Annotated in this window: 59 protein-coding genes and 3 tRNA genes (2 of these 62 running past the window's edge); 22 read left to right on the forward strand and 40 right to left on the reverse strand. The window is 68.7% G+C overall.

Going from position 1 to position 54346, the window contains the following annotated elements; translation table 11 throughout:
* From AC1DNC_RS10055 to asd, 9 genes are all read left to right on the forward strand, one after another.
* A protein-coding gene (locus AC1DNC_RS10055; protein WP_476862394.1) for a hypothetical protein crosses the window boundary here: on the forward strand, window positions 1-487 show its 3' end. The gene continues 1172 nt to the left of window position 1, outside the view; only the last 487 of its 1659 coding nucleotides appear in the window; the start codon falls outside the window, past its left edge; its stop codon occupies window positions 485-487.
* On the forward strand, window positions 484-912 hold the full coding sequence (locus tag AC1DNC_RS10060) for a GntR family transcriptional regulator (protein WP_476862395.1): 429 nt from the start codon (window positions 484-486) through the stop codon (window positions 910-912). Before AC1DNC_RS10055 ends, AC1DNC_RS10060 begins: the two co-directional genes overlap by 4 nt.
* Window positions 913-921: 9 nt before the next feature.
* Window positions 922-1725, forward strand: a complete 804-nt coding sequence (locus AC1DNC_RS10065) for a thymidylate synthase (protein ID WP_476862396.1) — start codon at window positions 922-924, stop codon at window positions 1723-1725.
* A gap of 38 nt (window positions 1726-1763) precedes the next feature.
* Entirely contained in the window at window positions 1764-2333 is a 570-nt protein-coding gene (locus tag AC1DNC_RS10070) for a dihydrofolate reductase (protein ID WP_476862397.1), read from the forward strand.
* Window positions 2333-2551 carry an NF038396 family protein gene (locus tag AC1DNC_RS10075; RefSeq protein ID WP_476862398.1) on the forward strand — a complete coding sequence of 73 codons (219 nt, stop codon included), beginning with the start codon at window positions 2333-2335 and terminating at the stop codon, window positions 2549-2551. Before AC1DNC_RS10070 ends, AC1DNC_RS10075 begins: the two co-directional genes overlap by 1 nt.
* A 172-nt stretch (window positions 2552-2723) precedes the next feature.
* Window positions 2724-3689, forward strand: a complete 966-nt coding sequence (locus tag AC1DNC_RS10080; RefSeq protein ID WP_476862399.1) for a WXG100 family type VII secretion target — start codon at window positions 2724-2726, stop codon at window positions 3687-3689.
* A 23-nt stretch (window positions 3690-3712) separates the two neighbouring features.
* The gene (locus tag AC1DNC_RS10085) at window positions 3713-4363 is read left to right on the forward strand and encodes a hypothetical protein (protein WP_476862400.1); all 651 of its coding nucleotides are present in this window, start codon (window positions 3713-3715) and stop codon (window positions 4361-4363) included.
* A complete protein-coding gene (locus AC1DNC_RS10090; RefSeq protein WP_476862401.1) occupies window positions 4360-4776 on the forward strand; it encodes a hypothetical protein in 417 nt (138 codons plus the stop codon). Before AC1DNC_RS10085 ends, AC1DNC_RS10090 begins: the two co-directional genes overlap by 4 nt.
* Window positions 4777-4853: 77 nt before the next feature.
* Window positions 4854-5996 carry an aspartate-semialdehyde dehydrogenase gene (asd, locus tag AC1DNC_RS10095; protein ID WP_476862402.1) on the forward strand — a complete coding sequence of 381 codons (1143 nt, stop codon included), beginning with the start codon at window positions 4854-4856 and terminating at the stop codon, window positions 5994-5996.
* 12 nt (window positions 5997-6008) lie between these two features.
* Here the strand turns inward: asd and AC1DNC_RS10100 are convergent, their stop codons facing one another.
* On the reverse strand, window positions 6009-7115 hold the full coding sequence (locus AC1DNC_RS10100) for a winged helix DNA-binding domain-containing protein (protein ID WP_476862403.1): 1107 nt from the start codon (window positions 7113-7115) through the stop codon (window positions 6009-6011).
* 99 nt (window positions 7116-7214) lie between these two features.
* On the opposite strand from AC1DNC_RS10100, the gene AC1DNC_RS10105 reads away from it, so the two are divergent.
* On the forward strand, window positions 7215-7700 hold the full coding sequence (locus AC1DNC_RS10105; RefSeq protein ID WP_476862404.1) for a hypothetical protein: 486 nt from the start codon (window positions 7215-7217) through the stop codon (window positions 7698-7700).
* Window positions 7701-7721: 21 nt separating this feature from the next.
* Here the strand turns inward: AC1DNC_RS10105 and AC1DNC_RS10110 are convergent, their stop codons facing one another.
* The 4 genes from AC1DNC_RS10110 to AC1DNC_RS10125 are packed head-to-tail and all read right to left on the reverse strand — an operon-like array spanning window position 7722 to window position 11046.
* Complete coding sequence (locus tag AC1DNC_RS10110; protein WP_476862405.1) at window positions 7722-8789, reverse strand: UDP-N-acetylmuramate dehydrogenase; 1068 nt, start codon at window positions 8787-8789, stop codon at window positions 7722-7724.
* A 52-nt stretch (window positions 8790-8841) separates the two neighbouring features.
* Entirely contained in the window at window positions 8842-10119 is a 1278-nt protein-coding gene (locus AC1DNC_RS10115; RefSeq protein WP_476862406.1) for an MFS transporter, read from the reverse strand.
* A gap of 15 nt (window positions 10120-10134) precedes the next feature.
* The gene (locus AC1DNC_RS10120; RefSeq protein WP_476862407.1) at window positions 10135-10572 is read right to left on the reverse strand and encodes a MaoC family dehydratase; all 438 of its coding nucleotides are present in this window, start codon (window positions 10570-10572) and stop codon (window positions 10135-10137) included.
* A gap of 3 nt (window positions 10573-10575) precedes the next feature.
* Complete coding sequence (locus AC1DNC_RS10125) at window positions 10576-11046, reverse strand: FAS1-like dehydratase domain-containing protein (RefSeq protein ID WP_476862408.1); 471 nt, start codon at window positions 11044-11046, stop codon at window positions 10576-10578.
* A 147-nt stretch (window positions 11047-11193) separates the two neighbouring features.
* Here AC1DNC_RS10125 and AC1DNC_RS10130 point away from each other — a divergent pair, with 147 nt between their 5' ends.
* Window positions 11194-11571, forward strand: coding sequence for an ArsR/SmtB family transcription factor (locus AC1DNC_RS10130; protein WP_476862409.1), 378 nt, complete (start codon window positions 11194-11196; stop codon window positions 11569-11571).
* Window positions 11568-13256 carry a SulP family inorganic anion transporter gene (locus AC1DNC_RS10135; protein WP_476862410.1) on the forward strand — a complete coding sequence of 563 codons (1689 nt, stop codon included), beginning with the start codon at window positions 11568-11570 and terminating at the stop codon, window positions 13254-13256. The genes AC1DNC_RS10130 and AC1DNC_RS10135 overlap by 4 nt, the downstream gene beginning before the upstream one ends.
* Here the strand turns inward: AC1DNC_RS10135 and AC1DNC_RS10140 are convergent.
* The 5 genes from AC1DNC_RS10140 to AC1DNC_RS10160 form a co-directional block, all read right to left on the reverse strand.
* Window positions 13246-13470 (reverse strand): DUF3188 domain-containing protein, encoded by a 225-nt coding sequence (locus AC1DNC_RS10140; protein ID WP_476862411.1) that lies wholly within the window; start codon window positions 13468-13470, stop codon window positions 13246-13248. The genes AC1DNC_RS10135 and AC1DNC_RS10140 overlap by 11 nt on opposite strands.
* A gap of 70 nt (window positions 13471-13540) precedes the next feature.
* Window positions 13541-14482, reverse strand: a complete 942-nt coding sequence (locus tag AC1DNC_RS10145; RefSeq protein WP_476862412.1) for a DUF2797 domain-containing protein — start codon at window positions 14480-14482, stop codon at window positions 13541-13543.
* A 26-nt stretch (window positions 14483-14508) separates the two neighbouring features.
* Window positions 14509-15372 (reverse strand): HpcH/HpaI aldolase/citrate lyase family protein, encoded by an 864-nt coding sequence (locus tag AC1DNC_RS10150; protein WP_476862413.1) that lies wholly within the window; start codon window positions 15370-15372, stop codon window positions 14509-14511.
* 177 nt (window positions 15373-15549) lie between these two features.
* Window positions 15550-16506, reverse strand: a complete 957-nt coding sequence (locus AC1DNC_RS10155) for an aldo/keto reductase (protein ID WP_476862414.1) — start codon at window positions 16504-16506, stop codon at window positions 15550-15552.
* Complete coding sequence (locus AC1DNC_RS10160; RefSeq protein ID WP_476862415.1) at window positions 16503-18209, reverse strand: glycoside hydrolase family 13 protein; 1707 nt, start codon at window positions 18207-18209, stop codon at window positions 16503-16505. Before AC1DNC_RS10160 ends, AC1DNC_RS10155 begins: the two co-directional genes overlap by 4 nt.
* Before the next feature lie 73 nt (window positions 18210-18282).
* On the opposite strand from AC1DNC_RS10160, the gene AC1DNC_RS10165 reads away from it, so the two are divergent.
* The gene (locus tag AC1DNC_RS10165) at window positions 18283-19515 is read left to right on the forward strand and encodes an ROK family protein (protein WP_476862416.1); all 1233 of its coding nucleotides are present in this window, start codon (window positions 18283-18285) and stop codon (window positions 19513-19515) included.
* A 68-nt stretch (window positions 19516-19583) separates the two neighbouring features.
* Here the strand turns inward: AC1DNC_RS10165 and AC1DNC_RS10170 are convergent, their stop codons facing one another.
* From AC1DNC_RS10170 to AC1DNC_RS10195, 6 genes are all read right to left on the reverse strand, one after another.
* Window positions 19584-21155 (reverse strand): Na+/H+ antiporter, encoded by a 1572-nt coding sequence (locus tag AC1DNC_RS10170; protein WP_476862417.1) that lies wholly within the window; start codon window positions 21153-21155, stop codon window positions 19584-19586.
* 94 nt (window positions 21156-21249) lie between these two features.
* On the reverse strand, window positions 21250-21909 hold the full coding sequence (locus tag AC1DNC_RS10175; RefSeq protein ID WP_476862418.1) for an SDR family oxidoreductase: 660 nt from the start codon (window positions 21907-21909) through the stop codon (window positions 21250-21252).
* A 171-nt stretch (window positions 21910-22080) separates the two neighbouring features.
* Window positions 22081-22154 (reverse strand) — tRNA-Met (locus AC1DNC_RS10180).
* Between the two features lie 61 nt (window positions 22155-22215).
* A tRNA-Thr gene (locus AC1DNC_RS10185) sits at window positions 22216-22287 on the reverse strand.
* Between the two features lie 269 nt (window positions 22288-22556).
* Entirely contained in the window at window positions 22557-24590 is a 2034-nt protein-coding gene (locus AC1DNC_RS10190; RefSeq protein WP_476862419.1) for a DEAD/DEAH box helicase, read from the reverse strand.
* A 415-nt stretch (window positions 24591-25005) separates the two neighbouring features.
* Window positions 25006-25647, reverse strand: coding sequence for an MOSC domain-containing protein (locus AC1DNC_RS10195; protein WP_476862420.1), 642 nt, complete (start codon window positions 25645-25647; stop codon window positions 25006-25008).
* A gap of 200 nt (window positions 25648-25847) precedes the next feature.
* Between AC1DNC_RS10195 and AC1DNC_RS10200 the strand changes: the two genes are divergently transcribed.
* Window positions 25848-27035, forward strand: a complete 1188-nt coding sequence (locus AC1DNC_RS10200; RefSeq protein ID WP_476862421.1) for an acyl-CoA dehydrogenase family protein — start codon at window positions 25848-25850, stop codon at window positions 27033-27035.
* A gap of 80 nt (window positions 27036-27115) precedes the next feature.
* Here the strand turns inward: AC1DNC_RS10200 and AC1DNC_RS10205 are convergent, their stop codons facing one another.
* From AC1DNC_RS10205 to AC1DNC_RS10230, 6 genes are read right to left on the reverse strand one after another with little or no spacing between them, the layout of a single operon-like run.
* Window positions 27116-27907 (reverse strand): SDR family oxidoreductase, encoded by a 792-nt coding sequence (locus tag AC1DNC_RS10205; protein ID WP_476862628.1) that lies wholly within the window; start codon window positions 27905-27907, stop codon window positions 27116-27118.
* 40 nt (window positions 27908-27947) lie between these two features.
* Window positions 27948-29318, reverse strand: coding sequence for an MFS transporter (locus tag AC1DNC_RS10210; protein ID WP_476862422.1), 1371 nt, complete (start codon window positions 29316-29318; stop codon window positions 27948-27950).
* Entirely contained in the window at window positions 29315-29830 is a 516-nt protein-coding gene (locus AC1DNC_RS10215) for a winged helix-turn-helix transcriptional regulator (RefSeq protein ID WP_476862423.1), read from the reverse strand. Before AC1DNC_RS10215 ends, AC1DNC_RS10210 begins: the two co-directional genes overlap by 4 nt.
* 59 nt (window positions 29831-29889) lie before the next feature.
* Window positions 29890-31161 carry a glycosyltransferase 87 family protein gene (locus tag AC1DNC_RS10220; RefSeq protein WP_476862424.1) on the reverse strand — a complete coding sequence of 424 codons (1272 nt, stop codon included), beginning with the start codon at window positions 31159-31161 and terminating at the stop codon, window positions 29890-29892.
* A gap of 6 nt (window positions 31162-31167) precedes the next feature.
* Window positions 31168-32355 (reverse strand): cystathionine gamma-synthase, encoded by a 1188-nt coding sequence (locus AC1DNC_RS10225; RefSeq protein WP_476862425.1) that lies wholly within the window; start codon window positions 32353-32355, stop codon window positions 31168-31170.
* A 17-nt stretch (window positions 32356-32372) separates the two neighbouring features.
* Window positions 32373-33758: a cystathionine beta-synthase gene (locus tag AC1DNC_RS10230; RefSeq protein ID WP_476862426.1), complete on the reverse strand. Its 1386-nt coding sequence runs from the start codon at window positions 33756-33758 to the stop codon at window positions 32373-32375.
* 131 nt (window positions 33759-33889) lie between these two features.
* Here AC1DNC_RS10230 and AC1DNC_RS10235 point away from each other — a divergent pair, with 131 nt between their 5' ends.
* Window positions 33890-35023 carry an SLC13 family permease gene (locus AC1DNC_RS10235; RefSeq protein WP_476862629.1) on the forward strand — a complete coding sequence of 378 codons (1134 nt, stop codon included), beginning with the start codon at window positions 33890-33892 and terminating at the stop codon, window positions 35021-35023.
* A 7-nt stretch (window positions 35024-35030) separates the two neighbouring features.
* Here AC1DNC_RS10235 and AC1DNC_RS10240 read toward each other — a convergent pair whose 3' ends face one another.
* Complete coding sequence (locus tag AC1DNC_RS10240; RefSeq protein WP_476862427.1) at window positions 35031-35471, reverse strand: VOC family protein; 441 nt, start codon at window positions 35469-35471, stop codon at window positions 35031-35033.
* A 170-nt stretch (window positions 35472-35641) separates the two neighbouring features.
* Here AC1DNC_RS10240 and AC1DNC_RS10245 point away from each other — a divergent pair, with 170 nt between their 5' ends.
* Window positions 35642-36622 (forward strand): DNA-3-methyladenine glycosylase family protein, encoded by a 981-nt coding sequence (locus AC1DNC_RS10245; protein WP_476862428.1) that lies wholly within the window; start codon window positions 35642-35644, stop codon window positions 36620-36622.
* Between the two features lie 13 nt (window positions 36623-36635).
* Here AC1DNC_RS10245 and AC1DNC_RS10250 read toward each other — a convergent pair whose 3' ends face one another.
* Complete coding sequence (locus AC1DNC_RS10250) at window positions 36636-38312, reverse strand: AMP-binding protein (protein ID WP_476862429.1); 1677 nt, start codon at window positions 38310-38312, stop codon at window positions 36636-36638.
* 112 nt (window positions 38313-38424) lie between these two features.
* On the opposite strand from AC1DNC_RS10250, the gene AC1DNC_RS10255 reads away from it, so the two are divergent.
* Window positions 38425-38703, forward strand: coding sequence for a putative quinol monooxygenase (locus tag AC1DNC_RS10255; RefSeq protein WP_476862430.1), 279 nt, complete (start codon window positions 38425-38427; stop codon window positions 38701-38703).
* Window positions 38704-38804: 101 nt separating this feature from the next.
* On the opposite strand, the gene trxA is transcribed toward AC1DNC_RS10255, so the two are convergent.
* The 7 genes from trxA to AC1DNC_RS10290 all read right to left on the reverse strand — a co-directional run bounded on the left by trxA (window position 38805) and on the right by AC1DNC_RS10290 (window position 42227).
* A complete protein-coding gene (gene trxA / locus AC1DNC_RS10260; protein ID WP_476862431.1) occupies window positions 38805-39212 on the reverse strand; it encodes a thioredoxin in 408 nt (135 codons plus the stop codon).
* 67 nt (window positions 39213-39279) lie between these two features.
* Entirely contained in the window at window positions 39280-39825 is a 546-nt protein-coding gene (locus AC1DNC_RS10265) for an acyl-CoA thioesterase (RefSeq protein WP_476862432.1), read from the reverse strand.
* Between the two features lie 42 nt (window positions 39826-39867).
* Entirely contained in the window at window positions 39868-40602 is a 735-nt protein-coding gene (locus tag AC1DNC_RS10270) for a Type 1 glutamine amidotransferase-like domain-containing protein (RefSeq protein WP_476862433.1), read from the reverse strand.
* 29 nt (window positions 40603-40631) lie between these two features.
* Window positions 40632-41036, reverse strand: a complete 405-nt coding sequence (locus tag AC1DNC_RS10275) for a VOC family protein (protein ID WP_476862434.1) — start codon at window positions 41034-41036, stop codon at window positions 40632-40634.
* A gap of 21 nt (window positions 41037-41057) precedes the next feature.
* On the reverse strand, window positions 41058-41612 hold the full coding sequence (locus AC1DNC_RS10280) for a GNAT family N-acetyltransferase (protein WP_476862435.1): 555 nt from the start codon (window positions 41610-41612) through the stop codon (window positions 41058-41060).
* Complete coding sequence (locus tag AC1DNC_RS10285) at window positions 41605-42084, reverse strand: hypothetical protein (RefSeq protein WP_476862436.1); 480 nt, start codon at window positions 42082-42084, stop codon at window positions 41605-41607. Before AC1DNC_RS10285 ends, AC1DNC_RS10280 begins: the two co-directional genes overlap by 8 nt.
* Complete coding sequence (locus tag AC1DNC_RS10290; protein ID WP_476862437.1) at window positions 42081-42227, reverse strand: hypothetical protein; 147 nt, start codon at window positions 42225-42227, stop codon at window positions 42081-42083. Before AC1DNC_RS10290 ends, AC1DNC_RS10285 begins: the two co-directional genes overlap by 4 nt.
* A 79-nt stretch (window positions 42228-42306) precedes the next feature.
* On the opposite strand from AC1DNC_RS10290, the gene AC1DNC_RS10295 reads away from it, so the two are divergent.
* The gene (locus AC1DNC_RS10295) at window positions 42307-43125 is read left to right on the forward strand and encodes a hypothetical protein (RefSeq protein WP_476862438.1); all 819 of its coding nucleotides are present in this window, start codon (window positions 42307-42309) and stop codon (window positions 43123-43125) included.
* On the opposite strand, the gene AC1DNC_RS10300 is transcribed toward AC1DNC_RS10295, so the two are convergent.
* The 5 genes from AC1DNC_RS10300 to AC1DNC_RS10320 all read right to left on the reverse strand — a co-directional run bounded on the left by AC1DNC_RS10300 (window position 43122) and on the right by AC1DNC_RS10320 (window position 45676).
* Entirely contained in the window at window positions 43122-44279 is a 1158-nt protein-coding gene (locus AC1DNC_RS10300) for an EAL domain-containing protein (RefSeq protein ID WP_476862439.1), read from the reverse strand. The two genes, AC1DNC_RS10295 and AC1DNC_RS10300, sit on opposite strands and share 4 nt — an antisense overlap.
* An 8-nt stretch (window positions 44280-44287) precedes the next feature.
* The gene (locus tag AC1DNC_RS10305) at window positions 44288-44464 is read right to left on the reverse strand and encodes a DUF1059 domain-containing protein (RefSeq protein WP_476862440.1); all 177 of its coding nucleotides are present in this window, start codon (window positions 44462-44464) and stop codon (window positions 44288-44290) included.
* A gap of 142 nt (window positions 44465-44606) precedes the next feature.
* Window positions 44607-44999 carry a DUF7793 family protein gene (locus tag AC1DNC_RS10310; RefSeq protein WP_476862441.1) on the reverse strand — a complete coding sequence of 131 codons (393 nt, stop codon included), beginning with the start codon at window positions 44997-44999 and terminating at the stop codon, window positions 44607-44609.
* A gap of 191 nt (window positions 45000-45190) precedes the next feature.
* Window positions 45191-45272: transfer RNA gene (locus AC1DNC_RS10315), tRNA-Tyr, on the reverse strand.
* A gap of 149 nt (window positions 45273-45421) precedes the next feature.
* The gene (locus tag AC1DNC_RS10320) at window positions 45422-45676 is read right to left on the reverse strand and encodes a hypothetical protein (protein ID WP_476862442.1); all 255 of its coding nucleotides are present in this window, start codon (window positions 45674-45676) and stop codon (window positions 45422-45424) included.
* 192 nt (window positions 45677-45868) lie between these two features.
* On the opposite strand from AC1DNC_RS10320, the gene AC1DNC_RS10325 reads away from it, so the two are divergent.
* Complete coding sequence (locus tag AC1DNC_RS10325) at window positions 45869-46360, forward strand: YajQ family cyclic di-GMP-binding protein (RefSeq protein WP_138768479.1); 492 nt, start codon at window positions 45869-45871, stop codon at window positions 46358-46360.
* A gap of 248 nt (window positions 46361-46608) precedes the next feature.
* Here AC1DNC_RS10325 and htpX read toward each other — a convergent pair whose 3' ends face one another.
* Window positions 46609-47481 carry a zinc metalloprotease HtpX gene (gene htpX, locus AC1DNC_RS10330; protein ID WP_476862443.1) on the reverse strand — a complete coding sequence of 291 codons (873 nt, stop codon included), beginning with the start codon at window positions 47479-47481 and terminating at the stop codon, window positions 46609-46611.
* A 59-nt stretch (window positions 47482-47540) separates the two neighbouring features.
* Window positions 47541-48812, reverse strand: a complete 1272-nt coding sequence (locus tag AC1DNC_RS10335; protein WP_476862444.1) for an MFS transporter — start codon at window positions 48810-48812, stop codon at window positions 47541-47543.
* Between the two features lie 81 nt (window positions 48813-48893).
* Here AC1DNC_RS10335 and AC1DNC_RS10340 point away from each other — a divergent pair, with 81 nt between their 5' ends.
* The 3 genes from AC1DNC_RS10340 (at window position 48894) to AC1DNC_RS10350 (ending at window position 53243) form a co-directional block, all read left to right on the forward strand.
* Complete coding sequence (locus AC1DNC_RS10340) at window positions 48894-49361, forward strand: Fur family transcriptional regulator (protein WP_476862445.1); 468 nt, start codon at window positions 48894-48896, stop codon at window positions 49359-49361.
* A gap of 24 nt (window positions 49362-49385) precedes the next feature.
* Window positions 49386-50894, forward strand: a complete 1509-nt coding sequence (locus tag AC1DNC_RS10345) for a catalase (RefSeq protein WP_476862446.1) — start codon at window positions 49386-49388, stop codon at window positions 50892-50894.
* 216 nt (window positions 50895-51110) lie between these two features.
* On the forward strand, window positions 51111-53243 hold the full coding sequence (locus AC1DNC_RS10350) for an acyltransferase family protein (protein ID WP_476862447.1): 2133 nt from the start codon (window positions 51111-51113) through the stop codon (window positions 53241-53243).
* Window positions 53244-53346: 103 nt separating this feature from the next.
* Here the strand turns inward: AC1DNC_RS10350 and AC1DNC_RS10355 are convergent, their stop codons facing one another.
* The gene (locus AC1DNC_RS10355) at window positions 53347-54243 is read right to left on the reverse strand and encodes an ABC transporter ATP-binding protein (protein WP_476862448.1); all 897 of its coding nucleotides are present in this window, start codon (window positions 54241-54243) and stop codon (window positions 53347-53349) included.
* Window positions 54233-54346, reverse strand: partial view of an ABC transporter permease gene (locus AC1DNC_RS10360; protein WP_476862449.1) — the final stretch only. It continues 660 nt past the right edge of the window; only the last 114 of its 774 coding nucleotides appear in the window; its start codon lies beyond the right edge, outside the window — the gene reads right to left on this strand; the stop codon is at window positions 54233-54235. The genes AC1DNC_RS10355 and AC1DNC_RS10360 overlap by 11 nt, the downstream gene beginning before the upstream one ends.

Raw genomic sequence — 54346 nt, forward strand, 5'->3', positions numbered from 1 at the left:
GGCCACCGCAGCCCTGGCCGTGCTCATCTTCGTGCTCGTACTGTCCATCACCGCGGCCGGCCAGCAGAGGCTCTACGGCGAGTCGGACTGGCTTCCGCCGGCCCTCCTGGCAGCGGGCGGGGCGGCCGCCTCGGTACCGGCCTTCCTGGCGGCCAGGCGCCGGCAGGGTGTGCCCGGCCTTTCCACAGCCGGGGATGCCGCGTTGCGCGCCATCACGGTCCATCGGGCGCTGCGGACCCTTGCAGCTATGTTCACCGCCCAGGCGGCCGTCCTGCTGCTGGCCCATAGCCCGGCGTGGGCCGCGGTGTTCGCCGCCTCGTCCTTCGGTGAACCGTTCAATCCCTCCGCGGATACGTGGTGGCCGGCCACCCTGGCCGGCGCGGTCCTCGGCACCGCAGCCACCATCATCGCCGTCATTCCGGTCGTCGGCCCGGCCCGCACGCCGCGCCGCCCCGCGCCCCGGCCGGACCACGAGCCCGCGGCATGACCGCGGGAATCTCCGTCAACCTGGGCTCCGCCACGCCGCCGTACGAGCAGATCCGCGGGCAAATTGCCTCCCTGATCGCCATCGGAGCGCTGCCCGCGGGCACCCGGCTGCCCACCGTGCGGAGCCTCGCCGCCGACCTTGGCATAGCCGCCGGAACCGTCGCCCGCGCCTACAAGGAACTTGAGCAGGCCGCGCTCATCACCACCGGGCGCCGCAACGGGACCGTCGTCGCGGCCGCCCCGGCCGGCGGGGAGGGGGCCAAGGATCCGGCGTCGTCGTCCATTAGCACGGAGGTGTCCGACGCCGCCGACCGCTACATCGCCGCGGGCCGCGCGGCCGGCCTGGACGACGGCGCGTTGCTCGCCCTGATCCGCGCCAGGCTCGGCCAGCGCCATAAATACGGCGAGCAAGGGAGTTCTCAGTAGACTGGGAACGTGAGCATCCCAACGCCCTACGAAGACCTGCTGCACGACGTCTTCGAGCACGGTACGCACAAATCGGACCGCACCGGGACGGGCACCCGCAGCGTGTTCGGCCGGCAACTCCGCTTCGACCTGGGCAAGAGCTTCCCGCTCATCACCACCAAGCGCGTGCATTTCAAGTCCGTCGCCGTGGAGCTGCTGTGGTTCCTGCGCGGGGACAGCAACGTGAAGTGGATGCAGGACCAGGGCGTCACCATCTGGAACGAATGGGCGGACGCCGACGGCGAACTCGGCCCGGTCTACGGCGTGCAGTGGCGCTCCTGGCCGACGCCCGACGGCGGCCACATCGACCAAATCGCGGACCTCGTGGAAAACCTGAAGTCCAACCCCGATTCGCGCCGCCACATCGTCTCGGCGTGGAACGTCGCCGAGCTCAAGAACATGGCACTCCCGCCGTGCCACGCCTTCTTCCAGTTCTACGTGGCCAACGGCAAGCTCTCCTGCCAGCTCTACCAGCGCTCCGCGGACACCTTCCTTGGCGTGCCCTTCAACATTGCCTCCTACGCCCTGCTGACCTGCATGCTGGCTCAGCAGACCGGGCTGGAACCGGGCGAGTTCGTCTGGACCGGCGGTGACGTCCACCTCTACGAGAACCATCTGGACCAGGTCCTCACGCAGCTGGCACGGGAACCGTACGAATATCCGCAGCTGAGGATCACCCGTAAACCCGAGTCCATCTTCGACTACACGCTCGAGGACTTCGAGGTGGTGGGCTACCAGCACCACCCCACAATCAAGGCCCCGATCGCCGTATGAGCCCCGAACCTCATAAGAACAGGGAGACGAGCAAAGACATGGAACCGGTAGACTTCACCGAACAGCTCCGCGGCACCCTCACCGGGCTCGGCCTGGTCTGGGCGCAGACCAACACCGGAGTGATCGGCCAGGCCGGCTCCATGCCTTGGAACCTGCCCGAAGACATGCTGCACTTCAGCCGCCTCACCACCGGCCACCCTGTCATCATGGGGCGGAAAACCTGGAAATCCTTCCCGGACAAATATCGGCCGCTGCCCGGACGGACGAACATCGTCATCACCCGGCAGGAAGGCTGGGGCGGGACGCCGCAGGCGGAAGGCGCCCTGGCAGTCAAGTCCCTTGACGACGCCCTTTTGGAATCGCAGTTCGCGCCAGGCCACCAGATGGTTTGGATTATTGGCGGCGGCGAAATTTTCACGCAGTCCCTGGATCTTGCCGACGTCGCCGTCGTCACCACCATCGACGCCGCCACCGAGGGCGACACCTTCGCCCCGGAACTTGGCTACGACTGGACCGCGGAGGCCAGCCTCCCGGCCGACGGCTGGCTGACCGCCGCGAACGGCACCCGCTACCGCATCACCCTGTGGCGCCGGACGGAGACCAAATAGTGCTGCGCAAACCCGAAGTGCTTTTTGTCCTCGGTTACATGCTGCTGCCGCTGCTGGCGCTGCTGTCCGCGATCGTGGGACTGACGATGATCCTCGGCGGTAACAAGATCGCCGGCGCGATCGTACTCGTCGTCGTCACCCAGCTGTTTGCGTTCGGGGCGGTGTTCGCCCTGCGCCGGCGCAAGAGTGCCCTCCTGGCAGAGCCCGACGCCGACTAGCGGCACCGCACGGACCGCCCCGGATGCGGGGATGGGGAGAGCACCCCATCGCGGTGTCTGCGCGTCCCGGCTAGATTGGGGCGGGTCAGATTCTTTGGCCACAATGCATTTGGCCAGAATGCATTTGGTTTGGCGGCAGCGGTTAGGCTGTTGCCCGTAAAAGGGGGCCATCATGGCAGGAAACGTGTGGGGCGCCGACGTCGCCCAGTTGCGAGTGCTCGCGCAGCACTTCGGGAAGACGTCCGACACGCTGCTGCAGCAGTCCACGGCACTGTCCACGGTCATCAACAACAACACCTCGTGGAAGGGCGCGGACGGCGCCCGCTTCAAGTCGGAGTGGAACGGCAGCCACCGGGCCCTGATCCAGCAGACCGCGCGCGCCCTGAAGGAACAGTCGAAGCGGCTCATGAGCCAGGCAGACGAGCAGGAAAAGGCTAGCAATGCAGCTCCGGGCTCCGGCGGCGGACCCGGTGCCGGTACGACCGGAAGCACCGGCGGCCAGGGCCAGTCCGGCTCCAACGATCCGTGGGGACCCGACTGGCTCGCGGATCCGAATTCCCCCTTCCGCGACGGCTGGGACATCTACGGCTTGACCAAGGCCCTGCCGAATCTCCGCGCCGGCCTCTTCGACCTTGCACACTTCATCGGCAAGGCGGACAGCGTCTCCGAGTTCTTCTCCAAGGACTTCAGGAATGTGGCAAAGGCATTCCAGGACTCGAACATGTTCAGCCAGCTCTTCAACACCTCCTCCGAGCTCTTCGACGGCAGGTGGGACACGGCCCTGAACCTTGCCGAGGGCGGCAAGGCCGCAAAATTCTTTGAGTTCGGCGGGAAGGCCCTCGGCGGACTCGGCGTCGGCCTGGACCTGCTGGACACGGTCAACCACATCAGCGACGGTGAAAAGGGCGCCGCAATTTACTCCGGAATCAAGGCGGGCCTGGGCGTGGCAAGCTTTGCCCCGCCACCGGTAGGAACCGCGGCCATGGTCGCCTCCGGTGCACTCGCGATTTACGACAATGTGCCGGTGGTACATGAGGCTGTTAATGCCGTAGGCGAGTCCATCGCCGACGGCGCCGAGGCTGCCTGGGACAGCGCCGGAGACGCCGCCGACAAAGTCGGCGACTTCTTCGGCTTCTGAGCTCACAACGAAAGGTATCGACGATGACTGAAACTGCAACGGAGCGCACCGCCATACCGGATGCCCTCGGCTTCGGGTTTGCCGAGATAACTACCCTCGCCAGCCTCAGGGGCGGTGAAGCGGCGACCCTTAGCGCCGAAGCGCTGAGGGTGGGCAACTACCTGGGCGATACGGACATGGTGAGCGCGGGCGCGTCCTCCCTGGTCGCACGCGGGCTGGCCAAAGCCGAAAGCGACGGCCTGCTCTCGGTAGCCGGACCCACCGCCGCCGTGGCCGCGGTCCTGAGTTCCGCAAGCCGCCGCATGGAGATTTCCCTGCTCACGGCGGAGGGTGGCGACAGCGTCATCTTCATGGAAAGCGATGACCTCCATCTGCTGTTCCAGCCGCGCGCCTACTTCACCTGGTGGGCCATGGCGCAGCGGCCTGATGTCACCGCCGCCGAGGCCAACTTGATGGTCGTCAAGCAGCACCTGCAAACCCACCCGCAGGGCGGAGCCACCCTCCGCCGCAGGGAGGAGCCCACGGGGCGGACCCTGTACGTGAAAAAGGGCAGTGACGGGTCATGGACCATCGGCACGTCCACCGCGCAGCAGCCGGACATCACCGAGACCACCGGCCTGGACGACGCTGCCCTTCTCGACCAGATCCGCGCCATCCGACAAGACGAACTGTGAGCTTCGATCGAGAGCGTGAACGCCGCAACGACGAGGTGTATGCCGAGCACAAGGAGGCGCTCGCGCGGGGCGAGAAGCGCGTGCTGCGAAAGACCGACAACGGCGAACTGCACAGCTATCCGGCGGACGAAATCGGATTCTCTCCCGGCCGCGGCCAGGTGCAGGTCCGGTCCTGGTGGGGCATGGGAATCCTCACTGCCGTAATGGGGCTATTGGTCATCCTTTCCTTGGTGATCCTGCTGGCCCCCGCGGGCCGCGGTGAGCAGCCTTTCTGGGGAGCGCTGTTCCTGACGGCGTTCGGCGGTTTCGGAGCCTGGTATACCTTCGGCATGGCAAGGGACGAGTACCGGGCCAAAAGGCTGCGGGCGCAGCGGCAGGCGCCCGAGCCTGGAGCCGGGCACGTCTCGCAGTAGTTGGCACGCCCGGGCACCGTTCGCCGGCGTGACGTAACCGACTGCGGCCGGACGGCCGCAAAGTCTAAACTGGCCCAATGACTACAGCAGCTACCCCGTCCGTCGGACTGGTCGGTTGGCGTGGCATGGTCGGCTCCGTCCTGATGCAGCGCATGCAGGACGAGGGCGACTTCGCCAACATCAACCCGGTCTTCTTCTCCACCTCGAACGCCGGAGGCGCCGCTCCGGCCATCGCAGGTGCGGCGGCGGGCGCTGCCGGCAAGCTCGAGGACGCATTCGACGTCGAGACGCTGGCCAAGCTGCCCATCATTGTGACCGCCCAGGGCGGGGACTACACCAAGAAGGTGCACGGCGAACTGCGCAGCCGCGGCTGGGACGGCCTCTGGATCGACGCCGCTTCCACCCTCCGCATGAACGATGATTCCATCATCGTGCTGGACCCGATCAACCGCGACGTCATCGACGCCGGCCTCTCCGGCGGCGTGAAGGACTACATCGGCGGCAACTGCACCGTCTCCTGCATGCTGATGGGCCTGGGCGGGCTGTTCAAGAACGGCCTCGTCGAGTGGGGCACCTCCATGACCTACCAGGCAGCCTCCGGCGGCGGCGCCAGGCACATGCGCGAACTGCTGAGCCAGTTCGGCACGCTCAACGCCGAGGTCAGCAGCGAACTGGACGACCCGGCGTCGGCGATCCTGGAAATCGACCGCAAGGTCCTGGCGCACCAGCGCACCGACATCGACGCCACCCAGTTCGGGGTGCCGCTGGCCGGCTCGCTGATCCCGTGGATCGACGCCGACCTCGGCAACGGCCAGTCCAAGGAAGAGTGGAAGGCCGGGGTGGAGACCAACAAGATCCTGGGCACCTCCGACGCGGACCGGGTCATCATGGACGGACTGTGCGTCCGGATCGGCGCCATGCGCTCGCACTCCCAGGCGCTGACGCTCAAGCTCCGCGAGGACCTCTCCGTCGCCGAGATCGAAAAGCTCCTCGAAGCGGACAACGAATGGGCCACCGTGGTGCCCAACACCAAGGAAGCATCGATGGCCGACCTCACCCCGGTGGCGGCGTCCGGCACCCTGGACATCCCGGTGGGCCGCATCCGCAAGCTCGAAATGGGCCCGGAGTACATCAGCGCGTTCACCGTAGGAGACCAGCTCCTCTGGGGCGCTGCGGAGCCGTTGCGGCGCATGCTCAACATCGCCACCGGCACGCTCTAGCCGTCCTTAGCCTCAGCGCCCAAGGAACCGCCGGTACTTTGCGGCCTGCAGCTCGAAGGATTTTCGGGCCGCGGGCCGCAGCCCGTTAACCGCGTCGAAGGGCTCGGGCACGACGGCGGCGCCGCGGCCGTTGCCGGGCCCCGCCCAGGTGCCGACCACTTCGCCGCCGGCCACGATGGTCTTCTTGAACACCCCGTTGCCGCCGGGCACGATCTTGTCCGCGTGGTGCGACGGCAGGGCGATGGACCGGTCGGTATAGCCCAGGATGAACTCGTCGAATCCCGGCAGCGCCAGCACGGAGCGCTGGCCCGGCACGACGCCGTCGAGCAGGGCCGCCGTCTGCGGCGACAACCAGTAGGTTCTTTCCTCAAATTCCAGCTCCACCAGCTGGGCCCGCACCTCGGCCAGCGCCGCCCGGGTTTCCGTCAGCGAAATCCCGGACCACCAAGCGAAGTCCCGCTCCGTGGCGGGACCGTGGCTGCACAGGTAGCGCAGCAGCCACTCGGCGATCCCCTCCGCCCGATCCAGGGTCCTTGAGTCCGTGATCCAGTCGTCGAAGGCCACCACCAGCTGCTGGTTGCCGGCCAGCGGGCCCTGGACCAGCTGGGCCCGCTGGCACAGCAGGGCGAGCAAGTGGATGCCGCGCTGGCCCGCGGTGGACTGGCCGGCTTCCTCGAAGGCCTGGAACAGCTCCGCCCGGCTGGCGGCGCCCCCGCCGCCGACCCGCTGCAGCGCTGCGCCGGCGGCGGCGTCCACATCCGCGGGCGAGATGCCCAGCTCCCGGTGCCGCCCGGCGAGGCTCTTGATGAGGCGGCCGGAGGTGATGTTCAGGACCCATTTCAGGTCCTCGGGCGCCAAGAGGTGCAGTGTGCCGCGCATCGGCCAGGAGCGGACGATTTCGCCGCGGTCCAGCGCGGCACGGACGTCGGTCACACGGGAGCCCGGAACGCGCTGCCCTACCGCCCAGAGCGAAGCCTGGAGGTCCTGTGCCTGCAGGGCGGTCATGGCCCGGACCGACCCGGGAACGGACTCGAAGCCAGGCCCGGTGAGCCCCTGCGAGGCCAGACGGAGCCGGCCCATCACCGCCCGGCTCAATCGTGTGCGCACCTGTGCTGCCATGACCTCATCCTAGGGCCGGGGTCAGACGCTCCGGCGGAATCCGGCTGCCGCCCCGCACCCTCCCAGCCTGCGCCCAGCCGGCCTTATTAAAGTGGATGCATGACTTTGGGTGACGTGTGGCCGCTGCTGCGGCCCCTGTGCAGGAGGCTGGCCCTGCTGGGCTGGGCCTCCAGCGCGGCCGGCATGGCTGCCGGACTGGCCGTCGCCATCGCCAGCGGCACCCGCCTCTCCCCCATGATGACAACGTTCCAGACGGTGTCCGCCGCGTCCATGGGAGTAGCCGTACTCAGCTTTGTCACGGCTGCGATGATCCAGCCACGGCCCTCGGCATTGCAGAACGCCGAGCGCCGGGAACCCGAGCCCGACCCGGGGGCCGAGTTCCCCGCCACGGTTCACAGCTTCCTGCTCGGTTCGCTGGCGTTGCTGGCCGGAGCGGTGGCGTTCGCCTGCGCCGGGCTTCTGCTGCGGAGCGGGCCCAGCGCCCAGTCCGTGGCGTTCTGCCAGGTCTTCCTGCTGGGCGCCGCGGCGTCCGGCTTCACCTTCATGCTCTTCAGCAAGGTGGTCCCTCGCCGCGGCAGGAACTAGGCGCCCGCCTGCTGCTGTGCCTTACAACTCGATGCCGATCAGCAGTGGCTCGGGGTGCAGTTCGATGCCAAAGCGCTCGAGGACGCCGCGGCGCACCTCGCGGGCTATGGCCAGCAGGTCCGCCGCACTGGCGCCGCCGCGGTTCGTGATGGCCAGGGTGTGCTTGGTCGACAGCGATGCGCGGCCGCCGGAGACGCTGTCCGGCTCGAGCCCGAAGCCCTTTCCGTAGCCGGCATGGTCGATCAGCCAGGCTGCGGAGAGCTTGGTCAGCCCCTCGGCGCTGCCCGGGTAGCGGGGGGCGTCCTCGGGCAGCGCGGCCGCCACCTCGGCGGGCACGATCGGGTTGGTGAAGAACGAGCCGGTGGAGTATGTGTCCCGGTCCGACGGATCCAGCACCATGCCCTTGGAGGCCCGGAGCCGGAGCACCTCGCGCCGGACATCGTTGGAATAGGCCCGCTGGCCCGGCTCGACGCCGAGGGCCCGGGCCAGTTCGGCGTAGCGGATCGGGGCGCTCATCCGGCCCAGCGGCAGCTGGAATTCCACCGTAAGCACCACGTACCGCGGGGACCCGTTGGTGGTGGTCTGTTTCAGCACGGAGTCCCGGTAGCCGAACTTGAGCTCCGAATTGGTGAACGTCTGGACGGCGTTGCGTTCCCGGTCCCAGGTGCGCACCGCGGCAATGGTCTGCGACACGTCGGAGCCGTACGCTCCGACGTTTTGCACCGGGGTCCCGCCGGTGGCGCCGGGAATCCCGGACAAGGCTTCTATGCCCGACCAGGCATGCTTCACGGCGTGCTCTACGAGGGCGTCCCAGTTGTGGCCTGCCTGGACCACGACGGCGACTCCGCCGCAGGAATCTTCGGCGTTGACGGTGAATCCCTCGGAGGCGATCTTCACCACCGTTCCGGGGAAGCCGTCGTCACCGACCAGCAGGTTAGAACCCCCGCCGATGATCAGGAGGGGTCCGCCGTCGGCGTCGGCAGTGCGCACGGCGTCGATAATCTCCGCTTCGGTGCGGGCTTCGACATACTTGGCGGCGGGGCCGCCGACGCCGGCGGTGGTCAGGGCTGAAAGCAGAGTCTGGGTCACCCCACCAGCCTAGCCCGGTCCGGACCCCGCCCGGAAAGGCGCCGGGCCTGACCTAGCCGGCTTTGCGGGCCACCGGGGAGAGCAGGAAGCTGGCCACGAGCATCACCATAACGGCCAGCAGCGAGTGCAGGATGCCGACGTGCTCCGCCAGCAGGCCGAGCAGGGGCGGACCACAAAGGAAGGCACCGTAGCCGATGGTGGAGACCACGGACACGCGAGCCGCGGCCTTGACCGGGTCGTCCGCGGCGGCGGACATGCCCACCGGGAAGCCCAACGAGGCGCCAAGTCCCCAGATGGCAAGCGCCACGAAGGCCAGCCACGGCACCGGAGCGAAGACGAACAGACCCAGGCCGGCCACGGCCAGCGCCGCGCACCAGCGCATCACCGGGACCCGGCCGTAACGGTCCAGCACCACGGTGCCGGCAAAACGTCCCACGGTCATAAACGTGACGAAGAGACCGTAACCGGCCGCTCCGGCGGCGTCGGACTGGCCGTGCCCGTCCGCGAGCGCCAAGGCCACCCAGTCCCCCGCCGCGCCCTCGGCCAGGGCGAGCCCCAGCACCAGGACACCGAGCAGCAGGGTCCGGCGGTCCCGCCAGGCCTGCGCGATCTGCCGTTTGTTGTCCAGCGGTTCCTCGGGGCCCTTGGTCGCCTGGCTGATGACGGGCAGCGGTCCGGTGGAGGGGTCCTCGAAGGTGTCCGGGCCGGAGGGGGTGAACTCCTTCTGCGCCTCGAGCGGGGTGATGTCGGCACGGAACCAGTTGGCGGCCGTGGCCACGGAGCCGGCGACGAGCAGGCCGACGGCGGCCAGGTGCCAGAAGACCGGAACGCCTGCGCCGGCGGCCCAGGCCCCCACGCCGGCGCCGGCCACGGTGCCCAGGCTGAATGCGCCGTGCAGTCGCGGCATGATGTGCCGCCGCACCGCGCGCTCGACTGCTGCGCCTTCCACGTTGGAGGCGGTGTTCCAGCTGGCCGTGCCGAGGCCGACCACCACGAGTCCCGCCGCGACCGCCAGCGGGTTGACCAGGACGGACGTTCCGAAGCCGGCAAGGATGAGGCCGGCACCCACCATGATGCTGCCGATCCGGATGGTCTGTTTGGAGCCGAACCGCAGCACGATCAGCCCGGACGCGGACACCGAGACAAAGGATCCCAGCGTCATGCAGAGCAACAGCAGGCCGACGTTACCGGGCGTGAGGTCAAGGCCGTCACGGATGGCCGGCAGCCGGGACACCCAGCTGGCGAAGGCTATGCCGCTGAAGGCGTAGGCTGCCACGACGGCGTTGCGCCACCGCGTGACCTCGGCGGGCTGGGCGGTACGCACCTTCACGGCTGAGTCATCCGGTCAGGCCAGCCTGACGACGGCCTGGGCCTTCATGAGCACCTTTTGGCCGCCGGCGACGACGGTGAGGTCCACGCGGGCGGTGCCGGCATCGGCGTCGAGCGCCCCGATGGCGCCGCTGACTTCGATTACCGCACCGGCATCCGGCGTCCCGGTGGTATCCGCGACCGGGACCGGCTTGCTGAAGCGGGTCTGGAAGTCCACGACGGCGGCGGGGTCACCGGCCCAGTCGGTGACCAGCTGGACGGCGGCGCCCATCGTGAACATGCCGTGGGCGATCACACCAGGCAGGCCGACGGCCGTGGCGAAGGCTTCGTTCCAGTGGATCGGGTTGAAGTCGCCGGAGGCGCCGGCGTATTTGACGAGGTCGGTGCGGGTGACCTCGATGCTCCGGCTGCCGAGATCCTGGCCGACGGTGAGTTCTGAAAGTGTGGGGCGCATGGCTTACTGTCCCTCTCCGCGGACCAGGATGGATGAGGTGGTGGTGGCGACGGCTTCGCGGCCGCCGTCGGAATCGTAGCCGGCGAGGGCGAAGATCTCGGAGCGGGTGGTGATCATGGCGCCTCCCCCCATCGCGCGGACGCCGTCGACGTGCAGTTCGGCGACCAGGCGGTCTCCGGCGACGATCGGCCGGTGGTGGACGAAGCGCTGGTCGGCGTGGACGACACGGGAGAAGTCGATGCCGGAGTCGGGGTCTTCGATCAGCTGCGCGTCGGCGCGCTGCGCGACGATGATCGCGAACGTGGGCGGGGCCACCAGGTCGCCGTAGCCCAGCGCCTTGGCGGCGTCGACGTCGAAGTGCGCGGGGTGGGTGGCCTTGACCGCGCGCGCGAACTCGCGGATCTTCTCGCGGCCGACGTCGTACACCTCTGCGGCAGGGTAACTGCGGCCCTGCAGATCCGGATTGATAGTCATGGTTCCAGCCTAGCGCCCTGCCTCCGCGCGGCTTTCCCCGTGACGCCGCACCGGGGTCTTGCATCCAAGCGATATGATGGAAACATCAATTCATAAATCCGCAGCCCGTTGCCGCCGGGCCGCCAGCCAGGAGAGCGCAGGACCGCCGTGATTTCCGCAGCACAGACCCCCTTGTACGAAATCAAGGCCAACCTGTTCAAGGCCTTGGCCCACCCGGCACGGATCCGGGTGCTGGAACTGCTGGCGGCGGCCCCGGACACCTCGGCGCCGGTCAGCTACCTGCTGGCCGAGACCGGGCTGGAGGCCTCGCACCTGTCCCAGCACCTGGCCACGCTCCGCCGGCACCGGGTGGTGACCTCGGTCCGGACGGCCAACGCCGTGACGTACCGGCTGGCCCACCCGAAAATTGCCGAACTGCTCGCCATCGCCCGGATCTTCCTGCTGGACAGCCTGGCGGATTCCGGCGAACAGCTCCGGCTGGCGCAGGAGCTGCCGGCCGCGCCGCTCCAGGGTTCCGCGTCATGACCGCCGCGACGGCTACCGGGGCGGCACGAGGCGCCCGGGGATCCCTCACCCGGTTCCTGCCCTCCCGCCGCGACTACGACGGGCTGCGCGGCTCGTGGCGGACGGACCTGCTCTCCGGCATCACTGTGGGCATCGTTGCCCTCCCGCTGGCCCTCGCCTTCGGCGTGAGTTCCGGCGTCGGCGCGGAGGCCGGGCTCATCACCGCGGTGGTCGCAGGGCTGGTGGCTGCCGTCATGGGCGGCTCACACGTCCAGGTGTCCGGGCCCACCGGCGCCATGGTGGTGGTCCTGGCCCCCGTGGTCGCCGCGCACGGCGCCGGCAGCATCGCCCTGGTCTCCGTGCTGGCGGGACTCCTGGTCATCGTCCTCGGCATCAGCGGCCTGGGCCGGGCCGTCGCGTTTATCCCGTGGCCGGTCGTGGAGGGCTTCACCCTCGGCATCGCCGCCATCATTTTCCTCCAGCAGGTGCCCATGGCCACCGGCACAACGGGCGTGCCGGGCCACAACACCGTGCTGGCCGCCGTCGAGAGCGCCGCCAAAGCCACGGCGCCCGCTGTGCTGCAGACCCTGGCCATCGTGGCCGGCGTCGCCGCGGTCATGTTGCTGTTGCCCCGGCTGAACAAAGCCATCCCGGCCAGCCTGGCCGCGGTGCTGCTGGCCACCGTGGCCGCCGAACTGCTTGACCTGCCCATACCGCGGATCGGCGCCCTGCCGCACTCCCTGGCCGCACCCTCGCTGCCCGCACTGGACCCGGCGTCCCTGGGCGGTTTGTTCATGCCCGCCCTGTCCATCGCCATGCTCGCGGCCATCGAATCCCTGCTCTCGGCCCGGGTCGCGGCCGGCATGGTCGGCCCCGACGGCCGGCCCACCGGCACCTACAGCCCGGACCGCGAACTTACCGGCCAGGGCCTGGCGTCGGTGGCGGCAGGGTTCTTCGGCGGCATGCCCGCCACCGGGGCCATCGCCCGGACCGCCGTCAACGTCCGCTCCGGAGCGAAGACCCGGCTGGCGGCGGTGGTCCATGCCCTGGTGCTGCTGGCCATCATTTACCTCGCGGCCGGCCTGGTGGGACGGATACCGCTGGCGGCCCTGGCCGGAATCCTGATGGTCACGGCCACCCGCATGGTTTCGCGGCAGACCGTGGCGGCGGTGCTGCGCTCCACCCGCGCCGACGCCTTCGTCTTTGTCCTGACAGCGCTGATCACCGTGGCGTTCGACCTGATCGTGGCGATCGAGATCGGACTGGTCGCGGCCGCCGTATTCACGCTGCGCAAGTTCGCCTCGCTCAGTGGCGTGCAGCGCGAAGACATCCCGGGCCCTGCGGCTCCCGGCGACGGGCACATCGCCGTCCTCCGGCTGGACGGTGCCATGTTTTTCGGGGCAGCGGAGCGGGTCCTGCAGGAGATCAGCCAGGTCAAGGACATCCAGGTCGCGATCATTCGGCTCTCGCAGGTCCGGATGCTCGACGCGACCGGGGCGCACACCCTGGTCGACGTGATCTCGGCGCTGGAGCTGCGCGGGGTCACGGTGCTGCTTAAGGGCGTCCAGCCGCAGCACCTGGATCTGGTGACCAATGTCGGCGTGATCCGGTCACTGCGGCACCACAAGCACCTGTTCGATACCCTGCCGGACGCCGTGGAGCACGCCCGCAGCCACGTGGCGCGGAACGCCGCCGCTAACGCTTGAGGTTTTTCCGGATGGTCTGGCCGCGGACCACGATTCCGGCGATGTGCAGGATGAGCCCGAGCCCGATGACGGCCAGCGAGGCCAAGGCAAGGCCCTGGTTGCCCGAGTTGTTGCCGACCAGGTTGAGGATGATGCCCGCGGCAATCAGGCCCATGGCGCTGAAAACGAGCACCTTGTAGGTGGTTGACGCGGTGGCCCAGAATTCGTTCAGCACCGTGCCAGTCTACCGGTGACCGCCGCACCCTCCGCGTCCGCGGCCTACCGGCTCACCCGGCGGCAGCCCCTCAGAACAGTGCTTCCTGCACCGCAGGAACGCCGGACCCGTAATCGCCGGCTTCGATCATCCGCGCCTTCAGCTGCCCCAGGTCCACCACGAATTCCAACGCGCTGCCGTCCAGCGCCGCCAACGCGATGCTGCCGCTCAGCGAGTCGACCCGGAAGCCGTGCGCGCCGCTTGCCAGGCTGTGCGGGTAGGCGTGCCGGGCGGCCGGGGCGCAGGCCGCGTCAGCCAGGCCGGGGCGCAGCCACCGTTCATCGACGACCTCAAAGCCCTCCAGCCCGGTGCCGCGCAGGAGTTGACGGACTCCGGCCGCGATCCCGGCATTCCGGGAGTCGAGGCCGGCGCCGGGCGGCGGGTCTGTGAGTCCCGCCGCCTTCGCGGCCGCGCGGACCTGCTGCGGCAGCCCGGCGTCGCGCGTGACCAGGTCCTCCAGGATTCTCACCACCCGCCCGTCATCGGCGCGGGCGACATAGCGGGCGACGACGGCGCCCTGCTCCGCAAGCCGGTGCCACTTCCGCAGGTTCGAGGCGGTGCCCACCTTGCTGGCGCCGTTGGCGAAGGTGGCGATGTAGAGCCAGTGCGGCTGCATCAGGTAGGCGCGCAGCCCGGGCGGGACTCCCCCGCCGCGGTGGAAGTCATGGATCAGCCGGGAATCGTCCACGGCGAAGCACGGCCCGCACTGGCTGCCTCTGGCTGCTTCGGCCCCGCTCGGACAGAGGATGTGGTCCCGGTCCGCCGGGCCGTGCACCCTGTGGTGGCCCAGGCAGTGCTTGCCCGCGGCCGCGAGCCGGAACCCTAGCCGCGTCCCGGCGTCGAGCGCCACCTCGGTGAAGGCGCCCGAGTGGTCCTGCAGGCGCAGGGCCGCGGAGCCGGCGCCCGGCCGTCCAGGTGCGGCAGCGTGGCCATCCCAAAAGACCCCGTGGACCAGATAACGGGTATCGGTCACGGGGTCTCCTCGGCGTCGGGGGCCGGCTACAGGGCCGGCTGCACCCCAAAGGCTACCGCGAGCTTCATGATCTTTTCGGCGCGGCCCAGGCGCGGCAGGTCGGAGCCGTCCCGGATCACGCGGCCGTTGGCTTCAAAGTCGGCCATGAAGTCGGTGGCCCAGGCGACGTCGGACGGCGTGGGGCTGATGACCTCGTTGATCACGTGGGTCTGGTCGATCGCGAGGCAGAGTTTGCCGGTCATGCCCATCATCACCGTGATGCCGGTCTGCTCGCGCAGGATCGGGTGGTTGGTGCCGACCGTGGGGCCGTCGATCGGGCCGGGCAGGTTGCCGACGCGGCTGGCGACCACGAGCTTGGCGCGCGGGTAGGCCATGGCTTCCGGGGTGGCGGCCATGCCGGTGTCGCGGCGGAAGTCACCGGAGCCGAAGGCCAGCCGGAACGCGCCCTGGGCCTTGGCGATGTGGTTGGCTTCCTCGATGCCGACGGCGGATTCGACCAGCGGAATCACCGGGGTCTTACCGTCCATGCGGTGGAAGCTCTCGGTGACCTGGTCGGCGGATTCGGTTTTGGCGAGCATGACGCCCAGCAGGCCGGGGGTGCCGCGCAGGCCGGCGAGGTCGTCGGCCCAGAAGGGGCTCGTGGCGTCGTTGATCCGGACCCAGGCGCTGCCGCCTGCGGTCAGCCAGTCCACGACGTGCTCGCGGGCTGCGTCCTTCTGGGAGGGATCCACCGCGTCTTCGATGTCCAGAATGATGGCATCCGCGCGGGACTCCGCGGACTGTCCAAAGAGTTCCGGCTTCATGGCGTTGACCAGCAGCCAGGAGCGGGCGATTTCGGCCGGGACGTTGCGCTGGGGCCGGACAATCCCGGCGGTGGTGGTAGAGGTCATGCCTCTACGCTAGCCGCCCGGGGCCACCCGCCGCCAAGTAATACACCCGTTAAGGGCGACCAATACGACCAAAATCACGTCCGCGCCCCAACTGGCTCGCAGTTGTTGTCGTTTAGAGGGCTGAGAACGACAACAACTGCGAGCCAGTTGGGGGTGGGTCTGTGGGCGGGTGCGCGGCTAGGGGATGTTGCTGCCCCGGGCCGTGATCCAGAGCCGGTACCACTCGGCCCGCGTCATGGCCGCGGCCACCTCGCCCGCGCCGGAGCAGGCCCGGATCCGGTCCGGTTTGGCGGTGCCTATCACGGGGGCGATTCCGGCCGGGTGTTTCATCAGCCAGCCCAGCAGCACGGCCTCGGCCGTGACACCCTTCGCGGCGGCCATCTCGGCCACGAGTTCGGCGGTGGCCGCCTCCGCCGCACTTGGATTCTCGGCGGGCGCCCCCGTGTAGAGCCCGCGGGACAGTGCGCCGTAGGCCTGCAGGGTGATGCCGTGCCGGACGCAGTGCTCCACGGTGCCGTGCGGGAAGCTGTAATCAGTGCCCTCGGCATGGTTGACCAGCACTGTGCTCTCCAGCCAGGCCCGCGCGGACAGGCTCATCTCCAGCTGGTTGGCGACCACCGGCACCTCAAGCCGGTCCTGCAGCAGCTCGATCTGCGGCGCGGACATGTTGGACACACCCACCGCCCGGACCTTGCCCTCGGCCATGAGCTGCGAAACGGCGGATGCCACCTCGGCCGGATCCAGCAGCGGGTCCGGCCGGTGCAGCATCAGCACATCGACGTAGTCGGTCCGCAGCCGGGCCAGGCTCTCGTTGACGCGCTCCAGGATGCCGTCCCGGCTCAGGTCGTAGAACGCCTCCAGCCCCTGCTCGCCGAGCCGGATGCCGCACTTGGTCTGCAGCCGGATCCGCTCGCGCAGCCCCGGGGTCTGCGCCAGGACCTCGCCGAACACCGCCTCGGCCTTGCCGCTGCGGTAAATGTCGGCGTGGTCGAACAGGGTGATGCCGGCGTCCAGGGCGGCGTCGACGGCGGCAGCCGCCTCGTACACGTGCGCGGACGAGTACGGCTCCGCCGACCAGCTGCCACCCAGGCCCATGCAGCCGTAGATCAGTTCCTGGGTAGGCGCGGCGCTCACCGAAGCCAAACGGTGGTGTTGCCCGGGAGCAGCTGCCCGTCCAGCGGGCCGCTGCTGACCAGCACCTCGCCGGCCGGGAGCTCGACGGCGTCGTCCCCGAAGTTGGTCACGGACTGCCAGCCGCCGTGGCGGCGGAAGTGCAGGACGCTGGCGTGGCCGGCGTCCAGCCATTCCAGTTCCTCGGAGGTCTGCAGTTCGCGGCGCAACTTCAGTGCCTTGCGGTAGAACTCCAGCGTGGAGCCTTCGATTCCGTCCTGGGCGGCCACGGCGTAGCGGCTGAACCACTCCGGCTGCGGCAGGTGGGCGCCGCCGTCGCCGAAGCCGAAGGAGGATCCCTCCGGGGCCCAGGGCAGCGGCACCCGGCAGCCGTCGCGGCCGATCTCGACGCCCTTGTTGCGGAAGAAGGTGGGGTCCTGGCGGTCCGCGTCCGGAATCTCGGCGACCTCCTGCAGGCCCAGCTCCTCGCCCTGGTACAGGTAGGCGGAGCCGGGCAGCGCCAGCATCAGCAGGGTCGCGGCACGGGCGCGGCGCAGCCCGAGTTCGACGTCCAGCTCCTCTGCCGGGGCGCCGGCCAGCAGCCAGCCCTTGCCGTCCTGGCCCTTGGCATGCTTGCCGCCGCCCTTGGGCAGGCCGTAGCGGGTGGCGTGCCGGACGACGTCGTGGTTGGAGAACACCCAGGTGGACGACGCGCCGGACTCGGTGGCCTCGGCGAGGTTGCGGGTGATGATCTCGCGGAACTCGTCGGCGTCGAAGTCGGCCTGCAGCAGGTCAAAGTTGAAGGCCTGGCCCAGTCCCTCGGGGCTGGCATAGCGGGCGCGGCGCGACGCGTGCACCCAGGCCTCGGCGACGGCGGTGCGCGGCGGGTTGTATTCGTTGAAGACCTCGCGCCACTCGACGTAGATCTCGTGCACCTCGTCGCGGTCCCAGAACGGGTGCGAGCCGTCGTCGAAGCCGTCGGTGCCGCTGTTGGCCTCGCTCAGTTCGACCTTGGACAGCAGGGGTTCGGTCAGGTCCTTGGTGAGGGCGTGCGCTACGTCGACGCGGAAGCCGTCCACACCGCGGTCGGACCAGAAGCGCAGCGTCTTGAGGAAGTCGTCGCGGATCTCGCGGTTGGACCAGTTCAGGTCCGGCTGTTCCTTGGCGAAGATGTGCATGTACCACTGGCCGGGGGTGCCGTCGGGTTCGGTGATGCGCTCCCAGGCCGGGCCGCCGAAGACGGACTCCCAGTCCGACGGCGGGATCTCGCCGTTTTGCCCAAGCCCATCACGGAAGATGTAGCGCTCGCGGGCGGCCGAGCCTCGGGGGGACGCGAGGGCTTCCTTAAACCATTCGTGCCGGTTGGAGGAGTGGTTCGGGACGATGTCCGCGATCAGCTTGATGCCGGCGGCGTGCAGCGCGGCCGACATCTCATCGAAGTCGGTCAGGGTGCCGAGCTTCGGGTCGACGTCGCGGTAATCGTCGACGTCGTAGCCGCCGTCAGCGAGGGCGGAGGGATAGAACGGGGAGAGCCAGACGGCGTCGATCCCGAGTGCCTTCAGGTACGGGACCTTGGCGGTGATGCCCTTGATGTCGCCCAGGCCGTCACCGTTGGAGTCGGCGAAGCTGCGCGGGTAGATCTGGTACACGGACGCCTGGCGCCACCAGTTGGGGTCGGCGGCGAGGTCGGAACCGGACAGGGTTGCCAGCGTGGCGGTGTTCGACAAGATAAGTCCTTCGGGCTGGGGTGCGATGTCTGACGAAAGCGGTCTCTGATAATTTAGATACAAGCTAAATATAATGCCGGTTCAATTATGGGTCCGCGCTCACAGGGAGGTCAAGATTCCAAAGAAGCCGCAGGGCGCCGCGACCCCTCAACTGCTGCGCCGGGTCAACGCCCAGGCCGTGCTGGCGGCCATCCGGAGCACCGAGGTGGCCACCGGCACGGAGCTGATGGCGGGTACCGGGCTCACCCGTGCCTCGGTGATCGCCGTCTGTGAGGACCTGATCCGGCGCGGCTGGATCAGGGAACTCGGCGCCCCGGCCAAGGACACTCCCGCCGCCGGGAGCCCGCAGAAGGGCCGGCCGGCGCGGCGTTTCGAGCTCCGGGCGCGGGCCGGCGTGGTCCTCGGCATCGACATCGGCGCCGCCACCACCACCGCGGCCGTCGCGGATCTCCGGGGCACGGTCCTCGGCAGCGCCAGCGGCAGTTTCCGTGCCGCGGACATCCCCGCCGCCGAGCGGGTCGACGTCGTGGACCGGACCTGCCGGCAGGCACTGGAGGCCGCCGGCGAGGTGCCGGCCAAGGTGCTCGCCGTGGGCGCCGGGATCGCCGCACCGGTGGACCGAGGCGGCAAGGTCCTGGCGGCCCAGCACTTCTGGAGCCTGTTCGACGTCGGCCTCCGCTCGGCCCTGCAGGAGCTGCACGGCTGGACCGTACTGCTGGAGAACGATGCCAACCTGGCCGCGCTCGGGGAACGCTGGCGCGGCTCCGGCGCCGGCGTCGACGACCTGGTGGTGCTGCTGGCCGGCGAGCGGCTCGGCGCAGGCGTGCTGGAATCCGGACGCCTGCTGCACGGCCGCGGCGGCGGTGCCGGCGAAATGGGATTCCTGGACATGGTTGAGGGCGTCGGGTCCAGCGACGGCATCGCGAGCCTGGCCCGGCAGTGGCAGGCCTCCGACGGCGGACCCGCAGCCGGCGGCGAGGCAAGTGCCCGGCGCGTCTTTGAGGATGCAGCCGCCGGGGACTCCGCGGCCCTGGCCATCCTGGACCGGCTTTCGGAACGGATGGCCCGGGTGATCGCCGCCGTTGCCAGCCTGCTCAACCCGGAGCAGGTGGTGATCGGCGGCGCCGTCGCGGATTCGGCCGGCGCTCTGGTCCCCGGCATCACCTCCGCGCTGCCGCGTTTCACCGCAACTCCCCCGCGCGTCACGGCCTCCCCGCTGGGCGACAGGATCGTCACCGTAGGCGCCATCCGGCACGCCCTGGACTTCGTCGAAGCCAACGCCCTGGAACTGGAACTGGCCCGCTGACCGGGTGCCCGCGGGCTGACTCTTAGCTGGGTCTTAGCTGTGCCCCGGCCGGATCCGTTCCGGGGAAGTTACTCCGGCATGATCATGGTGCGCAGATCCAGCTGCCGCAGCACCCGGTCCGCGACCTCGGGGTCCATGTCGGGTTCATTCCGGGCAGCCACGACCTCCTGACGCGCCGCGTCCAGCGCGATTGTCTGGACGGCGATGGCCAGCTCGCGGCCCCGCTTGCGTTTCTCGGTGACACTCTCGTTCCGCAGGCTGCCGTCCAGGAGTTCGGCGTGCAGCCGTGTCATCTTCTCCTTGACCAGGGCCACCTTTTCCTGCGGCAGTTCCTTCATGAACTCGTTGTCCTTCAGCGCCGCGATGGCTGCCTGCTGGGCCCGGGAGGCCAGCAGCCGGGCGGCGTCGCGCTCCACGGAGCCGTCCTCGGAGGCTTTCAGGACCCGCATCAGCCAGGGCAGGGTCAGGCCCGGCAGCACGAGGGTGGCCAGCAGCACCGCGCATGCAATCACCAGCAGCTCGCTGCGGGCCGGGAACGGGGACCCGTCGGCCAAGGTGACCGGTAAAGCCAGCGCCAGTGCCAACGTCGCCAGGCCGCGCATCCCGCACCAGGAGAGGATCAGGACTTCCTTGGCGGAGGTGGGGCGCAGCGTGTTCTTCGAGCTCCGGGCCAGGCCGGACATCATCGCCAGCCAGCCGAAGCGCACGGCGAACACCAGTACGCAGACCACGGCGGCTGTCCCTGCCATGCCGAAGACGGCGGTACCTTCCTCGCGGATGACCTGCCGGATCTCCAGTCCCACCAGCCCGAAGGCGAGACCGGTGGCGAGCAGTTCCACCACGTCCCAGAAGGCTGTGCGGGTGACGCGTTCGGCGGCGTCCTCGGGCCGTGAATGCCGCTTGATCTCCAGCGCGGTAACGACGACGGCGATCACGCCCGAGGCATGGAGCTCCTCGCCAAGGATGTAGGCGGCGAACGGTACCACCAGCGTCACGGCGCTGCGGGCCACCATCGACTGCACCAACCGCGTGATCAGGCTCGTCAGCCAGCCCATGCCGATCCCGATTCCGACCGCCAGTGCGGCGCCGAGCACGAACTGCAAGACGACGCCGGGCCCGATCTTGGTGCCGGAGACCGAGGCCGCGACGGCGGCCTGGAAGATGACGATGGCCGCCGCGTCGTTGAAGAGGCCCTCGCTCTGCAGGACCGTGATGAGCCGCCGCGGCATGTGGACCCGCCCTGCGATCGAGTCCACCGCCACCGGGTCCGGCGGCGCCACCATGGCGCCGAGGGCTATCGCGGCCGGGATGCCGATCCCCGGGATCATGAGCCAGGCTGCGCCGGCCACGACCGCGGTGGAGACCACGACGAGGGCGACGGCGAGCATCAGAAGGGTGCGCCAGCGGACCCGGAAGACGGCCCAGGAACTGCGCTGCGCGGTCGCGAACAGCAACGGCGGCAGGAAGATGGGCAGGATGAGCTCGGGCGCGATGTCCATCTCCGGAAAGCCCGGGATGAAGGTCAGCGAGGCGGCCAGGATCAGCATCAGGACCGGGTACGGCAGGCGGAGCCGGTCGCCGATGCCGACGGCCACCACCGTGGCGAGGAGTAGTCCGACGATAAGGGCCAGCTGGTCCATGGGCTCTCTTTCCCCGGGCATTTAGGGCGGCCAGGACCCGGTCAATAATGCGCTGGCCGCCCCACCACCCTATCGGGGTGTCAGAGCTCGGAAACTAACTCCCCGTCTGCAGCGCTGCGGCGAGCGGCAGGGTTCCGTCGCGGAACTCGATGGTCCGGCCGGCGGTCTGCGGCAGGCCCAGCACCGCGGCGGCGACGAGGGCCACATTGGAACGCGAGGTGTCGGTGCCGTCTGAAGTATCCGAGGGGTTGACGTCGAGCAAGCCGTTGCCCGGGCCGTCCGTCAGGGATCCCGGGCCCAGGATGGTCCATTCCAGGCCGCTGCCGCGCAGGTGCGCGTCCGCGGCGGCCTTGGCCTCGGCGTAGGCGTAGAACCCGTTGTCCTCGGGGACGCCGTGGTCCGGCCCGGCGCCGAGGTAGGAGACCATGACGTAGCGCCGGACACCGGCCTGGTCCGCCGCGTCCATCGAGCGGATAGCCGCGTCCCGGTCCACGGCGTAGGTGCGTTCCGGGCTGCCGCCGCCCGCGCCGGCGGACCAGACCACGGCGTCGTGGCCCTCCAGCGCCGCGGCGATCTCCGCCGTCGTCGAGTTCTCCACGTCAAGGACCAGCGGGGTGGCGCCGGTGGCGGCCACGTCGTCGCGATGGTCCGGGTTGCGGATGATGGACGTAACGTCTGCCCCGTCCTTGGAGAGGATGCCGGACAGTTCCAAAGCCACTTTTCCGTGGCCGCCGATGATTGCGATTCGCGTCATCGTCCCATTCTGTCCCAAGCGTGCCGGCCCCGCACCCCCGGCGCCGCCCTCCGGCCCGTTTGCTCTCTCACCTAGGGTTGTTCTCAGGGCCTCGGAAGAGCCACAAGTGAGAGAGCAACGCGGGGGTTAAAACAAAAGGACCCCGCAGGCTGGGCCTGCGGGGTCATTCTGTAGCGGCGGGGAGGCTCGATCTCCCGACCTCACGATTATGAGTCGTGCGCTCTAACCAACTGAGCTACGCCGCCACGAATGAGAAAAACCTGCGCCAAGCCGGTCAAAACCGCCTTGACGCAGGCCCTCATTCAGAGCCCCCCACCGGAATCGATCCGGTGACCTCGTTCTTACCAAGAACGCGCTCTACCACTGAGCTAGGGGGGCAACGAGTAAATACTCTACCGGAAGATTCGGCTCCCAACAAATCGGCCAGCCAACGGCTCCGCCCGGCCTAAAATCCCCGCGATTCCGGGGCTATCCGGGGACTTCCGCACTCCCCCGCGGCCCGTTCCGCCGGACACCCGTGAACGGATGTGACGAAGCCGACTCGCGGGCCCGGCGCGTGATCGAAACCGGGATCGGGACGGCCTTAAAGCAGAACAGGCCGGCTCGAAAAGAGCCGGCCTGTTCTGCCGCTGCCTAGGAGCTAGCGACTACCACTTGTTGCGGGGCTTGAAGCCGCCTTCGTGGCGCGGCTTGCGGGTGTCGGAGCCGACGCCGCGCTCGTTGCGGTCACTGAAGGAGCGGCCGCCGCGGTCCGCGGAGGAACGCTCGCCGTCGTTCTTGCGGAACTCGCGCTTGAAGCCGCCGTTGCCCTTGAAGTTGCCGCTGCCGCCGGAGTAACCGCCGCGGTCGCCGCTACGGTTGCCCTGGTAGGCGCCGCGGTCACCGGAAGGCTTGCGGCCGTTGTCCAGCTCGAGGTGGATCAGCTCGCCGCCGATCCGGGTGCGGGACAGTGCGCGCAGCTGCTCGGGGCTCAGGTCCGCCGGGAGTTCCACGAGGGAGTGGTCCGAACGGATGTCGATGCCGCCGATCTGGGCCGAGGAGATGCCGCCCTCGTTGGCGATGGCACCCACGATGGAGCCCGGCATGACGCGCTGGCGGCGTCCGACGGCGATCCTGTAGGTGGCGTTGCCTTCGGTCAGCTGGCGGGTCGGGCCGCGGGAGCCGAAACCGTCCTTGGAGCGCTCGCGCTTCTGGAATTCCGGAGCGGCCGGCAGTTCCTTGACCAGAAGCGGCTGTCCGCCCTGCGCCATGACCGCCAGTGCGGCGGCAATCTCGGCGGCCGGGACGTTGTGCTCTTCCTCGTAGGAGGCGATCAGGTCACGGAACGCCGCGACGTCCTCGGACTCGAGGGTCTCCGTGATCTTCTCCGCGAACTTGCCCAGGCGCAGGGTGTTGACCGTCTCGGCGGTGGGCAGGTGCATCTGCTCGACCGGCTGGCGAGTGGCCTTTTCGATCGAACGCAGCAGGTACTTCTCCCGCGGCGTCATGAACAGGATCGCGTCGCCGGAGCGGCCCGCGCGGCCGGTGCGGCCGATGCGGTGCACGTAGGACTCGGTGTCGTGCGGGATGTCGTAGTTGATCACGTGGCTGATGCGCTCCACGTCGAGGCCGCGGGCGGCGACGTCGGTGGCGACCAGGATGTCGATCCGGCCTTCCTTGAGCGCGTCGACGGTGCGTTCACGCTGCTGCTGCGGGATGTCGCCATTGATGGCGGCAGCCTGGAAGCCCCGGGCGCGGAGCTTGTCGGCGAGGTCCTCGGTGGCCATCTTGGTGCGGACGAAGGCGATCACGCCGTCGAACTCTTCGACCTCGAGGATGCGGGTCATGGCGTCGAGCTTGTGCGGGCCCATGACCTGCAGGTAGCGCTGGCGGGTGTTGGCGCCGGTGGTGGTCTTGGACTTGACCTGCACCTCGGCCGGGTTGTTCAGGTACTGCTTGGACATCCGGCGGATCTGGCCCGGCATGGTGGCGGAGAACAGTGCAACCTGGCGGCCCTCGGGGGTCTGCTGGAAGATCTGCTCCACGTCATCGGCGAAGCCCATGCGCAGCATCTCGTCGGCCTCATCCAGCACAAGGTACTGGAGTTCGGACAGGTCGAGGGAGCCCTTGGCGATGTGGTCGATCACGCGGCCGGGGGTACCGACGACAACCTGGGCGCCGCGGCGCAAGCCGGCCAGCTGGGGACCGTAGGCGGAACCGCCGTAGACCGGCAGGACGGTGAAGTCGTCGATGTGCTTGGCGTAGGAGGTGAAGGCCTCGGCAACCTGGAGGGCCAGCTCGCGGGTGGGAGCCAGGACCAGGGCCTGGGTCTTGCGGGACGGGCCGTTCAGGTCGTGGAGCTCGGCCAGGCGGGACAGCGCCGGCACTGCGAATGCTGCAGTCTTACCGGTACCGGTCTGGGCCAGGCCCACGACGTCGCGGCCTTCGAGCAGCAGCGGGATGGTTGCGGCCTGGATCGGGGACGGCTTCTCGTAGCCGACGTCCTGCAGGGCCGCGAGGACACGGGCGTCGATGCCGAGGTCGACGAAGCGGAGGCCGGTTTCGTCGTCGCCGCTGGTGTCAGCGGCCTTCTCGGCGTCGTTCGCGGTGGTGTTTGCTGCCGCTGCGGCAGCCGTTTCGGTGATCTCGACGTCGGCCTGGGTGTTTTCGGTGTCGACGGAGTTGTTCTGATTTTCGGGCATAGGGGAATCTTCCTCATCCATAGGGGCCAGGCGGCACAACCCGAGGTGAGCGGAGCCGCAGTACGCGTGACACAAGTTGCCGGGCATACGTTGACCGGCCGGTCACATAGAAGTCCGGCGCTTTCGCAATCCCGTGGCAGGACTTCCCGCTGCAACTCTTGGCTGCTATCCCAGCAGTCTGTACAGCGTTTTCTTTAGCCGGCTCTCCCTATGAAAATGCCCGCATCACATTTGCGGGCCCCAACACTTACCAGTCCTGCCTCAAAAATTGGGCAGGAATAAGGGATTTCCGGAGTGGGGGATGTTTCCAGTGTAGGGCATCTGTCCGCCCTGGCGCTAATGCAGAGGCCGACGACGGCGGTGACCTTGCGCACACGCTGCGCCAGCCGTGGGCCGGAGCCCGCCGCTCCCCCGGCTAGGCCAGCAGCCTGGCGAATTCCTGGTGGTACTCCGGTTGCAGCCGGATCAGTCCGTCGGCGTCCGCGTCCCGCAGCGCCTCCATGTCCTGGACGGTGGGGTCGGAAAACCATTTGCCGATCGTCACGCCGTGAGCCGGGACGTAGAGCCGGTGGATGTGGTCCCCGGCCTGGATGCTGCCGGTGCGCACCACCCGCAGGTAGGTGCCCACCAGGCCTGCTTCGGTGAACCGCTTGACCCAGTGCGGCTCGTCGACCCGCCGCTGGAAGGTGCTGCACGGCCGCCTGGGCGAGGTGACTTCCACTTCTACATCGAGCCCGATCTTCCAGCGTTCGCCGATCACGGCGTTGGTGGCATCGATGCCCGCCACCCGAAGGTTCTCGCCGAAGTATCCGGGCGGGATCTCGCGGCCGAGCTCCGCGGCCCAGTAGTCGGCGTCGGCCTGGGAATAGGCGTAGAGAGCCTGGTCTTCGCCGCCATGGTCCATGCGGTCGGCCTGGATGTCGCCGCGGAGGCCCAGCCGGTGGACTTTCACGGGGCCGTCGACGGGACGCTTGTCGATCGCGGTCACGCCCAGCCTGCCCTCGTCACTGAGCAGCTGGTGCACCAGGCAGACGGCAAGCACGGAAGCGGTGTTCATGGCACCAGTGTAGGCCTGCTGCGGCGGGGTGGCTTCGATACCCGGGCGACGCCCGGGCGACGCTCCAGCCCGGTTACTTCGCCACCGGCCGCACCTCCGGGCCGCGACACCGGCGTGTTCGCCACATTCCGGGCGCCGGTCCGGAAGTAACTGGGCAGGAAGGTCCGACGCCGGCCCACGCCCCGCCGTAGGATGCTCGCATGAGCACTGGCGAAGCAACAGATGTGTCCGATGTCCTCGCGATCGATTCGCTGCTGAGCGCGGAAGAACTCGCCGTCCGGGAAAAGGTCCGCGATTTCACCAGCCAGCGGATCCGGCCCGGAATCGCCGCCTGGTACGACGACGGCGTCTTCCCGCTTGAACTGGCCGCGGAACTGGGTGAGCTGGGCGTGCTCGGCATGCAGCTGGAGGGGTACGGCTGCCCCGGCCGCTCCGCTGTCGAATACGGCCTGGCGGCGATGGAAGTCGAGGCCGGCGATTCAGGCATCCGGACCTTCGTCTCGGTGCAGGGGTCCCTCGCGATGACCGCGATCCATCTGTGGGGCTCTGAGGAGCAGAAAGTCCACTGGCTGCCCCGGATGGCTGCCGGCGAAGTGATCGGCTGCTTCGCCCTGACCGAGCCCACGGCCGGCTCGGACCCGGCGGCGATGCGGACCTACGCGCGGCGGGACGGGTCCGGAGACGACGCCGGCTGGATCCTGGACGGGGAAAAGCGCTGGATCGGGCTCGCCTCCGTCGCGGACGTGCTGGTCGTGTGGGCGATGACCGACGACGGCGTCCGCGGCTTCCTGGTCCCCGCCGATACCCCCGGGGTCACGGCGACGCCGATCCGGCAGAAGCTCTCGATGCGCGCCTCGATCCAGTGCGATGTAGCGTTCGACGGCGTCCGGCTCGGCCCCGAGGCGCAGCTGCCGGCCGCCCGCGGGCTCCGCGGTCCCTTCAGTTGCCTCAACGAGGCGCGGTACGGCATCGCGTGGGGAGCGATGGGCGCCGCCCGCGACTCTTATGAGGCGGCACTGCGCTACTCACAGGAACGGCTGCAGTTCGGCAAGCCACTCGCCGGGTACCAGCTCACCCAGGAGAAGCTGGTGAACATGCTGCTCGAAATCCAGAAGGGCACCCTGCTGGCACTCCAGCTGGGCCGGCTCAAGGACGCCGGGAAGCTGCGGCCAGAGCAGATTTCGCTCGGCAAGCTGAACAACGTGCGCGAGGCGATCGCGATTGCCCGTGAGGCCCGCACCATCCTCGGCGGGAACGGGATCACCCTGGACTATTCGCCGCTCCGGCACGCCGCCAACCTGGAATCCGTGCGCACCTACGAGGGCACGGACGAGGTGCACACCCTGGTCCTCGGCCAGCACATCACCGGCCTCGCCGCGTTCCGCTGAACCCGAGATGACACTTCCCGGCAGTGTGGCCGCGAAACACTGCCGCGATGTGTCATCTCGACGGCGGGTGGCAGGAGGAGTCAGGCGGAGAAGCCGCCGTCGGCCTTGACCAGCTGCCCGGACACCCAGCGGCCCTCGGGCGAGAGCAGGAACGCCACCGTCCCGGCCACGTCGGCCGGAGTGCCGAGCCGGCCGCCGGGCTGCAGCCGGGTCAGGTCCTCGCGCAGCTGCGGGTCCATCCAGCCGGTGTCCACCGGCCCCGGGTTGAGCACGTTGGCGCTGATTCCCTGCGGTCCGAGCTCCCTTGCGGCCGCGATCACGATCCGGTCCAGGGCGCCCTTGGATGCACCGTAGGGCAGGTTGAAGGCGGTGTGGTCGCTGGTCAGGGCCAGGATCGCACCGCCCTCGGCCGGAGCCTGCCGGGCAAATGCGGCGATCAGCTGCCAGCTGGCGCGGGTGTTGACGGCGAAATGCCGCTCAAAGCTTTCCAGCGACGTGTCCAGGATGCCTGAATCCACGGATTCGGCGTGGCTCAGCACGAGGCCCTGCAGGGTCCCGGCGTCCTCCGCCACCGCGGCCATCAGCCGCTCCACGGCCTGCGGATCCTCGAAGTTGGCCGGCACGGCCACCACGGCGGCGCCGGTGGCCTGCAGCTCGGCGGTGAGGCGCTCGACGTCGTCGGGCTGGACGCCCCAGGGCATCCGGGTGTCGTAGTCCTGCCAGTAGGTGAGCACCAGGTCCCAGCCGTCCGCCGCGAGCCGGCGCGCGATGCCGGCGCCGATGCCGGCGAGCCGCCCGACGCCGGTCACCAGCGCAGTCTTGCGCTGCACCGGCGCAGCGCTCAGGTCAGGGTCGGCCGGGGAACCGGGCATTGTCGAAGTGGAAGGCATGCGCCCCAGCCTAGTGCCCGGCTTACGCCGGAACGGGAACCGCGGCCTTCGCCCCGGTGTCCTTGCGGATGGTTGCGCTGATCACGGCGGCGATGGTGCACATCGCCGCGGCGGCGAACCAGGCGTAGGTGTACTGGCCGGTGGCATCCCGGACGGCGCCGGCGGCCAGGGCGGCCGCGGCGGCACCGAGCTGGTGGGCGGCGAAGACCCAGCCGAAGACCACGCTGCCGTCCGCGCCGAACACCTGCCGGCAGATCGCAGCCGTCGGCGGGACGGTGGCCACCCAGTCCAGGCCGTAGATGACCACAAACACGATCATGCTGGGCTGGACCTCGGCGCTGAGCAGCAGCGGCAGGACCAGCAGGCCGATTCCCCGGAACTGGTAGTAGACCGCGAGCAGGATCCGCGGGTTGAACCGGTCCGTGAGCCAGCCGGACGCGATGGTGCCGAGGATATCGAAGATGCCGACGACGGCGAGCAGGCCCGCTGCGGTGGTTTCCGCCATGCCGTGGTCGTGGGCGGAGGGGATGAAGTGGGTGCCGATCAGTCCGTTGGTCGTGGCGCCGCAGATGGCGAAGCCGGCCACGAGTGCCCAGAACGTCCGGACCTTGCTGGCGCGTTTGAGCACCTGGAGCGCACGGACAGCCGCGTTCCGGCGGGGTTCGGCCGGGGCTGCGTCAACGCCGGTCGTGCCGGAGCCGGCGTCGGCGCCCGCCGTGTCCGCGCCGTCCGGGGACTCTGCCTCGGCGCCGTAGGGCAGCGCACCGACGTCGGCCGGTGAGTTCTTGAGGAATTTCAGCACCAGCGGCACCACGGCCAGGGCGCCGGCGGCGATCAAGAGTGAGGCCTGCCGCCAGCCCGGGTGCTGCGCAAGCGCAGCGATGAAGGGCAGGAAGACCAGCTGCCCGGCCGCGCTGCCCGCGGTGAGGATGCCAATCACGAGCCCGCGGCTCTTCACGAACCAGGTGTTGGCGATGGTGGCGGCGAAGACCAGCGCCATGGACCCGGTGCCGAGCCCGATCAGCAGCCCCCAGGTCAGCAGGATCTGCCACGACTGGTTCACCAGGACGGTGAGGGCGCTGCCGGCGCCGATCAGCACCAACGCCACCGCGGTCACGGCGCGGATCCCGAAGCGCTCCATCAGGGCCGCCGCGAACGGTGCCGTGAGGCCGAACAGCACCAGGTTGATGCTGACCGCGGCCGAGAGGACGGTGGTGGACCAGCCGAATTCGGTCTGCAGCGGCACCATGAGCACGCCCGGGGCGGCGCGGAAGCCGGCCGCGCCCACCAGGGCCAGGAATGCGACGGCTGCGACCATCCAGGCCGGGTGGATCCGGCGCCGGGTGGAGGGCCGCTGGGTAGACGGGCGGCGGCCGGTCCGGAATTCACTCATGCTGCGTTTCCGTTCTTGCGGGAGTCCGGGGCGGTGGCGAGGGCCACGGGCTCCTCGGTCCGGGTGAGACTGTGCCAGCTGGTGTTCTCGGCGGTGAGCCGCTCGCCGCAGCCCGTGCAGCTGTCCGCCGAGGAGGTGCGCTGGCCGCAGCCGCTGTGGATCACGAACATGTGCGCCTGTTCGGACGGAGCGGCCAGGTGCTTCTCGGACCAGATCACGACGGCGTTGAGCACCGGCAGGGCATCCTCGCCCTTCGCGGTGAGCACGTACTCCTGGCGGGGACGGCCGCCGTCGTCGTAGGGCCGGCGGGTCAGCAGGCCGGCCTCAACGAGGGCGGCCAGCCGCCGAGTGAGCACCGAGTCCGCCGCGCCCAGCCGGGCCTTCATGGCGTCGAAGCGCCCGTTGCCGAAGAAGACTTCGCGCAGGACCAGCATGCCCCAAGGGTCGCCCAGGATGTCCAGGCCGCGGGCCATGCTGCAGTTGCGTCGGGACCAGTCGGATCGAAGTGCCATACCGGCAGAATAGCTGGCTTTCTTCAAGATAGCTAGGGCATGGAGCCCAGGCGCTGGGACTAGGCGCGCAGGCCGGCGCGGGAGGGCCGGTAAGCCAAGGCCCAGTACACCAGCATCGCGATCCCGCAGACCACGCCCAGGCTCGCGACGGTGAGCTGCCACGTCGTGTTCGGGTCCTTGCCCCACTCGTGCGCCCCGGCCATCACCGCGAGGTACTTGGGCGTCAGATAGAACGCGACAGCGGAGGCCGCCACGATGATCCAGCCGGCCAGTCGCATCCTGCCGTTGCGCGAAGGTACGCGGTGGATGGCGAACCCCATGCACGGCAGCGCCACGGCCATCCAGACCCAGTGGTGCGACCAGGAGACCGGGCTGATGAGCAGCATCAGCACCGCGGTGGCGGACACAGCCACGAAGTTCTCCTCGGCAGCGACCGCCCGCTTGATCACCAGTGCGGCCACGGCGGCCAGGCCGAGGGCGAGCACCAGCCACAGCAGCGAGGTCAGGGATGAATCCGGCAGGCCCAGGTGCAGCAGCAGCCCCTTGACCGAGAGGTTGTCCACATAGCCCGGGACGCCGATCCGTCCGGTGTCCGGCAGGATCTTGGTCCAGAAGGTCATCGAGGCAACAGGCAGCATGGCCCACGCCAGCACGATGGAGCCCACGAAGCCAACGGCCATCCAGCCGAGGGCCTTGAAGTCGCGGCGGACCAGGAAGTACAGGCCGAAGGCGAGCGGGGTGAGCTTGATCCCGGCGGCAATCCCGATCAGCAGCCCCGCCGGCCAGCGGAGCTCACCGGCACGGGACTTTCCGTACAGCGCGAAGTCGGCCAGGATCAGGCCCATCAGGATGATGTTGATCTGGCCGAAGTCGAAGGTGTCCCGCCACGGCCCCATCAGCAGGATCGCCGCGGTGCCGGCCAGGGCCACGGACCGGAACCGCCAGTCCGCCACGGCGTCGCGCCAGCGGCCCAGCCCGAAGTAGTGCCGGGTCAGCCAGGCGGACACGACGGCGGCGCCGAGCAGTGCGGCGGCGATGAAGATGATGCTGCCGGCGCTCTGGCCCAAGGTGGCGAGGGCGGCGAAGACCAGGGCGGCGAACGGCGGGTAGGTGAACGGGAGGCCTTCGCGCGGGGCATAGAGCTCGTTGACGCCGGCCTCGCCGGTCTGCAGCACACGGTTCCCGCCGTAGAAGTAGACCTCAAAGTCGTTCATCAGCGGGATGTAGGCCGAGTACAGCACCACCAGGGCGGCGACGACGGCGGCCGCACCGACCGCCGTCGCGATCCAGCCGCGGGTGGCAGAGCCCGCGGCCCTGGAAGTGACGGTCACCGGAGGCTAGCTGCCCGTCTCAATGCGCGCGAAGGCCTGCTCGAGGTCCGCGATCAGGTCCTCGACGTCCTCGATGCCGCAGGAGAGCCGGATCAGGTTTTCCGGGACCGCCAGCTCGGTGCCCTTGACCGAGGCATGCGTCATCTCCGAGGGGTAGTTCATCAAGGATTCGATGCCGCCCAGGGATTCGGCCAGGGTGAAGACCGAGGTGGACTCGGCCACCTTGCGGGCCGCGGCTTCGCCGCCCTTGAACTGCACGGAGATCATCCCGCCGAACTTCTTCATCTGCTTCTTGGCCAGTTCGTGGCCCGGGTGCGAGGGCAGGCCCGGGTACAGCACGGCCTCCACCTCGGGGCGCTGCAGCAGCCATTCAGCCACGGCCTGCGCGTTGTCGCTGTGCCGGTCCATCCGCACGCCGAGGGTCTTCAGCCCGCGGGTGGTGAGGAAGGCATCCATCGGCCCGGACACGGCACCGACGGCGAACTGCACGAAGCCGATCTTTTCGGCCAGTTCGGGGTCGTTCACGACGATCGCGCCGCCGACGACGTCGGAGTGCCCACCGATGTACTTGGTGGTGGAGTGCACCACGATGTCGGCGCCGAGCGCCAGCGGGTTCTGCAGGTACGGGGACGCGAAGGTGTTGTCCACCACGAGGAGGGCCCCGGCGTCGTGCGCCACCTTGGCGAGCGCTGCGATGTCGGTGATCTTCATCATCGGGTTCGACGGCGTCTCCACCCAGACCAGCCGGGTCTTGCTGGCCGCGACGGCCTTAGCCACGGCGTCAAGATCGGACATGTCCACCGGGGTGTTGCCGATCCCCCACTCGCCCAGGACGCGGCTGATCAGCCGGTAGGTGCCGCCGTAGGCGTCGTTGCCGAGCACGATGTGGTCCCCCGGCCGGGTCAGGGCCCGGATCATGGAGTCCTCGGCGGCGAGGCCGGAGCCGAAGGAGAACGCGTGCGAACCGCCCTCCAGCGCGGCCAGCTGTTCCTGCAGGGCGTCGCGGGTGGGGTTTCCGCCGCGGCCGTATTCATAGCCGGAGCGCAGCACTCCGATGGATTCCTGCGCGTACGTGGAGGAGAAGTGCAGCGGGGGCACCACGGCGCCGGTGCGCGGCTCGAAGGCCTGGCCGGCGTGCACGGCGCGGGTGTTGAAGCCGGCGTTCGTCGCGGAAGAGCTTTCTTGCTGGGACATGGGACTCCTTGGACTGGTCAGTTGCTGAGGTAGGCGAGGAGGTCATGGCGGGTCAGGATGCCCACCGGAGCGCCGACGAAGGTCACCATCAGGGTGTCGGTGTCGGAGAGGAGTTCGCGGGCGGTCGAGATCGATTCGAGCGAACCGATCACGGGCAGCCGCGCCTCCATGTGTTCGGAGATCTTGTCAGTGAGGGCCGCTTCGCCGCGGAAGAGTTTCGCGGTCAGGGTGCGTTCGTCGACGGCACCGAGCACCTCGCCCATCACCACCGGCGGTTCCTGCGACAGCACCGGGATGTGTGAGACCCCGTACTCGTTCATGATGTTGATGACGTCGCGGACGGACTCGTTCGGGTGGATGTGCACCAGGTCGGGCAGCTCGCCGGTCTTGGCCTTGAGCACCTCCCCCACCGAGGCCTCGTCTCCGCCGGACAGGAATCCGTAGGACCGCATCCACTGGTCGTTGAAGATCTTCGCCAGGTAGCCGCGTCCCGAGTCGGGCAGGATCACGACGACGACGGCGTCCGCCGGCAGGTCCTTGGCGGCCTGCAGCGCGGCGACGACGGCCATGCCGGAAGAACCGCCCACGAGCAGGCCCTCCTCCCGGGCCAGCCGGCGGGTCATGGCGAACGAGTCGGCGTCGCTGACGGCGATGACGTCGTCGGGAACGGCCTTGTCATAGTTCGCCGGCCACATGTCTTCGCCGACGCCTTCGACGAAGTACGGCCGGCCGGTGCCGCCGGAGTAGACCGAACCGGCCGGGTCGGCGCCGATGATCTTGACCACGCCGCCGTCGGCCTCGGCCCGGTCCGCGGAGACTTCCTTGAGGTAGCGGCCGGTGCCGGTGATGGTGCCGCCGGTGCCGGCGCCGATCACGCAGTGCGTGATCCTGCCGTCCGTGTCGCGCCAGATTTCCGGGCCGGTGGACTCGTAGTGGCTGGCCGGCGCGGCCGGGTTGGAGAACTGGTCCGGCTTGTAGGCGCCGGGGATCTCGGTGACCAGCCGGTCAGAGACGCCGTAGTAGCTCTGCGGGCTGTCCGGGGCGACGGCGGTGGGCGTCACCACAACTTCGGCGCCGTAGGCCTGCAGCACGGCGCGCTTGTCTTCGCCAACCTTGTCCGGAACCACGAAGATGCAGCGGTAGCCCTTCTGCTGCGCCACGAGGGCCAGGCCCACCCCGGTGTTGCCGGACGTCGGCTCCACAATGGTCCCGCCGGGCTGAAGCTTGCCGCTGCGCTCCGCGTCTTCGACCATCTTGGCGGCGATGCGGTCCTTGATGGACCCGCCGGGGTTGAGGTATTCGAGCTTCACCAGGACGGTGGCGGCGATGCCTTCGGTCACGTGGTTGAGTTTGACGAGCGGCGTGTTGCCGATGAGGTCCAGGACGGACTGGGCGTACTTCATAGGTACAAAGTTACCGCCTCCGGGGCAGCGGGCACGTCGCGTCGTCAGCGCCGCCGTGCGGGTGCGACGATAGGGCGGTGAAGCGAAGGACCTGGTTGAAGACGCTGAGGAGCTACCTGGTTCCCGGCGGCATGCTCGCGGCCGGGGCCGCGGCGCTGGCTACCAGGCTGTTGCCGTGGCCCGCATTCGAGGAGCTCACCGGCCGCACCGTGCCGGTACTGGGCTTCGTGCTGGCCATGTCCCTCGTGACGGAACTGGTCGACGACGCCGGCCTGTTCCGGGCTGTCACGGACCGGCTGGCGGCCCTCGGCCGGGGCCGCGTGCTGCTGTTGTGGTTGCTCGTGATCGCGCTCGCGTGCGTGGCCACCGTGTTCCTGTCGCTGGATACGACGGCGGTGCTGGTCACCCCCGTCGTCGTGCTCCTCGCCGTACATGCACGGATTCCGCCGTTGCCGTTCGCGCTGACCACGATCTGGCTCGCAAACACGGCCTCGCTGCTGCTGCCCGTGTCCAACCTGACCAACCTGCTGGCCCAGTCCCGGCTGGGGCTCAGCCCGGCCGGGTTCGCCTCGCTGGTCTGGGCCCCCGCCCTGGTGGGGATCCTGCTCCCGCTGGTGCTGCTCTGGCTCGCCTTCCGGAAGGATCTGCGGGGCCGCTACGCCCCGCAGCCCGCCCACCGGGTGCGGGACAAGGTGCTGCTCTATGCCTCGGCGGCCGTGATGGTGATCCTGCTGCCGGCGCTGGTGTCCGGAGTGCCGGTCTACATTCCGGCGACCGCAGCGGCTGCGCTCCTGCTGGCGCTGTTCCTGTGGCGCCGGCGCTCAAGCCTCCGCTGGTCCATGGTTCCGTGGCGCCCGCTCATGCTCACGGTCGGCCTCTTCATGGTCGTGGAGGCGGCGCACTCCAACGGCCTGTCGAAGGCCCTTGCCGGCGTGGCCGGCTCCGGGGAAAGCCTGCCCGCCCTGCTCCAGCTGGCAGGGCTCGGCGTCGGGGCGGCAAACACGGTCAACAACCTGCCGGCCTACCTCGCGCTGGAACCAGTGGGCGGCTCGCCGGTGCGGCTCGCGGCGCTGCTGATCGGAGTAAATATCGGCCCGCTGGTGACCCCGTGGGCTTCCCTGGCCACGCTGCTCTGGCACGAGCGCCTGCGGGCCCTCAACGTGGAGATCCGCTGGGGCGGCTTCGCGCTGGCCGGGCTCGCCGCCGTCGCCCTCACGGTTCCCCTGGCAGTCGTCGCCCTGTGGCTGACCAGCGGCATGCACTAGGCCGGAGTCAGGCCCCGAGGTCGTTCCCGGCCGCGGCTTCACCGGCAGTGCCCGCTCCACCCGGCGCCGCGGGCGCGGCGTTCTGCCACAGCCCCACCACGTTGCCCTCCGTGTCCGTGAAGTACGCGTTCCAGCCGGACCCCGGCACCTCCATCTTTTCCCGTTGGACCGAACCGCCCCGGGCCACGATCTGCTCCAGGGCGGCGTCAATGTCGTCGACGTCGACCGTCACCACCGGGGCCGTGAGCTCGCCGCGGCGGAACAGGCCGCCGTTGATGGATCCGGCGACGGCGGGCCGTCCCTGCTCATCCATCGGGGTGGTCAGGGCCAGACTGTATTCCATCTCCGGCATGACCTGGAAATTCCAGCCGAAGACCGAACTGTAGAACCCGCGCGCACGGTCCTCGTCGTCCGCGGGAAGCTCGAAGTGCACCACTCCACCAGCCATCTCATTCTCCTGACCATCAAGGGATCCGTTGCCGGGGCCTGGGAGTCCGGGCCCCAGCCGGATTCTAGCCCGCTCCGTGGCCGCGGATAAGGGCCCTCCGGTCCCCCGGAGCACGCCGCCGGACGGGCCCGGATGTGCCCGCCGTCGGCCGGGCGTGGGAACATGTTCGGGTGACCACCGCAGAGCTTCCCGCCGGCGTGCCCGCCGCGGCGGACGCCTCACTGCGGTGGCACCCGGGAGGTCCGTTCGATCTCCTGCAGACCCTCGGCACGCTCCGCCGGGGCCACGGCGATCCATCGATCCGGGTCACCGCGGACAGTTTCTGGATGGCGTTCACGACGTCGTCCGGCCCGGCCTCGCTGCGGCTGACCTCCGCGGGCCCGGCGGCGGCGCCGTGGATCGAAGCCCGGGCCTGGGGACCCGGGGCGGCCGAGGCGATCGGGGCCGTTCCGCGGATGCTGGGCCGCGACGACGACTGGACGGCCTTCGACGAACCCGCGTTCCACGCCACGCTCCCCCGGATGGTGGTCGAAGCACGGCGCCGTAACCCCGCGGTCCGGCTGCCGTCTACCGGGCGGATGATCGATTCCCTGGTGCCCACCGTGCTGGAGCAGAAGGTCACGGTGATCGAGGCACGCCGCGGCTACCGCTACCTGATGTACCGCTTCGGCACAGCCGCCCCCGGCGCGGGCACTGTGGCCCCCGCAAATCTCTTGGTCCAGCCCACGCCCGAGCAGTGGCTGCGCATCCCGTCCTGGGAATGGCACAAGGCCGGGGTGGGCCCGCAGCGCTCGGACACCGTGATGCGGGTGCTGCGCTCCGCCGCCGCGCTGGAACGCCTGGCGGCGCTGCCGGCGGCCGAGGCGGCCGCGAAGCTGCAGACTCTTCCCGGGATCGGGGTTTGGACGGCGGCGGAGGTCGTGCAGCGCACGCACGGGTGCCCGGACTCGATTGCCGTGGGCGACTACCACCTTGCCGCTTACGTCGGCGCAGCCCTGACCGGGCGGCGAACCGACGACGCGGGCATGATCCGGCTGCTGGCGCCGTGGGCGGGCCACCGCCAGCGGGTGGTGCGGATGATCGGCCTCAGCGGCTTCCGCAAGCCCACCTTCGGCCCGCGGATGACCATCCAGGACCACCGCGGCCACTGACCTGGCGCCGCGCTCAGAGCCCCAGCCGGGCCACGGCCTCCTGGCGCATGTCCACCTTCCGGATCTTGCCGGACACCGTCATCGGGAAACTTTCCCGGACTTCCACGTAGCGCGGGATCTTGTAGTGCGCCAGCTTGCCGCGGCAGAACTCCGCCAGGCCTGCCGCGTCCAGGGGTGAGGCCCCCGGCTTGAGGATGATGCAGGCCATCAGTTCCTCGCCGTAGGTGGCGTCGGGAACCCCGATCACCTGCACGTCCTGGATATCCGGGTGGGTGTAGAGGAACTCCTCGATTTCGCGCGGGTAAATGTTCTCGCCGCCGCGGATCACCATGTCCTTCATCCGGCCCTCGATCACCAGGTAGCCGTCCTCGTCCATCCGGGCCAGGTCCCCGGTGTGCATCCAGCCCTCGGCGTCGATGGCCTCCGCGGTCTTGTCCGGCTGGTTCCAGTAGCCCTGCATCACGGAGTAGCCGCGCGTGCACAACTCGCCGATCTCGCCGCGCTGGAGCACCTCGCCGGTCACCGGGTCGACGATCCGGCTTTCGAGCTGCGGCATGGTGCGGCCCACGGTCTGCGTGCGCTGGGCCAGGGTGTCTCCGTCGCGGGTCATGGTGGACACCGGCGAGGTCTCGGTCATGCCGTAGCAAATGGCGACGTCGCGCATGTTCATTTCCGCGATCACCCGATTCATCACCTCGATCGGGCACAGCGAGCCGGCCATGACGCCGGTGCGCAGCGTCGAGAGGTCGTAGGAGGCGAAGTCCGGCAGCGCGAGTTCGGCGATGAACATGGTCGGCACGCCGTAGAGCGACGTCCCGCCGAAGTCCTGCACGGCCTCGAGCGCGGCGGCCGGCGTGAAGCCCCGGCCGGGAATGATGGTGGCGGCGCCGTGGCTGAGTGCCGCCAGGTTGCCGATCACCATTCCAAAGCAGTGGTAGAACGGCACCGGCAGCACCACCCGGTCGTGCTCGGTGTAGGACAGCAACTCCCCGATGGCGAAGCCGTTGTTGAGCAAATTGTGGTGCGTCAGGGTGGCACCCTTGGGAAACCCCGTGGTTCCGGAGGTGTATTGCAGGTTGATCGCGTCGTGCGGGTCCAGTTCGGCCATCCGTGCCTTCAGCCCGGAATGCGAGACGTCGTCGGAGCGCCGCAGCAGCTCCGCATAGCTTTGTTCCGCCTCGCCTTCCGGGATCCCGGCGGCGAGGCCGGGCAGGCCGGCATCGGGCAGGAATACCAGTTCGCGCAGTTCGGGACATTCGGCCAGGGCCTGCCGGGCCATGCCGGTGTAGTCGCTGTTCTTGTCCGACGGCGCCGCCACCAGCATCCGCATGCCGTTCTGCTTGACGACGAACTCGAGTTCGTGGCTGCGGTACGCGGGATTGACGTTGACCAGGATCGCCCCGACCTTCGCCGTGGCGTACTGCAGGATGGTCCATTCGGCGCAGTTGGGGCTCCAGATCCCGATCCGGTCCCCCTTCGCGACGCCGAGCGCCAGCAACGAGCGGGCCAGCCGGTCGACGTCGTCGTTCATTTTGGTGTAGCTCCAGCGCCGGGCTTCGCCGCCCGGAACCGCTGCGGCCTCGATCAACGCATCGTGGAACGGGAACCGGGCGACGATGCGCTCGAAATGGTCGCCGATGGTTTCATCAATCAGCGGGACGTCAGTGTCCCCGGCTGTATACGCAAGCATGGTGCGACGCTACCAACAGCCCGGCGGCATGAGAAGACTTAAGCGTGGATGTCCTAGGAAATCTTCGGGAGATCTTCCGACGCCGGGGCGGCCGCCGGGTAGGGTAAAAACCATGAGCGCACCTATTGACCTGCGGGCCACTTTCATCCCCAACGACGGCGAATTCTTCCGAGTGAAGCTTGCCCTCGAAATCGCGATCGACGAGGTCGTCAACGAACCCGGCTGCATTCGCTATGAACTGACCGAGGCGAGCGAGGACAAGCTGGTGCTGACCGAGCGGTGGGCCTCCCAGGAAGACCTGGACAAGCACTCGAAGGGTACGGCGGTCCAGGACTTGAACGAATCCTTGAGCGCGCTGCTGGCCGAACCGGTCAAGCTGGAAAAGCTCTAGGGACCTTCGCCAACAAGGAACGCGGGGTCCCTCCACGCCGGCATCCCGTTCGGGATGGGCGCGGAGGGACCCCGCGTTGCTGTTTGTTGCGTTAGACCGGCCTAGGCGTCCGGGATCTGGGTGCCGTCCTGCTGGGTTGCGGCGGCCTCGGCCTGGGAGCGGGCCACGTGCGCGTGGACTTCCTCCATGTCGAGGGCCTTGACGGCGTCGACAACCTGCTCCAGCTGCTGGGCGTTCAGGGCGCCGGGCTGCGAGAACACCAGCACCTTTTCGCGGAAAGCCATCAGCGTGGGGATCGAGGTGATACCGGCCTCGGCGGCGAGCTGCTGCTCCGCCTCGGTGTCCACCTTGGAGAAGACCACATCCGGGTGCTTCTCCGAAACAGCCGAATACGTGGGGCCGAACTGCTTGCACGGGCCGCACCATTCGGCCCAAAAATCTACGAGGACAATGTCGTTTTCCTCGACGGTCGCTGCGAACTGTTCACCTGTAATGTCTACGGTAGCCATGGGTCAACGGTACGCGAGCCGCCCTCGAAAGTCCCCTGCGTTTCGCTGTTGGCACATCCCGGCCGGATTACGCCCAGACGTGCGGGGCGGGCCGGCGGGCGCCCGGCAGCGCGTTCGTTTCGCGCCACTCGTGGATCCATTCCGGCAACTCAAGGTCCGCCGGCGGGGCTCCGAATTCGCGGATGATCTCGTCCTGGCTGACCGGGCCGCTCTTGGTGACCAGCCGGGTGGCGATGTGGGCCCGGGCGTAGATTTCGCCGTCCACCACCATGCGCTGCTCAAAGTAGATGGCCTTTTCATCGAGGCCGATCACCTTGGACTCGATCGTGTACTGCTGCCACAGCTGCAGCGACCGGCGGAAGGCGATGGTCTCCCCCGCCACCACCGGCGTCCAGCCGCGCCGGCGCATGGCTTTCCAGGTGCCGCTGCGGGCCATCAGGTCGAACCGGCCCAGGTCCATCAGCGAGAGGTACATGCCGTTGTTGACATGCATGGCAATGTCGATGTCCGTCGGCAGGACCCGGAGCGGCAGCGAGGACGTGTCCCAGATGCTCAGCGGCGAGCGTCGGGCGGACCTGATGAGCAGGAGAAGGGTGCGGAGCAGCAAATGCATGGGCCCTATGTTACCCGCGAGTAACAAAGCTGCCAAGGGCGGCTATCCGGGCCGGCCGGCGGAGAGGACGGCTACCGTGGCTTTGCTCCCGGAGCCGCGGATGGACCAGCAGTTCCCGGTCCCGATCACCTCCAGGTCCTCCAGGTCGGCGTGGCGCAGCACCAGCGCAGTGTTTTCATCGATGGCCACTGCCCGGTCCGCGAGACCCTCCGCCACCGCCCCGACCGCCCGGCTCAGGGTGCCCGCCTGCGCCGCGTGGACGTCGACGGCGAACGGCACCAGGCCCAGCCCGTCGCGGACCTCAAGCTCGTCGAGGCCCTCCGAGCATTCCTCCGCGCACACCTCAACGCCGCGGATCCGGTAGCCGCCGATAAGGGCCCGCCGCGGTGCGATCATCGCCCCGGCCGAGAACCCCAGATAGGGTACGCCGTCGGCGGCCGCCGCCCGGATCGTAGCGGCCGCGCCGAGCAGGCCGGCCAGGTATTCCGGCGTGGGTCCGCCGCCGACGACGACGCCGTCGACGTCGGCAAACGCCACCGGATCGGCCGGCGCGCCGGTCCGCAGCAGGACCGGCGCCACCTCACAGGCCATCCGGTCCTGCAACGGTTCCAGGTAGGCCGGGAGGAAGTACTCCGAGCTGCCTTCGCGGTCGAACAATACGACGGCGATCCGGGGCGACCGGCCGCCGGCGCGGCGCCGGACGTGGCTCGCGAAGCGGTCAAAGACGACGGGGGTGGTGACCGTGTCGGGGCCGCCGCCCACCAAAATGATGCTCATGGGTATCACGGTACCCGCCGGAGACCCGCTCAGTCCGTGGCGACCAGCTCGACTTCGAAGCCGTCCGAGTTCACCAGGTAGGCAGCGAAGTGCCCGGCGCCGCCCGCATGCGGATAACTCTCCGGAAACAACTCGGTCCAGCCGCGACCGGGGGCGCCCGCGGCCAGGGCGTCCACGTGCTCCCGCGTTCCGGCATGGAAGGCCAGATGGTTCAACCCGGGCGCGGTGCGGTGGTGGGTCCGGCCGCTCAGGTCCGGCGACTCCTCGACCACGATGTAGGTGGGCCCGCGCCGCCAGCTCCGCCCGTGGGGCCAGTCCTGGTACTGCTCGTAGCCGAGCCCGGACAGCAGCCAGCCCCATTCCTCCCGGGCCCGGTCAAGGTCCGGCACCCACAGCTCGACGTGGTGCAGGGCGCCGAAGGATTCGTCATTCACTGTGAGAGTCTCGCACGCGGTTCAGTGCAGGATGAGCTGGAACAGGACATGGTCCTGCCAGCTGCCCGCAATGTGCAGGTAGTCCGGGGCCAGCCCGATCTCCTGGAATCCGGCCCGGCGCAGCACCCGTTGCGAAGCGGCGTTGTGCGGCAGGGTGGCCGCCTGGATCCGGTGCAGGCCCAGTTCGGTGCGCGCGGCAGCAACAACGTGGGCGACGGCGGCCGAGGCGATGCCGCGGCCGGTCAGCTCACCGTCAACCCAGTACCCAAGGTTGGCGCTGAGGAACGGGCCCCGCACAATGCCGCTCAACGTCATCGCACCCACGGCCCGATCACCGGCCAGCAGGATCCAGGGAACACCGGTTCCGGCGGCGAACATGCCGAGTTTCCCGCCGATGTTGGCGCTCTGGCCCTCCGAAGTGAGGAACTCCGCGCTCCGGACCGGTTCCCAGGGCGCAAGATGGTCCCGGTTCCGCCGGTAAGCGGCACCCAGCCGCTCGGCGTCGGAGCCGCGGAGCAGCCGCATGTGGACATCGCCGGGCAGCTCCGCCGCCAGGGTGCCTGAGCTTTCAATCATCACTGTCCCAATACTTCCGGATCTCCCCGGCTGCCGCAGCCAGCGCCTCGCCGCTGACCGGGACCGAGCGTTCGTCCATGCCGCGGTCGGGCCACTGCGCCACGACCCGCAGGTCCCCGTCCGAGGGCAGCGGCCACACCCAAAATTTAGCGGAGTAGCTTAGTTCCTCATCACCGCCTCCACCCCCACCGCCAGCGGCCGGCGTGAGAACGGGACCGTCGGGGACGGTCTCTTCAGACTCCCAGGGGCGCATGCCGCCTTCCGTCGCCTTCCTCCCGTCCGGGTAACCGACGCCGAAGCGGAGGCCGCCGTCGCCCCCCACCGGGATGCCGTGGCGGAAGGCAGGCCGGTTGAAGCACTGTTCCGTCACGAGGGCCCATTCCGAGTCGGTCTCGTCCTCCCGGCGCACCGTCCACACCAGCTCGATAACGCACCCGGTGCTGAACACCCCCACGCACTTGACCGCCATCACCAGGCGCGGGTGCGCTGCAGAAACTCACCGACGGACACGACGGCGGGAAGCTCGTCCGACGGCGGCGCGGCCCAGACCGGAGGAACGAGCTTGGGCATCCGTGGCCGCTGCGGCGGGGTGGGCAGGTCTTCGAAGAAGGACATGACCTCATCCTCGCACCGCAGTCAACACCGCCTGCGAAGCCTGAAGGGTCCGTCTCGCGGCGTGCGTTAGACTCGGGCCATGTCGGCTCTGTGGGGGGCGCGGATCCTCAGCGCAAATGTGGCAATGCTGGCAATGCTCCTGCCCCTGGCGGCGTGCGAATACAGCCCCGAGGAACCACCCCAGCCCGTGCCGACCGCCACACGCTCGATCGATCCCGCGGTATTCCTGGCCGAAGTGGCCCGGCAGCTCTCGGGCCCTCCTGCCGACCCCGGCATTCCGTACGCCGTCGGCAAGACCGCCGAGTGGACCACCGAGCTTGCCGCCGGGGACTACCTGCTGACCTCAGCTTGCTCCGGAGCCTCCCGGCTGGAACTGAAGGTGACGAGTGCCCACGGACTTCCGCAAGGCTGGGACTACCCCTGCGGGGAAGCCAACTCCGCGTTTTTCCGCCACAGCGGGGGCAGGCTCACGGCCCGCGCTGCCGCGATCTCCGGCCTCGAGGCCGGCGTCGCCGGACTGAAGATTGAGCCCAACACGGACGCTTCGCTGCGCGAGAATTTCGGCGCCAGCGCCTGGGCGCGGGACGTCCTGGGCCCGTCCAAGCCAGGCGAATACCGAGGCTCCGCCACCTCCGACGAACGGACGGTCTTCGGCCTCACCGCCCCTCCCGGCCGCTACGAACTGAACTTCGCCTGCCGCGGGACGGCAGCGACGCGGCTGTCCATCCGTAGCTGGAACGGCGCCGAAGTGTTGCCCGAAGGGACCGTCCCGTGCGGCACGGTCCTCAGCATCGAGGTGCGGCTGCCTTCGGAGGGCGCCCAGCTGAGCATGGCACCTTCCGGCGGTACCGGGCAGTACTCGTTCAGGCTCGTGCCGCCACGGAACGGAAAAGGCTAGTCCGCTGCACCGCCCCCGGCCAAGGCGATCACCATCCGTTCCATCCGGGCGACGCCGGCAAAGCGCCCGGCGTTGTCCGTCACCAGGAGCGAATCGAACCTTTGGGCCTTCGGCCTCGTCATGGAACGGGCGAGCGCCTCGCTGAGCGGCGTATCCAGGTTCACGCGCATCCCGGGACTGACCACGCCCAGCGCGGCGGCCCCGGCGTCCAGCACCGCGATCGGCCGGAGGTGCTCACCGAGCAGCACGACTTCCTCCAGCACCGGGCTGGAGGCAAACGCGTCGGCGGCCAGCGCGACACTGGCAGCGGTCGTCGCCGGTTCGACGACGTCGCGGATGACCGTTTTGTGGGCTACCGGACGGGAGGTGGCGAGGCGGTGCGCCAGGTCCAGATCGATGCCGCCCCAGGGCGGGGCAGGCCGGGCGAGGTAATAGCCCTGCACGAGCGGGACGCCCAGCGAGACGAGCGCCTCAAGTTCCTCGGCCCTCTCCACACCCTCGGCCAGGATCCAGGCGTCGATGCGGCTCGCGAACGCGCCGAGCATGCCGATGAGGGCCCGCTTCGCCTCATCGCGGTCGACGTCCTGGATCAGGTCCCGGTCGATCTTGATCAGGGCGGGCCGCAGGGCCAGCAGGTGGCGCAGCCCGGCATAGCCTGCTCCGGCGTCGTCGACGGCGATCATTGCACCGGCGGCGCGCAACTGGTTGAGGTCCGGCTCCAACTCCACGTAGGAATCGATCGGCGTCTGCTCCGTGAGCTCGACGATGAGACCGCCCAGTGCGCCCTCTTCGCGCCAGACGCTGCGGATGCACTCCGAGGTCAGCAGCTCGGGCGAGACGTTGAGCGTCAGGAAGCAGTTGGCGGGCAGCCCGGCGCGGGCCCTGAGTGCGGTCCGCAAGGCCGCCGCTTCCAGCTCGGCCGCTTTGCCATGGTTCCGCGCGGCCGCGAACCAGACCTCGGGGTTCTTCTCTGCGTAACCGGGAAACCGGGCGAGGGCTTCATAGCCCACCACGGTGCCTCGGGCAGTATCGACGATCGGCTGGTAGGCCGCCGCCAGGCCCTCGCCGCGGCAGGCCGAAGCCAGCAGGGCTTCCCAGTCCGGCGGGGATCCCGTGCCGGACCCGGCCGGTGGCACGGCTTCCGCAGGAGTCAACTAAGCAATCAACTAACCGGGTGGATCGCTTTGTGAACGGAATCGACGAGCTCGGCGGGCAACTCGGTCAGGCCGTGTACGGAGGCGGCGTGGGCGCCGACCTGGACGAGGATCTCGTCCTCCGTGCTGCAGACCCAGCGGGCGTCACAACCGGGAACGACGTCACCACATGCAAACGACTTCAATTCAGCTCCTAAGGCTCTCTGGTTAATCGGCCTAAGCCTACTCTGGGGTAACGTGCATCCCACTGAAGCCAACGCCCGGTGTCGGGCGGCGTGTTGGCCGGCGGTGTCGGCCGGCGAAGCAGGAGCCGGCCCGGGAGCGCTATCAGCCGGCGACGCTCTGGGGGTCGCCGCTGGTGGCCAGGGCATCCAGCCATTCCAGGGCATCGGCGCTGGAGGTGAAGTAGCTTTGCGGGCACTCATTGCCCCGGCGCATCCAGGCAGCAACAACGCGGTCCACGTTCGACTCGCCAACCAGCGCCACCGAGGATACGAAGCGGCTGTCGAGGTAGTGGTTGCGGGCTCCGGCGGTCAGCTTCACGTCGCTGATGTCGATCAGCAGCGGCAGCATCCGCCCGGCGCTGATTTTTGTGACGGCAAGGACCGATTCGACGGCGTCCGCCGTTTCGATCGTGGATCCGGCGGCCCAAACCAGCTGCAAAATTCCGGCCTCATCCAGGCTGAGCGTTCCCTTGCCAGCCGCCAGGACTATCTCCATTTGTTTTCCCCTCCTGCGAAAGAGTAACGCCTCGCGCGTCAAAAAGTGATGCCGGCCACTTTTGTGCACGGAAATGACGCCCCTGCCGGCCGCCGGACATCGGTCCGCGGACTGAGGAGGGTCGCTGATAAGCGTTCCGGGCAAAAGAAAAAGCCTCCGGAACCGTGTGGTTCCGGAGGCTTTCCCAAGGGTGGCAGATGAGGGATTCGAACCCCCGTAGGCGTTGCCAGCTGATTTACAGTCAGCCCCCTTTGGCCGCTCGGGTAATCTGCCGAACTTCAAAAGAAGATCACTCGCAGCTTCGTCATCGAAACGCCTGTTTCCAGTCCGTTCCGCTTCCAGCAACCGCGGGCAAGACAACTTTACAGAACTTCCGCCGAAGAATCGAATCGGCGCCGCACGGCCCCCGGAGGCCCGGAATATCAGGCTTCTCCGAGGATCCGTCCGGCGAGTTTGGCCTCGAACTTCGCGGCCTGCTCGGCGGTGATCTGGTTCAGCTGCACCGCCCGGGCCAGGTCCGCTTGCACGCCGTCGAGCCTGGCGGACGCGTCCGCGGCCGGGCTGAGGATGATGGAGGTCGCCAGGGCTGCCGCGGCCACGGACGTCACCGCCGTCGTGATGGAACCCGCAGCTGCGGCGGTGGTGCTGCTGACGTAACGGATGGCCCTGCGGTTCATGTGCTTTGCCTTTCGTGCGGCTCGTCCAACGGGTCCAACCCTCCCCTGCCAAGCTTCATTCCTCCCGGGGTTCAGCTTTGTGCCCGCTGTGAGGACCAGCCGCACCTTCACATCCAGAGCATCCGTACTAGGCTGGAATGCAGAAAACACCGCCCTGAAGCAGGGCGTCCGGACAACATCAGGAGGACAGTCATGGCAGGCGAATCCACATTCGACGTCGTCAGCAAGGTCGACAAGCAGGAAGTCGCCAACGCGCTGAACCAGGCGCAGAAGGAACTGGCGCAGCGTTACGACTTCAAGGGCGTCGGCGCGGAGGTTGACTTCAGTGGCGAGAAGATCCTGATGAAGGCCAACTCCGAGGAGCGCGTCCTGGCCGTCCTCGACGTGCTGCAGTCCAAGCTGATCCGCCGCGGAATCTCGCTGAAGTCCCTCGACACGGGCGAGCCCTACCCGTCCGGCAAGGAGTTCCGCCTTGAGGCCACCATCAAGGAGGGCATCGCGCAGGACCTGGCGAAGAAGATCAACAAGCTGATCCGCGATGAGGGCCCGAAGTCGGTCAAGTCCCAGATCCAGGGCGATGAGCTGCGGGTGACCTCCAAGTCCCGCGACGACCTGCAGGAAACCATGAACCTGCTCAAGGGCTTCGACGAGGCCGACCTGCAGTTTGTGAACTTCCGCAGCTAGCCGGGCCGTAGGCCCACTGACGGCGCGCAGTGCAGCCGTCGACTCGCAAACGGGCTGTCGCTACTCCGGTAGCGGCAGCCCTTTTCGTTGTCCGGCCCGTGCGCTCCAACCCGGTTACCCGCCGGGCCGCCGACCGGCGTCGTACCTCAACACCGGAAAACCCGGGGTTGCCGGTGGCTGGTGCCGGCCTGGCCCCGGAGTAACCGGGGAGGAACGCACGCCTGGTGCAGCGTGCGTCGGGGCCCGGGTCAGCCCAACGTCCGGCCCGCCATCCCTTCCAGCCGGCTGATCCGCTCGCTCATCGGCGGGTGGGTGGAAAACATGCGCGCCATGCCGCCGCCGCGGAACGGGTTGGCGATCATCAGGTGCGAGGCGTTCACCAGCCGCTGGTCCTGCGGCAGCGGGGCCAGCTGCACGCCCTGCTCGATCTTGCGCAGCGCGGAGGCCAGCGCCAGCGGGTCGCCGGTGAGCGACGAACCGTCCTCGTCGGCGTCGTACTCCCGGGTGCGGGAGATGGCCATCTGGATCAACGAGGCGGCAAAGGGAGCCAGCAGGGCCATCGCCAGCAGGGCGAGGGGATTGCCGTTGCGGCGGTCACCGCCGCCGCCGAAGAACAGCAGCATCTGGCCCACCGAGGTGATCACACCGGCGACGGCGGCCGCCACCGAGGAGGTGAGGATGTCCCAGTTGTAGACGTGCATCAGCTCGTGACCGAGGACGCCGCGCAGTTCCCGGGCGTCAAGCAACTGCAGGATGCCCTGCGTGCAGCAGACCGCCGCGTTCTGCGGGTTCCGGCCGGTGGCGAAGGCATTCGGTGCCATAGTCGGCGAGATGTAGATCCGCGGCATCGGCTGGCTGGCACGCGCCGAGAGTTCCCGGACGATCTGGTGCAGCTGCGGCGCCTCGGCCGCGGTCACCGGGTATGCCTGCATGGACCTGATCGCGATCTTGTCGCTGTTCCAATAGCCGTAAGCGGTGGTGCCGACGCCGATCAGCGCCATGATCCAGATGGGCGCCGAGCTCCGGGTTCCGGACCCGATCAAGGCGCCCAGGCCGAGCAGCACGGCCCAGAGCACGCCGAACAGGGCCGCCGTCTTCAGGCCGTTGTGATGGTTGTGCACTGTTCCTCCAAAACCGCCGAGCAGCCGTCCGGCCGATCGCCCATCTAAGAAACGAATTGCTAGGGTACCGGGTTCCGCGCGTCGTACTTCAGGAACCCGGACTGCCAGCGCGCCACGGCCCACGCCACCGCCGCGCAGAGCACCCCGCCGGCGAGCAGTACCCAGCCCTCACTGAGCAGCTTAGTCGCGCCGCCGGCGAGCATGTCCCCTACCCGGGGACCGCCTGCCACGACGACGACGAAGACGCCCTGCAGCCGGCCGCGAAGATGGTCCGGGGTGGCCGACTGCAGGATGGTGGTGCGGAAGACCGCACTGACGGAGTCGGCGATGCCGGCGAGCGCGCAGCACACGGCGGCGGGCACCAGCCAGGGAGTCACGCCCTCGGCGCCGGACCTGCCGGCCAGCACGACCACGAGGCCCAGGCCCGCGATCGAGGCGCCCCAGCCCATAACCGACCAGACCACCGCCGCCCCCTGCGCCCGGACGGCACCGAGCGGCCCGGAGAAGATCCCGGCCAGGAAGGCGCCGACGGCGGTGGAGGCCAGCAGCACGCCGACCGTTGCTTCGCCGCCGCCGATCATGAGCGCGCCGATGGCCGGCAGCAGGGCCCGCGGCTGGGCCAGGATCATGGCGACGAGGTCGATCACGAAGGTCATGCGCAGGTTGGGCCGCGTGCCGAGGAACCGGAAGCCCTCCACGACGGAGCGCAGCCCGGCCCGGTGCGAGGCCTGCCCCGGCGGCATGGGCGGCAGCTTGAGCAGCGCCCAGACGACGAACGCGAAGCTGGCCACGTCGATCGTGTAGGTCCAGGCGAAGCCGATCGTGGCGACCAGCACGCCGGCCAGCAGCGGCCCCGCGGTCATGGTCAGGCCGAAGATCATCATGCTCAGGGCGTTCGCCGCGGGCAGGAGCTCCTTCCGGACGAGCACCGGGATGATGGCGCTGCGGGCCGGCTGGTTGATGGCCTGCGCGCCGCTCTGCACGGCGACGAGGAGGTAGAGCAGCCAGACGTTCCCCAGCTGCAGCCAGGCCTGCAGCGCCAGGGCCACGGTGGTCAGCCACAGCACCGCGGAGGCGAGTAGCGCGACCTTGCGGCGGTCGTGGGCGTCGGCGATGGAACCGCCGAGCAGTCCGCCGAAGACGAGCGGCACCAGGGCGAAGATGCTCAACAGGCCTACGTACAGGCTGTCCTGGGTGAGCCGGTAGACCTCCAGGCTGACGGCCACAAGGGTGAGTTGGCTGCCCAGCGCCGAGGCGGCGGATCCCAGCCACAGGCGGCGGAAGGCCGGACTCTCGCGCAACGGCGTGATGTCCGCCAGGAATTTCCCCACCCGGCCACTCTAGTGGGATGAAGTTGAGAAATAAGCCGAACCTTATTGTGACCGAATCAAAATAAGTGTTTGAATGGGGCCATGACGGACACGGCGGGGACCAGCGAGGCATGGACCGCCGCCCTGCATGCCCACGGCCGCCGGGTCACCAAACAGCGGCTGGCGGTGCTGGCCGCCGTCGAACGCCATCCGCATTCGCCGGCGGAGGCCATCCTCGCCGCAGCCCGCGAGGATCTTCCCGAACTTACCGCACAGTCCGTCTATGTGGTCCTCGGCGATTTGACCGAGTTGCAGATGCTGCGCCGTTTTGAACCCCCGCACTCCCCCGCGCTGTACGAGACGCGGGTGGGCGATAACCACCACCACGCCGTCTGCATCAGTTGCGGCCGTGTGGAGGACGTCGAATGCGCCGTCGGCCACGCGCCATGCCTGACACCGCACTGGGGCTCCGGCTCCAAGCCCATGACCATCCAGATCGCAGATGTCCTGTACCAGGGCATCTGCGAGGACTGCCAGCGCGCCCAACAGCTCCCCTCCGAACGTAATTAAGTACAAACAAGAAATAGGAGAACGATGACTCAGAACATCTCTGCGCCTTCCGTGTCCACGACACAGTCCGGCGCCCCGGTCACGTCCGATGCCCACTCGCAGTCCGTCGGCGCCGACGGCGCGATCATCCTCACCGATCACTACCTGATCGAAAAGCTGGCCCAGTTCAACCGCGAGCGGGTGCCGGAGCGCGTCGTGCACGCCAAGGGCGGCGGCGCCTTCGGCACGTTCACCACCACGGGTGATGTCTCGCAGTACACCAAGGCCGCACTGTTCCAGCCAGGCACCGAGACGGACATGCTCATCCGTTTCTCCTCCGTCGCCGGCGAGGCTGGCTCCGCCGACACCCTGCGCGACCCGCGCGGCTTCGCCGTGAAGTTCTACACTTCCGAGGGCAACTACGACCTCGTCGGCAACAACACGCCCGTCTTCTTCATCCGCGACGGCATCAAGTTCCCGGACTTCATCCACTCGCAGAAGCGCCTCCCGGGCACCCACCTGCGCGACGCCGACATGCAGTGGGATTTCTGGACCCTCTCCCCCGAGTCCGCACACCAGGTCACCTGGCTCATGGGCGACCGCGGCCTGCCGGCCACCTGGCGTGAAATGCAGGGCTACGGCTCGCACACCTACCAGTGGATCAACGCTGCGGGCGAGCGCTTCTGGGTCAAGTACCACTTCAAGTCCAACCAGGGCGTCAAGTCCCTGACCGGCGACGAAGCCGAGGAGCTGGCCGGCGCGGACGCGGACTTCTACATCCGCGACCTGCAGGAGAACATCGACGCGGGCAACTTCCCCTCCTGGGACCTGCACGTACAGGTCATGCCCTACGAGGACGCCAAGACCTACCGCTTCAACCCGTTCGACCTGACCAAGGTGTGGCCGCACGGCGACTACCCGCTGATCAAGGTCGGCACCATGGAGCTGAACAAGAACCCGGAGAACTACTTCGCGCAGATCGAGCAGGCCACCTTCGCGCCGTCGAACTTCGTGCCGGGCATCGCCGCCTCCCCGGACAAGATGCTGCAGGCCCGCATCTTCTCCTACGCCGACGCGCACCGCTACCGCGTGGGCACCAACCACGCCCAGCTGCCGGTGAACCTGCCCAAGAACCAGGTCAACAACTACAGCCAGGACGGTGCCGCCCGGTACCACTTCAACGCCCCGTCGGTCCCGGTGTACGCGCCGAACTCCTTCGGCGGCCCGGCTGCCGTTGAGCCGCAGAACCCGGCCGGCGGCTGGGAGAACGACGGCGAGCTGACGCTCTCCGCCCACTCCCTGCACGCCGAGGACAGCGACTTCGGCCAGGCCGGAACGCTGTACCGCGAGGTGTTCGACGACGGCGCCAAGGCCCGCCTGCTGGACACCCTCACCGGTGCCGTGGGCGGCGTCAAGAACGCCGACATCAAGGAACGCGCCATCCAGTACTGGACCAACGTCGACGCCGAGCTCGGCGCCAAGCTGCGCGCCAACCTGGGTGCCTCCACCGGTGCTCCCGCCTCGGACGCGGAAGCAGCCAACAAGATCGGCTAGCCTTCCCAGCAATGAAAGAACACCCCGCCGCGGAGAACCGCGGCGGGGTGTTCTTTTCGCCCTGCGCCGGGTGGGGGTAACGTCCCCGGGCATGGCAAAATCGGGAGGGACTGCGGAATCTTCGGTTCCGCAACGTGGCGTTTCGATAGCAAATGTCCCGCGATTCCCACGGCCAGGGGCCACGTCCCGTGCCCGGCCACCAGAGCTAAGGACATCATGAGCGTCGCCGAGCAAGTGCGCACCGACAAGGCAGGCGTCCAGGCGGCTGGCAGCGGCCTACGCCGGCGCCGGATCTTCCGCGCGGACATCCAGGCGCTCCGCGCCCTAGCCGTCACCCTCGTGGTCCTCAATCATCTCTGGCCGGACCGCATGACCGGAGGCTACGTCGGCGTCGACGTTTTCTTCGTAATTTCGGGTTTCCTCATCACGTCCCACCTGCTCAAGGAGCTGATGGCGACGGGAAGGATCCGGCTGGGGCAGTTTTACGCCCGCCGTATTCGTCGGCTCCTGCCAGCGGCTCTGTTGGTGCTCGCGGTCGGGCTCGGAGCTTCCTGGCTTTTGCTGCCAAACTCCCGATGGATCGACACCGCCCTCGAGGTCTTGTCCAGCGCCTTCTACGTCGAAAACTGGGTTCTGGCAGCGAAATCCATCGACTACTCAGCGTCGACAGACTCCGCGACCGTGGCCCAGCACTACTGGTCGCTCTCGGTTGAAGAGCAGTTCTACCTCATCTGGCCCCTCCTCCTGCTGGGTCTGTTCTGGATAGCCGCCCGGCGCCGCACCTCAGTCCGGGGCGTGCTGCTTGCCGGCGTTGCCGCCGTGATCTTGGCAGGGCTGGCCGCCTCTGTCCACACGACGCAGGCGACTCCGAGCCAGGCCTATTTCGTGACGCCCGTCCGGGCCTGGGAGTTCGGTGCCGGAGCATTGGTGGCGCTGGGGCTGGGCAGGGTGCGGCTCGGAGCCACCGCAGCGAAGTGCCTGGGCCTGCTCGGACTCCTGCTTATTGGGCTTTCCGCGTTCACTTTCAACAGTGCCACCCCTTTCCCTGGGTGGCTGGCGGCCCTTCCGGTCGCCGGCACATCGCTGGTCATTTTGGCTGGCAATGACGACCGCCGGCCGGCGCTCAGGGGACTGGTCGGCTCGTTGCCTGTCCAGCACATCGGAAGCGTCTCTTACTCGCTCTATCTGTGGCATTGGCCCGTTATCGTCGTTTCCCCCTTCGTCCTGGGGCGTACGCCCACGGATATGGACAAGGCCCTAGTCCTGGCTCTGTCCCTGGTCCTGGCTTCGATCACGAAGGTGCTTGTGGAGGACCGCGCGCAAGCATCCCGGTTCCTCAACACCTCGACTGTCCGCACCGTCACTGCCATGGGCGTGGCAATGGTGCTGCTCGCGGGACTCTGCTTTGCCCAGATCCAGGCTTCCGAGCAGCAGAGCGCCCGCGACGATCAAGCCGCGGCAGCCGCGGCGCTAGAGCCCTGCCGTGGGCCCGCCGCCCTGCTGCCAAAGGCCTCCTGCCAGGGGAAGTTCGGTCCGGTCACGTCGCCGGGGAACCACGATGCCAAGAAGTACTGGCCGGTCCCGCCCGAGTGTGGCGCGGACAGGGAAGAACTCATGACCGGCGATAAGAAGACGCACCACGTCTGCGACTTTTCCGCCGGCAAAAAGAACCCGAGCATTGTTTGGCTGGTGGGCGATTCCCACGGCCAGCACTGGCAAGGAGCCGTGTTTGCGGCCGCCCGGAAACAGCATTGGATCGTCAAGACTGCATTTGCCGGCGGTTGCCCGGTGGCAGATGTTCAGTACGTCGGCTACAACGGCCATACCGAACGTGAGCCTGCCCTGAAGTGCATGGACTGGTCCCGCCGCGTCACGGCGGCCGTTGCCGCAGACAGCCCTGCCGCGGTCTTCACCTCGATGTTTTCGAGGGAGCAACACGTCGATGACGGGTCCGGGCGGCCGGAAGCGGAACAGTTCGCCGAAGGGCTTCATAAGACCTGGCGACAGTGGACATCCGCCGGCGCCACGGTCTATGTGCTCGCGGATACACCCTTGAACGGAGCCGTGCGCGACTCTGACTGCACCCAGATTCACGCAGCCACACCAGCGGACTGCGCCGTGTCGCGGTCCACTGCCCAGCCCCCGGACCCGCTCGTTCAAGCCGCCAAATCCGACTACGACCGAGGCGTGCGGCTCCTTGACCTGACCGACTACTTCTGCGACGCGGAGAAGTGCTTTACCGTGGTCGGCGGCGTCGACGTCTATTACGACGCCAACCACATGAACCGGGAATACAGCGAGCTGTTCGGACCCATTCTTCTGGCCAAGATGGGCCCAGGAGCGCCGTAGGCACGGGGTCGGGCCGCCGCCTCCCGGCACTGACGAAACACCCCGCCGCGGAGAACCGCGGCGGGGTGTTCTTTTTTCTTCGGGCGCCCGGAGGGGCGGCCGGCTAGGCGCCGCTTGCGCCGGGGTCCGGCGCGGCGGCCGCCGGTGCCGGCGCTGCTGCGGGAGCCGCTGTCCGCTCGTCCGCCGCTGCCGGGCGGTGGCCCTTCTTGGCGAGCTGGATCTGCTCGTAGACGTGGTGGCGGAGCTCGGTGAAGCGGGGCAGCGACCGGGTCTCAAGCTGGTCGCGCTCGGCCGGGAGATCGATCACAATGTCCTCCTGCACCACGGTCGGGGAGCTCGAGAGGATGATCACGCGTTCGCCGAGGTAGACGGACTCATCGATGTCGTGGGTCACGAACAGCACGGTCACGCCGAGCTTCTTCCAGACCGTCCGGATCAGGTCCTCAAGATCCGCCCGGGTCTGGGCGTCCACGGCCGCGAACGGTTCGTCCATCAGCAGCACCTCGGGCTGGTACGCGATGGCCCGGGCGATCGCCACGCGCTGCTGCATACCGCCGGAAAGCTGCCAGGGGTAGGAGCGCGGCACGTGCGCCAGGCCCACGGCTTCGAGGGCCTCGTCGACCAGCCGGTCACGTTCGGCCTTGGGCACGCCCTGGTTCTTCAGCGGCAATTCCACGTTGTCCCGGACCCGCATCCAGGGAAACAGGGAGCGGCCGTACTCCTGGAACACCACGGCCATTTTCTTGGGCGGTCCGGAGACCCGCTTGCCGTCCAGGAGCACTTCGCCCTCGGTGGGGGCCATCAGGCCGGAGATGCACTTGAGCAGGGTGGTCTTGCCGGACCCGGAAGGGCCCACGAGGCAGGCCAGCTCCCCCGCGCGGAGATCGAAAGTGAGGTTCCGCACCGCTTCGACGTCGCCGCCGTCGGTCTGGTAGACCTTCTTCAAACCCCGGACGGAGAGCATCGCCTCCGGCGCCGCCTGTGCTGCACTAAGCTGCATTTTCTACCTCTTTCTGGCCGTGGTACCAGCGCAGGATGTTCCGCTCGGCCCACTGGAAGATGAATGACATGGCCACGCCCAGCAGGCCGAGGACCACGATGCC

The sequence above is a fragment of the Arthrobacter sp. 01N442 genome, assembly GCF_056399345.1.

What these genes read in the sequence shown, in the direction of transcription:
- AC1DNC_RS10105 (WP_476862404.1), top strand. Translation starts at nt 7,215, where the DNA reads ATGACTTTGGGTGACGTGTGGCCGCTGCTGCGGCCCCTGTGCAGGAGG.
- AC1DNC_RS10070 (WP_476862397.1), top strand. Translation starts at nt 1,764, where the DNA reads ATGGAACCGGTAGACTTCACCGAACAGCTCCGCGGCACCCTCACCGGG.
- AC1DNC_RS10125 (WP_476862408.1), bottom strand. Translation starts at nt 11,046, where the DNA reads ATGACTATCAATCCGGATCTGCAGGGCCGCAGTTACCCTGCCGCAGAG.
- AC1DNC_RS10170 (WP_476862417.1), bottom strand. Translation starts at nt 21,155, where the DNA reads ATGGACCAGCTGGCCCTTATCGTCGGACTACTCCTCGCCACGGTGGTG.
- AC1DNC_RS10205 (WP_476862628.1), bottom strand. Translation starts at nt 27,907, where the DNA reads ATGCCCGGTTCCCCGGCCGACCCTGACCTGAGCGCTGCGCCGGTGCAG.
- AC1DNC_RS10190 (WP_476862419.1), bottom strand. Translation starts at nt 24,590, where the DNA reads ATGCCCGAAAATCAGAACAACTCCGTCGACACCGAAAACACCCAGGCC.
- AC1DNC_RS10320 (WP_476862442.1), bottom strand. Translation starts at nt 45,676, where the DNA reads ATGAACCGCAGGGCCATCCGTTACGTCAGCAGCACCACCGCCGCAGCT.
- trxA (WP_476862431.1), bottom strand. Translation starts at nt 39,212, where the DNA reads ATGGCTACCGTAGACATTACAGGTGAACAGTTCGCAGCGACCGTCGAG.
- AC1DNC_RS10295 (WP_476862438.1), top strand. Translation starts at nt 42,307, where the DNA reads ATGTCGGCTCTGTGGGGGGCGCGGATCCTCAGCGCAAATGTGGCAATG.
- AC1DNC_RS10150 (WP_476862413.1), bottom strand. Translation starts at nt 15,372, where the DNA reads ATGACCTCTACCACCACCGCCGGGATTGTCCGGCCCCAGCGCAACGTC.
- asd (WP_476862402.1), top strand. Translation starts at nt 4,854, where the DNA reads ATGACTACAGCAGCTACCCCGTCCGTCGGACTGGTCGGTTGGCGTGGC.
- AC1DNC_RS10060 (WP_476862395.1), top strand. Translation starts at nt 484, where the DNA reads ATGACCGCGGGAATCTCCGTCAACCTGGGCTCCGCCACGCCGCCGTAC.
- AC1DNC_RS10240 (WP_476862427.1), bottom strand. Translation starts at nt 35,471, where the DNA reads ATGGCTGGTGGAGTGGTGCACTTCGAGCTTCCCGCGGACGACGAGGAC.
- AC1DNC_RS10215 (WP_476862423.1), bottom strand. Translation starts at nt 29,830, where the DNA reads ATGGCACTTCGATCCGACTGGTCCCGACGCAACTGCAGCATGGCCCGC.
- AC1DNC_RS10085 (WP_476862400.1), top strand. Translation starts at nt 3,713, where the DNA reads ATGACTGAAACTGCAACGGAGCGCACCGCCATACCGGATGCCCTCGGC.
- AC1DNC_RS10100 (WP_476862403.1), bottom strand. Translation starts at nt 7,115, where the DNA reads ATGGCAGCACAGGTGCGCACACGATTGAGCCGGGCGGTGATGGGCCGG.
- AC1DNC_RS10280 (WP_476862435.1), bottom strand. Translation starts at nt 41,612, where the DNA reads ATGATTGAAAGCTCAGGCACCCTGGCGGCGGAGCTGCCCGGCGATGTC.
- AC1DNC_RS10340 (WP_476862445.1), top strand. Translation starts at nt 48,894, where the DNA reads ATGACGGACACGGCGGGGACCAGCGAGGCATGGACCGCCGCCCTGCAT.
- AC1DNC_RS10235 (WP_476862629.1), top strand. Translation starts at nt 33,890, where the DNA reads ATGCTCGCGGCCGGGGCCGCGGCGCTGGCTACCAGGCTGTTGCCGTGG.
- AC1DNC_RS10175 (WP_476862418.1), bottom strand. Translation starts at nt 21,909, where the DNA reads ATGACGCGAATCGCAATCATCGGCGGCCACGGAAAAGTGGCTTTGGAA.
- AC1DNC_RS10165 (WP_476862416.1), top strand. Translation starts at nt 18,283, where the DNA reads ATGCCGGTTCAATTATGGGTCCGCGCTCACAGGGAGGTCAAGATTCCA.
- AC1DNC_RS10350 (WP_476862447.1), top strand. Translation starts at nt 51,111, where the DNA reads ATGAGCGTCGCCGAGCAAGTGCGCACCGACAAGGCAGGCGTCCAGGCG.
- AC1DNC_RS10230 (WP_476862426.1), bottom strand. Translation starts at nt 33,758, where the DNA reads ATGAAGTACGCCCAGTCCGTCCTGGACCTCATCGGCAACACGCCGCTC.
- AC1DNC_RS10225 (WP_476862425.1), bottom strand. Translation starts at nt 32,355, where the DNA reads ATGTCCCAGCAAGAAAGCTCTTCCGCGACGAACGCCGGCTTCAACACC.
- AC1DNC_RS10255 (WP_476862430.1), top strand. Translation starts at nt 38,425, where the DNA reads ATGAGCGCACCTATTGACCTGCGGGCCACTTTCATCCCCAACGACGGC.
- AC1DNC_RS10265 (WP_476862432.1), bottom strand. Translation starts at nt 39,825, where the DNA reads ATGCATTTGCTGCTCCGCACCCTTCTCCTGCTCATCAGGTCCGCCCGA.
- AC1DNC_RS10200 (WP_476862421.1), top strand. Translation starts at nt 25,848, where the DNA reads ATGAGCACTGGCGAAGCAACAGATGTGTCCGATGTCCTCGCGATCGAT.
- AC1DNC_RS10345 (WP_476862446.1), top strand. Translation starts at nt 49,386, where the DNA reads ATGACTCAGAACATCTCTGCGCCTTCCGTGTCCACGACACAGTCCGGC.
- AC1DNC_RS10250 (WP_476862429.1), bottom strand. Translation starts at nt 38,312, where the DNA reads ATGCTTGCGTATACAGCCGGGGACACTGACGTCCCGCTGATTGATGAA.
- AC1DNC_RS10290 (WP_476862437.1), bottom strand. Translation starts at nt 42,227, where the DNA reads ATGTCCTTCTTCGAAGACCTGCCCACCCCGCCGCAGCGGCCACGGATG.
- AC1DNC_RS10195 (WP_476862420.1), bottom strand. Translation starts at nt 25,647, where the DNA reads ATGAACACCGCTTCCGTGCTTGCCGTCTGCCTGGTGCACCAGCTGCTC.
- AC1DNC_RS10135 (WP_476862410.1), top strand. Translation starts at nt 11,568, where the DNA reads ATGACCGCCGCGACGGCTACCGGGGCGGCACGAGGCGCCCGGGGATCC.
- AC1DNC_RS10325 (WP_138768479.1), top strand. Translation starts at nt 45,869, where the DNA reads ATGGCAGGCGAATCCACATTCGACGTCGTCAGCAAGGTCGACAAGCAG.
- AC1DNC_RS10310 (WP_476862441.1), bottom strand. Translation starts at nt 44,999, where the DNA reads ATGGAGATAGTCCTGGCGGCTGGCAAGGGAACGCTCAGCCTGGATGAG.
- AC1DNC_RS10080 (WP_476862399.1), top strand. Translation starts at nt 2,724, where the DNA reads ATGGCAGGAAACGTGTGGGGCGCCGACGTCGCCCAGTTGCGAGTGCTC.
- AC1DNC_RS10270 (WP_476862433.1), bottom strand. Translation starts at nt 40,602, where the DNA reads ATGAGCATCATTTTGGTGGGCGGCGGCCCCGACACGGTCACCACCCCC.
- AC1DNC_RS10355 (WP_476862448.1), bottom strand. Translation starts at nt 54,243, where the DNA reads ATGCAGCTTAGTGCAGCACAGGCGGCGCCGGAGGCGATGCTCTCCGTC.
- AC1DNC_RS10120 (WP_476862407.1), bottom strand. Translation starts at nt 10,572, where the DNA reads ATGCGCCCCACACTTTCAGAACTCACCGTCGGCCAGGATCTCGGCAGC.
- AC1DNC_RS10210 (WP_476862422.1), bottom strand. Translation starts at nt 29,318, where the DNA reads ATGAGTGAATTCCGGACCGGCCGCCGCCCGTCTACCCAGCGGCCCTCC.